The sequence below is a fragment of the Bacillus sp. LQ01 genome, assembly GCF_057624735.1.
Genome location: NZ_JBYEZL010000001.1, coordinates 632,227 through 689,897 on the forward strand (window position 1 = coordinate 632,227; position 57,671 = coordinate 689,897).

Below are 57,671 nucleotides of genomic sequence, written 5' to 3' on the forward strand. Positions count from 1 at the left end.
AGATATTCACATTCTTTATTACCATGCCAACCAGATTTCGTCGCTCTTGCGAATGCATATGGCATAAAAGGTGTTCGTATTGACGATCCACTTCTTGCAAAGAAGCAAATCCAGCATGCTATTGAATTACAAGAGCCAGTCGTAATTGATTGTCGTGTACTTCAATCAGAGAAGGTTATGCCGATGGTTGCGCCAGGAAAAGGTGTTCACCAAATGGAGGGAGTGGAAAAAGGGTGAAGAGAATTGTTACAGCGACAGTTCGAAATCAAAGTGGTGTTTTAAACCGAATTACAGGGGTTATGACACGAAGACATTTTAATATTGAAAGTATTTCAGTAGGTCATACAGAATCATCAGATATATCGCGAATGACGATTGTTGTACACGTTGAAAGTGAACAGCAAGTGGAGCAGTTAATTAAACAACTGCATAAGCAAATTGACGTACTGAAAGTATCAGATATTACAGAAGAAGCGATGATTGCTAGAGAGCTTGCTCTTATTAAAGTAGCAACTTCTGTAGCGAGGGCAGAATTATATAGTTTAATTGAACCGTTTCGAGCCGCTGTAATAGATGTTGGGAAGGATTCCATAGTTGTGCAAGTAACAGGTACGCAAGACAAAGTAGAAGCGTTAATTGAATTACTTCGTCCATACGGTTTGAAAGAAATTGCTAGAACAGGTGTAACAGCATTTACACGTAGTATGAAAAAACAAGATAAGCAAGTTATGTTAATTCAATAATCATTTAAATATAGGGGGAAATGAAAATGGCAAAAGTTTATTATGAGAAAGATGTAACAGTAAATGTATTAAAGGAAAAGAAAGTAGCAATCATCGGATATGGCTCGCAAGGTCATGCACATGCGCAAAATTTACGTGATAACGGATTTGATGTAGTAGTAGGTTTAAGAAAAGGTAAGTCTTGGAATAAAGCGAATGAAGATGGATTTTCTGTATATACAGTAGCAGAAGCAGCGGAAAAAGCTGATGTAGTAATGATTCTACTGCCTGATGAATTACAACCAGAAGTATATGAAGCTGAAATTGCACCAAATTTACAGGCTGGAAACTCCCTCGTGTTCGCACATGGATTTAATGTTCACTTTGATCAAGTAAAACCACCAGCTAATGTAGATGTATTTCTAGTAGCGCCAAAAGGACCGGGGCATCTCGTACGCCGTACGTTCGCCGAGGGCGGGGCTGTTCCTGCATTATTTGCAGTATATCAAGATGCAACAGGAGTTGCGACTGAAAAAGCACTTTCTTATGCTGACGGAATTGGAGCAACGAGAGCTGGTGTACTAGAAACGACGTTTAAAGAAGAAACAGAAACAGATTTATTTGGGGAGCAAGCTGTACTCTGCGGCGGAGTGACTGCACTTGTAAAAGCTGGGTTTGAAACGTTAGTTGATGCAGGATATCAGCCTGAACTTGCATATTTTGAATGTTTACATGAACTGAAGCTAATCGTTGACCTTATGTACGAAGGTGGACTTGAAAATATGAGATATTCAGTTTCAGATACAGCGCAGTGGGGAGACTTCGTATCAGGACCACGCGTTGTTACTGAAGATACGAAGAAAGCGATGGGGGCAGTATTAGCAGAAATTCAAGATGGTACATTTGCAAGAGGCTGGATTGCAGAGCATAAAGCAGGAAGACCAAATTTCCATGCGACAAATGAGAAAGAGAATAAACATGAAATCGAGGTAGTTGGACGTAAATTACGTGAAATGATGCCTTTCGTACAGCCGCGAGTAAAGGTAGGGGTTAAATAATATGAAGCAGGTTTTGTTCATGGATACAACGCTTCGTGATGGCGAACAATCACCAGGAGTAAATTTAAATGAACAAGAGAAATTACAAATTGCTAGGCAATTAGAGAGGCTTGGTATTCATGTAATGGAAGCTGGATTCGCGGCAGCTTCCGAAGGTGACTTTCAATCGGTAAAACGCATTGCGAATACGATTCAAAATGCTACAGTTATGAGTTTAGCTAGAGCGAAAGAAAGTGATATTCGAAGAGCATATGAAGCTGTGAAAGGTGCTGTATCTCCTCGTCTACACGTATTTTTAGCTACGAGTGATATTCATATGAAATATAAACTTTGTATGTCAAAAGAAGATGTGTTAAATAGTATTCATCGCTCGGTTACGCTTGGAAAATCATTATTTCCGACAGTACAATTTTCTGCAGAAGATGCGACAAGAACAACAAGAGATTTTTTAGCTGAAGCAGTAGAAGTTGCGATTCGTGCAGGAGCGAATGTAATTAATATTCCAGATACAGTTGGATATACGAATCCGGAAGAGTATTATTCTCTTTTTAAATACTTACAAGAATCCGTTCCATCATATGAAAAAGCGATTTTTTCTTGTCATTGTCACGATGATCTTGGTATGGCAGTAGCAAATTCGTTAGCTGCGGTTGAAGGAGGAGCATTGCAAGTAGAAGGAACGATTAATGGCATTGGAGAAAGAGCAGGGAATGCAGCGTTAGAAGAAGTTGCGGTAGCTCTTCATATTAGAAAAGATTTTTATAAAGCAGAGCCTTCAATGACTTTAAAAGAAATTAAGGCGACGAGTATATTAGTAAGCAGGTTAACGGGTATGGTTGTACCGAAAAATAAAGCAATCGTTGGAGCGAATGCATTTGCTCATGAATCGGGCATCCACCAAGACGGGGTTTTAAAAGAAGTAACAACTTATGAAATTATCGAACCAGCGCTTATAGGAGAATCTCAAAATCTCTTTGTACTTGGGAAACACTCTGGCCGTCATGCGTTTACGGAAAAAATGAAAGAGCTTGGTTATGAATTTACAAATGAAGAGCGAGATGCGGCATTCGAAGCATTTAAAAAATTGGCTGATCGTAAAAAGGAAATTACTGAAGAAGATTTACGTGCACTTATGCTTGGAGAAGCAGCATTTGCGGCTCAGCAATATAACATTACGCAACTGCAAGTACATTTCGTATCAAATAGTACACAATGCGCGACAGTTGTGCTGAAGGATGAGGAAGGAAATGTATACGAAGATGCAGCTACTGGTTCTGGTAGTATTGAAGCGATTTACAATGCAATCCAAAGAATTTTAGGATTAGAATGTGAATTGGCAGATTATCGCATACAATCTATTACACAAGGTCAAGATGCACTGGCTCATGTACATGTTGAATTAAAAGAAGGGACACATCAAGTATCAGGTTTTGGTGTTGCGCAAGACGTGTTGGAAGCGTCGGCGAGAGCATATGTCCATGCAGCAGGGAAATTAAAATCTCTTATAGCGCTTGTGAAATAAATATTTGATAGGTGAGAGAAGCTTTCCTCACCTATCAAATTAAAGTTCTGAAAATTCAGTTAAAAGGAGTGTTAAAAATGGAAAAACGTATCGTTTGTTTAGCTGGTGATGGTGTTGGTCCAGAAGTAATGGAAAGTGCGAAGGAAGTATTGCATATGGTAGAAAGGCTATATGGACATCATTTTCATTTGCAAGATGAGTACTTTGGTGGTGTTGCTATCGATTTAACTGGGCAACCATTACCACAGCGAACACTTGCCGCCTGTTTAGCGAGTGATGCGGTTTTACTTGGAGCAGTAGGTGGACCAAGGTGGGATAGTGCGAAAGAAAGGCCTGAGAAAGGATTATTAGCATTAAGAAAAGGACTCGGTGTATTTGCGAATGTTCGCCCTGTAACGGTAGAAAGTGCAACTGCACATTTATCACCATTAAAAAACGCTGATGAAATTGATTTCGTTGTCGTTCGTGAATTAACAGGCGGAATTTATTTTTCTTATCCGAAAGAGCGAACGGAAGAAGTGGCAACAGATACACTTACGTATCATCGCCATGAAATTGAACGTATCGTTTCGTATGCTTTTCAATTAGCGAATAAGCGGAAGAAAAAAGTAACATCTATTGATAAAGCGAATGTTTTAGAGTCTAGTAAATTATGGAGAACTGTGACAGAAGAAGTAGCACTTAGCTACCCAAATGTGGAAGTAGAACACATTTTAGTAGATGCAGCAGCTATGGAATTAATTCGGAATCCAGGAAGATTTGACGTTATTGTAACGGAAAATTTATTTGGTGATATTTTAAGTGATGAGGCTTCAGTATTAGCCGGATCATTAGGAATGCTTCCATCAGCAAGTCACGCTGAAAAGGGGCCTTCATTATACGAGCCTATTCACGGATCAGCACCGGATATTGCGGGGAAAAATAAGGCGAATCCAATTGCGATGATGCGTTCTGTTGCAATGATGCTTGGGCAATCGTTCGGATTAACGAGAGAAGGATATGCAATTGAAGAAGCAGTTTCTGCAGTCCTTAAATCAGGAAAATGTACAGCAGATATCGGGGGGACTGAAACGACAACTTCATTTACAAAGGCAGTTATTCAAGAAATGGAAGAGCAAGCGTTAGTAGGGAGAGGAAGATAATGGGGAAAAGGTTACTAGATAAGCTTTGGGAAAGACATGTAGTTGCGACTAATGAAAATGGATTGGATTTATTATATATCGATCTACATCTTGTTCATGAAGTAACGTCACCGCAAGCCTTTGAAGGCTTGCGGCTTACAAATCGAACAGTCCGCAGACCAGATTTAACATTTGCAACGATGGATCATAATATTCCAACGAAAGATGTTTGGAATATTACCGACCGCATTGCGAAGCAGCAACTAGATACACTTCGGGAAAACTGTAAACGATTTCAGGTGCCATTAGCGGATATCGGAGATGAAGAGCAAGGGATCGTTCATGTTATAGGACCAGAACTTGGACTCACACAGCCAGGAAAAACGATTGTTTGTGGTGATAGTCATACAGCGACACACGGTGCTTTTGGCGCACTAGCGTTTGGTATTGGTACGAGTGAAGTGGAACATGTATTGGCAACGCAAACGTTATGGCAACGAAAGCCGAAAGCGATGGGCATTGAGTTAAAAGGAAAGTTACCGCAAGGTGTTTATGCGAAAGATATTATTTTACATCTTCTTTCAAAGTACGGAGTAGCAGTTGGAACAGGTTACGTAATGGAATTTTACGGAGAGGCCATTCATGCTATGGATATGGAAGAGAGGATGACGCTTTGCAATATGGCAATTGAAGGGGGAGCAAAGGCTGGCATTATTGCACCAGATGAAAAAACGGTTGCTTACGTAAAAGGGCGTAAATATGCGCCGAAAGACTATGAATCTATTAAGGAAAAATGGTCAGAACTTTATACAGATTTAGATGCAGTTTATGATTTACATATTCTAGTAGATGTTACGGATTTAGCGCCGTACGTTACGTGGGGAACAAATCCTAGTATGGGTGTTCGGATTGATGAGAAATTGCCAGAAAAGCATGATGCAAATGACGAAAGAGCGTTTTCTTATATGGGGTTGAGTCCCGGACAAAGTACGTATGACATTCCAGTTCAACATGTTTTCATTGGATCTTGTACAAATTCTAGGCTTTCTGATTTAGAAATTGCTGCATCTGTCGTGAAAGGTAAAAAAGTAAAAGAAGGTGTGCGAGCACTTGTTGTACCTGGATCTCAAAGGGTAAGAGAAGCAGCGATGCATAAAGGATTACATCGCATATTTGAAGAAGCTGGATTTGAATGGAGAGAGCCCGGATGCTCAATGTGTCTAGGTATGAATCCAGATCAAGTGCCTGAAGGAGAACATTGTGCCTCTACGTCAAATCGCAATTTTGAAGGGAGACAAGGAAAGGGAGCACGAACGCATTTAGTTAGCCCGGCAATGGCGGCAGCGGCTGCGTTACATGGTCATTTTGTTGATATTAGAAAGGAGAGTTATGATGGAGCCATTTCGTATTCATAAAGGTACTGCCGCAGTACTGATGAATGATAACATTGATACAGATCAAATTATTCCGAAGCAATATTTAAAGAGAATTGAAAGAACTGGGTTTGGGAAGTTTTTATTTGATGAGTGGCGATATGATAATAATCGCCAAGAAAACCCTAATTTCCCGCTTAATGCACAAGAAAGAAAAGGAGCCAGTATATTAATCACAGGCGATAATTTTGGATGTGGCTCGTCAAGAGAACATGCTCCATGGGCACTTGCTGATTATGGTTTCCGCGTTATTATCGCTGGAGGATTTGCCGATATCTTTTATATGAATTGTATGAAAAATGGCATGTTACCGATTGTAATGGATAAAGATATGCGTGAACAACTTGCTAAAACAGATGCGAGAGAACAAATCATAGTTGATTTAGAAAATGAAATAATGACAACGAATACGCATAGATTCCATTTTACAATCGAGAAAATGTGGAAAGAGAAGTTATTAAATGGTTTAGATGAAATTAGTATTACAATGCAATATGAACAAGAAATAAAAGAGTATGAAAGAAAAGTGGCTTTACATTAAAAAATGACGGAATATTAAAAATGTATTTACATTCAAAATTAACTGTTATATACTATGTGAAAATCAGAGGAGAAAGGGAGTAAGTATTATGAATATCGTGCAATCTATTACAATGCTTACACAACTACATCATCATACATGAAACCCTTGAACCTAGCGTGAAAACGTGTAGGTACAAGGGTTATTCCCGTTGTACCTACACTCTACTGAAGAGCCTTGTAGGTATTTTGTCTACAAGGCTCTTTTTATTTTCGGCTTAGGGGAATGAAATAGGCATACATTAGAAGGGGAAAGGTGTGAAAATTTAGATGACAAAATGGAAACGAGCAAACCCGAATGGAACGAGAGATTATTTATTCGAAGAATGTACGTTAATTGAAGAAGTAGAACAGAAATTAAGGCTTACTTTTTTAGAGAGAGGTTATGAGGAAATAAGAACACCTACAATTGAATTTTATGATGTTTTTGCATTTCAAAATAGACCGATAGATGAAGAGAAGATGTATAAATTTTTTGATGAAAAGGGAAGGATTATCGTTTTACGTCCAGATATGACAATTCCTTTAGCGAGAGTTATTGGAACACAGAGATGGGATACGCCACTTAAAGTGACGTATAGCGGGAATGTATTTCGAGCGAATGAATCCCATTCTGGAAAATATAATGAAATCGTACAAAGTGGTATTGAAGTTATCGGGATTGATAATGTAAGAGCTGAAATTGAATGTGTAATAAGTGTCATTCAAGCACTTCAAAAGTTGAAGGTGCAATCTTTTACAATTGAGATTGGGCAAGTACAGTTATATAAATGTATTGTAAAAAAACTCTCCATCCATGATGAAGAAGAAAGGGTACTTAGAACGTATATAGAAAGTAAAAATTATGCTGCCCTCTTAATTTTTATCGGAGAAAAGAAATTAGATCGATGCGATGAGACAGTAAGATTACTTGAGAAATTGCCAAGGCTATTTGGAAATTTAGAAGTTATTGAGGAAGCAGAAAAGCTTGCTTCAAGTAATGAAATGAAAATGGCAATTGCAAGAATAAAAGAAATGTATGAAACAATTGAAACGTTAGGATATGGTTCTTACATATCAATTGATTTGGGCATGATTCAACACTTAGATTACTATACGGGTGTTATTTTCAAAGGATATATATATGAAATTGGAGAAGAAATCGTTAGTGGCGGAAGATACGATGAGCTAATTGGCAATTTTGGAGAAATGCTGCCAGCTGTTGGACTCGCGGTACAAGTAAATCAAATTGTGAAGGCGCTGCAAGAGCAGCAAGAACCATATGAACGAAATCAAATTGATATTGTGATTCATTATGAGTTAAATAGATTAGCGGAAGCAGAAAGGCTACGAAATTTACTTCGAAAGGATGGGAAGAATGCTTGGTTATCTCTATTCTCTAATTTAAGCGATACCTTTCAATTCGCAAGAAAAAATAAAATAGGAACGGTCGTTGAGGCAAAGAATGAATACTTAGTGGAATATGTATGGAATGAGAAATGGATAGTCCAGAAAGAAGGAGAGGCTTCATGCGTAACATTCAAATTGCGTTAACGAAAGGAAGATTAGAAAAACATGTCATTCCACTTTTTGAGCAGATTGGAATTGATTGCTCCGAGCTCAAAAATAAAGGTAGGAAGCTTGTATTTCAAAGTAAAAATACAAATGTTTCATTTATTTTAGTAAAAGCGGTTGATGTTGCTACTTATGTAGAACATGGGGTAGCTGATATTGGCATCGTTGGAAAAGATATTTTAATGGAAAACGAGAAAGATATTTATGAAATGCTGGATTTAGGAGTGGGGATTTGTAAGTTTTGTGTGGCTTCTATTCCTACGTATAATCCGAAGAGTTACCGAAAAAAAAGAATTGCTACGAAATACCCGCATATTACTTCTACTTATTTTCATGATAAGGGAGAGGATGTAGAAATTATTAAAATAGAAGGTTCTGTAGAAATCGCTCCTCTTCTTGGATTGGCGGATGCAATTGTAGATATTGTTGAAACAGGAAAAACATTACAAGAGAATGGACTCATTGTATTTGAGGAAATGCACTCTATATCAGCTCGGATGATTGTGAATAAGGCAGCTTTAAAAACTAAAAAAGACGAAATATTCAGCATTATAAATATGATGGAGCAAGAAATCTTATCAGGGAAATAGGAGGATTTAAAATGGAAATCATTTATGAAGACTTTAAGGAGGCATTATCTAAAATAAAAGTGCTAAGAGAAAACGCTAATATAATAGAAGAAACTGTTCAAAGAAGTGTAAGAGAAATCATTAGACATGTAAGGGAAGGAAATGATGAGGCTTTATCTTTCTATACAAAAAAGTTTGATGGTGTAGAGATGAAAGATTTTCGTGTAAGTGAAGAAGAAATACAGCAAGCGAGTATGTTTGTAGAGAATTCATTTTTAGAAGCTTTAAAAGAGGCGAAGAAAAACATTGTTTCGTATCACGAAAAACAAAAGAAGTATTCAATCTTCGATTGTGAAAGTAAAGGCATAATTAGAGGGCAGCTTATTCGGCCATTAGAAAATGTAGGTGTATATGTACCAGGTGGGACAGCTTCATATCCTTCTTCAGTATTAATGAATGTATTGCCGGCGAAACTTGCAGGTGTGAAAAAAATTGTAATGGTAACACCGCCGAGGAAAGGGGGAATTGATCCTCATATATTAGCTGCTGCAAATCTTGCGGGAGTAGATGAAATTTATACGATAGGTGGCGCACAAGCAATTGCTGCTTTAGCATACGGGACGGAATCGATTCCGAAAGTGGATAAAATAGTTGGACCGGGAAATTTGTACGTCGCTCTAGCGAAACGAGAAGTATACGGGATAGTAAATATCGATATGATTGCTGGTCCATCAGAAATTGTAGTTGTCGCGGATGAAATAGGTAATGCAAAATATATCGCAGCGGATTTATTATCGCAAGCAGAGCATGATGAGAGAGCAACGGCGATTTGTATTACAACGAATATGGAACTAGCTAAAGAAGTAGAAAAAGAGGTAGAAAGACAGTTAGAAACGTTACCAAGAAGTGAAATTGCACGTGAATCAATAAATAGAAATGGAGCCATCTTTATTGTTGCTTCTTTAGAGGAGGCACTAAAGTTATCAAATGAAATTGCTCCAGAACATTTAGAGTTACATATAAAAGAACCGATGAATGCTCTAGATTATGTGAAACATGCAGGCTCTATTTTCCTTGGGCCATATGCACCTGAACCGCTCGGGGATTATTTGGCGGGACCGAATCATGTATTACCAACGAGCGGAACGGCAAGATTTTTTTCTCCGTTATCAGTCGATGATTTCGTGAAAAAATCAAGTTTTATTTCTTATACAGAGGAAGCATTAAAAAATGTACAGCATCATATTGTAGAGCTTGCAAATAAAGAAGGGTTACATGCACATGCGAGAGCAATCCAAATAAGGTTTGAGGAGGAAAAATAATGCGTCAGTCCAGTCAAGCACGTGAGACGACAGAAACAAAAATTAAATTAAGTTTGCAGCTTGATGAAAGTACGAGTGTATCTATTCAAACGGGGGTTGGTTTTTTCGATCATATGCTGACTTTATTTGCTAGACATGGAAGATTTGGATTGCAAGTTGAGGCAGAAGGTGATGTATTTGTCGATGCACATCACACCGTTGAAGATGTTGGAATTGTACTCGGAAATTGCTTGAAAGAAGCATTGCAAAATAAAGAAGGAATTAATCGTTACGGTTCCGCGTATGTACCGATGGATGAATCTTTAGGATTTGTTGCAATTGATATAAGTGGACGCTCATATTGTGTATTTCAAGGGGAATTAACAAATCCGAAGCTCGGGGATTTTGATACAGAATTGACGGAAGAATTTTTTAGAGCAGTTGCACATGCTGCCAATATTACATTACATGCGCGCGTTCTATACGGAAGTAATACACATCACAAAATTGAAGCATTATTTAAAGCTTTTGGTAGAGCGCTTAGAGAAGCGGTCGAAAAAAATGCCAACATTACTGGTGTAAATTCAACGAAAGGGATGTTGTAATTGATTGCCATTATAGATTATGGAATGGGGAATATTCGCAGTGTAGAGCAAGCATTAAAATATATTGAGGCAGAGTACATTGTAACGAGTGATAAAGAAGAGATATTGAGAAGCGATGGCGTGATTCTACCGGGAGTAGGTGCATTTCCGAAAGCGATGGAAGTATTAAAAGAAAGAGATTTAGTGTGTGTACTAAAAGAAGTTTGTGACATAGGAAAACCACTCCTCGGTATATGTTTGGGCATGCAACTTTTATTTGAACGAAGTGAGGAACTAAAAGATTGTAGCGGGTTAGGTTTACTACCAGGGGAAATTCGTAAGTTAAAAGTTTCGTATAAAATTCCTCATATGGGATGGAATGAATTAAGGAAGGAAAGAGAATTTCCGCTTTGGAATGGATTAGTGGATGGTTCTTTCGTGTATTATGTTCACTCATATTACGCGGATTGTCCAGGTGAAATTGTATGCGGAGTAAGTGATTATGGAATGCAAATACCAGGGTTTGTCGCGAAAGGAAATGTATTTGGTGCACAGTTTCATCCAGAAAAAAGTGGCGAAATTGGCATGCAAATATTAAAAAATTTTCAAGGAGTGGTAGAAGCATGGAAATCTTCCCAGCTATCGATTTAAAAGAAGGGCGATGCGTTAGACTTTATCAAGGAGAGTTTAGTAAAGAAACGGTGATGAATGAAGATCCGGTAGCGCAGGCGATCATATTTGAAAAGCTTGGAGCGGAAATACTACACATTGTTGATTTAGACGGTGCAATTGCTGGCGAGTCGTTAAATTTGCCCGTCATTGAAAAAATCTGCAAGGCGGTACCTATTCCTGTGCAAGTGGGAGGAGGAATTCGTTCACTTGTAACGGTGGAGAAGTTATTGTCAGCAGGTGTAGAAAAAGTGATTTTAGGAACAGCAGCTCTTTATGATAAGTCATTTTTAGAGGAAGCAGTTCGTCTATATAAAGAGAAAATCATTGTTGGAATTGATGCGAAAAATGGTTTCGTAGCAACGAGAGGTTGGCTTGATCTGTCTGAAATTTCTTACGTTAGTTTAGCGAAACAAATGGAAAGTTTAGGTGTTCAAACGATTGTGTTTACAGACATTTCGAAAGACGGGACGCTTGCAGGTCCAAATTTTGAACAATTAGCGATACTTCAAAAAATTGTGGGCATTCGTCTCATCGCCTCTGGAGGAGTGGCATCTATTCAAGATGTGAAAAAGTTAAATGATATGAATATATATGGTGTCATAATTGGAAAGGCGCTTTACGAGAAAACGATTGATTTAGAAGAAGTGTTACAGGTAACGAAGTTATGTTAGCGAAACGAATCATTCCATGTCTAGATGTGAAAGAAGGGCGAGTCGTAAAGGGTGTAAATTTTATAGGATTACAAGATGTCGGTGATCCGGTTGAAATAGCTGAAGCATATAACGAGGCAGGGGCAGATGAAATCGTATTTTTAGATATTACAGCGACTCATGAAGGAAGAAAAACGATTATAGATGTTGTAGAAAAAACAGCAGCTAAAGTATTTATTCCTCTTACGGTTGGCGGGGGGATTTCAAGTGTGAAAGATATGTACAATTTACTAAGAGCTGGAGCAGACAAAGTTTCAATAAACTCAGCGGCAGTGCGAAACCCGAAGCTTATAGAAGAAGGGGCAGAACACTTTGGATCACAATGTATTGTCGTGGCAATTGATGCTAGAAAAGTAGCAGAAGGTAAATGGAACGTATACGTCAACGGCGGAAGAGTTGACACAGGAATGGATGCCATAGAATGGGCGAAGCGTGTTGTTAAACTTGGGGCAGGTGAAATTTTGTTAACGAGTATGGATGCAGATGGAACGAAAAGCGGATATGACCTTCGTTTAACAGAAGAAATTTCAAAAAGTGTTTCCATTCCAGTCATCGCATCAGGGGGCTGTGGTCATACGGATCACATTATAGAAGTTTTTCAAAAGACAACAGTTGATGCAGCGTTAGCGGCATCCATCTTTCATTATGGTGAGGCGACAGTGCAGAGTGTAAAGCGAAAATTAAGAGATGCAAATGTTGAGGTGCGGTTATGAAACCTAATTTTTCAAAAGGATTAATACCAGCAATTGTCATCGAAGAAGGTACGAAAGAAGTTTTAATGCTAGCTTATATGAATGAAGAAGCATATGAAAAAACGTTAGAGACGAAAAGGACATGGTTTTATTCTCGTTCGAGGCAGTCGTTATGGAATAAGGGGGAAACATCAGGGAATCTTCAATATGTGCAATCTTTATATTTGGATTGTGATCAAGATTCAATTGTTGTGAATGTGAAACAAGTAGGACCTGCTTGTCATACGGGAGAGAAGACATGTTTTCACTATCAAATTATATAGGGGGATACATATGGAAAATGCCTTTAAGTTGCTGTATAAAACAATTGAAGAACGAAAGGAAAGCCCACTTCCTGAATCGTATACAAATTATTTATTTTCAAAAGGAGAAGATAAAATTTTAAAGAAAATTGGTGAAGAGTGTGCTGAAGTAATTATCGCATGTAAAAATAATGATAAAGAAGAAGTAGTGAAAGAAATGGTTGATGTATTTTATCACTGTTTCGTTTTATTAGCTGAAAAAAATATTACATTGGAAGATGTCATGCGTGAGGTGAAAGAACGAAATGGAAAGCTTTCGAGAGTTGGGGATAGAAGGGAAATAGATACATTATAAGGGGGAATGTATATGAAAGTAGATTATCATCTTCACTTAGAAGAAGGACCGTATTCAATAGGATGGCTTGCTAAAATAAATGAAGCGCTGGAACGTTATGAACCGCTTCAAGAAAGGCATTCTATTGATTGGCTTATGAAAACACAAGAGCGTTTGCAAAAGCGTGTGAAGGAAGGGCCATTTACAACAGAATGGATGGACCTCTATTTAGAAGAAGCTGTGCGAAAAGGTATAACAGAAGTTGGGATTGTTGATCATTTATATCGTTTTCATGAAGCGAAAGGATATTATGAAAAATATGTAGATATTAGTGATTCTAAGCTCGGTCGTATACAGAAGGAATGGTTAGATCAAGTAAGGGTAGTTTCACTGTATGATTTTACAAAGGTCATTGAAGAGGCGAAAGAACGATGGAGTAAAAGAGGTGTCACACTTAAACTTGGAATTGAAGCGGATTATTTTATTGGTTGTGAAGGAGAGTTAAAAGAATTATTAGCGCTAGGAGACTTTGATTATATAATTGGTTCCGTTCATTTTCTAAATGGCTGGGGATTTGATAATCCAGATACGAAAGAATATTTTGAGAAGCATGACCTACGCGCATTATATGATATGTTTTTTAAAACAGTTGAGAGTGCGATTCGTACCGAGTTATTTGATATTATCGCTCATCTTGATAATATAAAGGTATTTAATTATCGATTGGATGAGAATGAACAGCTTTCTTATTATGAGGAAATTGCCTGTGCGTTAGTAGAAACGAATACGGCAACAGAAATAAATGCAGGATTATACTATCGTTATCCTGTTCGTGAAATGTGCCCAAGTCCACTATATTTACAAGTATTAGCTAAGTATGGTGTTCCAATTACGATTTCTTCGGATGCCCATTATCCAAATGATTTAGGGAATTATGTACAAGAAAATGTACAAACATTACTAGCTCACGGTGTTACTCAGGTTGCAACATTTACGAAGCGAGCAAGAGTAATGAGGTCGCTTGAAGAAGAAGTAACAAATTCAAAATGAAACGCAATTTTTTGATGAAAACCGTCCTTTTTGTTCAAAATAAGAAAGAATGAAAAGGAGGGTAAGAAATGGCGAAACAACAAAATAAACAAAATGTACAAGGTGCACAGCAACAAGCTTATACTTCTGAAACGAATGCTGAATCTCAATCGGTTATTGAGGAGCAAATTAGCGATACGGTTGCAGAAGGAACGATTGATGTGAAGCTTGGAAAAGAATCGCAGGAAAAAGCGTAAGAAAAGGGGAGAGTTGCATCTCCTCTTTTTTCATGGAAAAGTGTCGATTTTTAAAACTATAATCAAATTCCTTGGTTTTTATATGTGGATTTCTTACAATGAAATATAAGAGATATCTTATTTTCTATAGAAGAGGTGTTAGTAGTGGCAAAAATATTAGTAGCGGGAAAAATTCCGGAAATTGGATTAGAACTATTAAAAGATCATGATGTAGAAATGTACGATAAAGAGGAGTTAATTTCTATAGATGAATTAACAGAGCGTGTAAAAGATAAAGATGCATTGTTAAGTTTACTTTCGACAAAGGTGCCAAAAGAAGTTATTGATGCAGCGCCTCATTTAAAGATTGTTGCAAACTATGGTGCTGGTTACGACAATATTGATTACAAGTATGCGGGCGAAAAAGGAATTGCAGTTACGAATACACCGAAAGTATCAACGGAAGCGACTGCAGAATTAACATTTGCACTTCTTTTAGCAGCGGCGCGTAGAATTCCTGAAGGGGATACGTTATGTCGTACGACTGGATTTAACGGATGGGCACCGTTATTTTTCTTAGGACGAGAAGTTCATGGTAAGACAATCGGAATTATAGGTCTTGGAGAAATCGGGAAGGCTGTTGCAAAACGTGCGAAAGCATTTGGAATGGATGTTTTATATACAGGGCCAAATCGTAAGCTTGAAGCTGAAAGTGAGCTGGGGGCAACGTATGTGATGTTGGAAGAATTATTACAAACAGCAGACTTTATTACAATTAACTGTGCTTATAATCCAAATTTACATCATATGATTGATGAAGAGCAGTTTAAAATGATGAAGAAAACAGCGTATATTGTAAATGCTTCACGTGGACCAATTATGAATGAAGCAGCACTTGCTCATGCATTAAAAACGAATGAAATTGAAGGAGCAGCTCTTGACGTGTTTGAATTTGAACCGAAAATTACAGAAGAGCTAAAAGAATTAAAGAATGTAGTACTTGCTCCACACGTAGGGAATGCAACATTTGAAACTCGTGATGCGATGGCTGAAATGGCTGTCAGAAATATTTTAGCTGTATTAAACGGCGAAGAGCCAGTAACACCTGTAAATCAAAAGGTATTAGTTACAAAATAAAAAGAAACCTTCCGGACTCGGAAGGTTTTCTTATTTTTCTTTATTCGCTTTTTTAGACGGTCTTTGTCTAATGAATTGAGATAACATGTACAAAATATATAGTGGAATGGCAATAAATAAGAAAACAGAAAAATTTCCAAATCCTGTTTGATACATTGTAATAATGATTCCAACTAAAAATAGTGTAATAATGATGCTATATCGTGGAATTGGTACATCTTTTAAACTTGGGATACGAATGCGGCTCACCATTAAAAATGCGAACGTTACAAATACGGTAATAAGAACGATTTTTGGAATGGTATGTGAAAATAACGTTAAGAAAGCAACAAGCCCTCCCGCTGCTGTAATCGGTACTCCAGTGAAATATTTCATTGAAGTAGAAGATGGTGTTACATTAAATCGTGCTAAACGATATGCTCCGAAAAGAGGGAATAATCCCGCTATGTATAATCCGATGATTCCGTAGTTTGAGAAAGATGTGTAATACATTAAAACAGCTGGTGCTGCACCAAATGTTACGACATCTGCAAGCGAGTCGAGCTCTTTTCCCATTTGTGAATCAACACGTAATAAACGAGCAACACGACCATCAAGACTATCTAACATCATCCCGATAAGTACTAAAATAGCAGCTGATTTATAATATCCTAAAGATGCATAGCCGATTGATAAAAATCCGCTATATAAATTTCCGAGCGTAAATAAGTTTGGAATAGCTGCTCTATACAAAATTTGATCCCTTGCTTTCTGTAATAAATTCTTAATTAGTGTATGAAAGTTTACTTATTTTATCATACCATAAATTTATTCCTCATACGAAAGAAATTACCAATTTGTGAAAGATTTCATAGAAGGATGGTTTGAAAATTAAGTGAAAATAAAAAGAGGAAGCAACTTGTATAAAGTTGCTTCCTTTACTATTCAAATTTCGTTGTCATCGTTCCAGTTTTATATCGATTATTAGGATCGAAGCGTAATAAATCTCCATAAATTAATTTATCGGAGAGTTTTAATTCTGTTTTTGCTTTTTCAATATACGGCTGACATAGCGTCATGTCAGCTTCTTCACCCGTACTTCTTTTGTAGCACATATTTTTTGTATAAACATACTCTTCAGAAACAAAGCTACCATCACGCATTACCATAAGCGGGTCTTTCTCTTTAATAAATAAGTCAGTTCCAAATTCAACGGATTTATTTGTTTTAATACCAAGTAAATGAAGGAGCGTTGGCTTAATATCAATTTGACCGGATACTTTAGAAACAACTTTTCCTTCTTGACCAGGCACATGAATAATAAGAGGGACTCGTTGTAATTGCATAGAATCGAATGGTGTAATAGTATCTTTTCCTAGGAACTGTGCCATAGCTGCGTTATGGTTTTCGGAAATACCGTAATGATCACCATAGATGACAATAACGGAATTATCATACAATCCTTCTTCTTTTAATTGTTTAATAAATAATTTAAGAGCTTCATCTGTGTAACGAACAGTTGGGAAGTAGCGGTTTACAACACCACTTTCCGAGTTGTATTCATCAACATATTGATCTTCCGGATTTAGAAGAAATGGAAAATGATTTGTTAATGTAATAAATTTTGTATAGAACGGTTGCGGTAAAGATTTTAACTTTGGAATAGATTGTTCAAAGAACTCTTTATCTTTTAATCCCCAACCGACAGACATTTGCTCCGTTCCTGCGTAATCATTTAAATTAAAGTAACGATCATATCCAAGCGCAGGATACATTACATCCCGATTCCAAAACGTTTTATCATTTGAATGGAAGACGGCAGAAGAATATCCGTATTTCTTTAATTGTTCTGGTGTCGCTGTGTATTCATTTGTTGCATGAGTAAAGAATACAGAACCACGATCTAGCGGATAAAGTGAGTTTTCAACGATAAATTCAGCATCAGAAGTTTTACCTTGTCCAGTTTGATGATAGAAGTTATCGAAATAGAAACTATCCTTAATAAATTCATTTAAAAATGGTGTAATTTCTTTTCCATTTATTTTTTTATTAATAACAAAGCTTTGTGTAGATTCCATTGAAATTAAAATTACATTTTTACCTTTTGCAGCTCCAAATAAGTTTTTATCAACTTGTTTGTCTTTTGAGTCTGTATAGTTTTTAATTTCAGAAAACCCATCCCCACTTGCAAATACACGCTCAGCTGAGGACTTGGATTGAAGCGTAATATCAAATAGATGATATGTGTATAAACCTAAATTCTTCACGACAGTTTGACGGTCAAATGAGCGTGAGAACATTTGTGGTTTATAAATAACTGATACAACAATTTGTAGTGCTAATAAAGCTGTTACACCGCTAAAGAAAGTTCGCTTCTCTGAGCGGGAAAGTGGTGTTTTGTCGCCAAATGATGGGAATTTACGCGAAATAAACATTAAAATAATTGCATCTGCAAATAAAAGTAATGTTTTGTACGTAAAGAGTTCTTTTATACTTGTCCCTAAATCAGCCATATTGTTTGTTTGGAATAAAACTGGGAAAGTAACGAAATCGTTATAGAACCCATAAAACATTGCGTTTCCAAATAAAATAAATGACAGTATAAAACTGATTCCAATTATAATTCGGTTTCGGTGCTTAGATGCAAGTAAAGCTAAGCCGAAAAATAAAAGTAACGCAGCTAGTGGATTGATAAAAAGCATGAATTCTTCAAAGAAATTATCAATTTTAATATCAAATGCTAGCTTGTACACAATATATGTTTTAATCCATAGTAAAACGACTGCAACGAGTGCAAATCGCAGTTTTGGAAACAGATGTTGTAGCATAATATACTCCTCTCCTAAAAAGCATGACAGTTCTTGAGAGTCAGTTTGCTTAACGACTCATTTTATATATACGAACAGTCCTTTGTTATTATGATTATTATACTATGAGTATCATTATACGAAAATAAAAGAAGGTTGTGGGCTTTTTTATAATAATCGAGTAGAAAAAGAGTGGTGGGAGACAATAAAACAGAATTTCTATGTATGATAATTATTGTACGCAGAAAGAATCGCGTGATAATACGGAGGTTATAATGCGAAAATTATTATATTTTATAGCATGCAGTAGTGTTATACTTTTTACTTCACCGAGTGTGTCGGTAGCCCAATATGATGCACCTCTTATGGAAGATGCACTTTATTCTGTTTTATTTCCAAAAATAAATAAAGCAATTGAAAAACAATATGGAAGTTTGAAACCTTATCAATGTCCTAAAATTATTAGTTTAAAAAAAGTGTATAGCGGTACATATTTATTTCAAGCAAGTATTGAAGTGACAAAGTATGAACGTGTTGCTGGGAAAATTGCTCCACCATTTGAGAAGGTAACGATTACATTTAATAACGAAGAAGGCGAATGGGAAGTGACAAAGATTTCAGTAAAGCGCTTACCAAACGATACAAAACTAAACTGTAAAAAAACAATATAAAAAATTGTTTGACAAATAAAATGGTCCTTTGGTATTGTTAATAGCAACAATTAGATGTTTGAAAATTAAATAGACTTACCTCATCTACTCTCAAAGGTAGAGGCCGCGATAGGAAAGAGTAAGCTATGGGAGATTTAATGGAATCTGTGATCATAGGTTGAAAGGGACTATTGCCGAAATATAAGAATAACCATCTTATTCATATATTGGGACTGCATTGAATAAATGTAGTACTGTCATAAGATTTATTTTATGGAGAGCTATTTGGAGATGTTGATGCGGTTTCTTATTTTGAGGAGATAACAACTCGTTTATTTTTTCAATATATATTTTTCCTAATAAGAAACGCGTGTGAACATTGTTCCGCGCGTTTTTTGTCTATCTAAAAGCGTGCTGCAATGAATAGAAGATTGGGGTTATGAGTTTTAGAGGAAATAAGGGAGGAATTTAAATGTATTTACACGGCACAAGCCGAATTAATGGGCAAGGACACTTAGAAATTGGAGGGTGCGATACGACGCAGCTAGCAAAGCAATACGGAACACCACTTTATGTATACGATGAAGAGTCTATCCGAGGAAAATGCCGAGCATTTCATCGTGCTTTTAAAGAAAGTGGTTTCTCTTATCAAGTAGCATATGCAAGCAAGGCGTTCTTGTGCATGGAGATGTGCCGAGTAGCTCGTGAAGAGAATATGTCATTAGACGTTGTCTCTGGGGGAGAATTATATACTGCGCTCCAAGCAGGATTTCCGGCATCACGTATTCATTTTCATGGAAATAATAAAACAGAAGAAGAAATAGTGATGGCTCTTCAGGCGAATATCGGTTGTTTTGTCGTAGATAATTTCTTTGAATTAGAAGTTTTACACGATTTAGCGATGCAACATGGAAAGTTTGTGAACATATTAATTCGTGTAACGCCTGGAGTAGAGGCGCACACACATGAATATATTACGACAGGCCAAGATGATTCGAAATTTGGATTTGGCGTTTCAAACGGTCAAGCGATGCAGGCAATTAGATTTGCTTTACAAAAATCCAATTATAATGTGCTAGGGATCCATTCACATATTGGATCGCAAATATTTGAAACAGCTGGTTTTGTTCGAGCGATTGAAGTTCTTCGCCAATTTTTAGTAGAAGTGAGAGAGCAAACAAACTATGTAGTAAAAGTGTTAAATGTAGGCGGGGGATTTGGAATACGCTACACAGAGTCAGATACACCATTAACTCTTGAGACATATGTGCGAGCTGTAACAAGTGCAGTGAGAGAACAATTTACTGTATGTGAATATCCATTGCCAGAAATATGGATTGAACCAGGACGTAGCATTGTAGGTGATGCTGGGACAACAATTTATACAGTTGGATCTGTGAAAGATATTCCTGGTATTCGGAAATATGTATCAGTCGATGGTGGAATGACAGATAATTTAAGACCTGCTTTATATAGCGCGCGTTATGAAGCGATGTTAGCGAATCGAGGGAATGATGAGAATGAGGAACTCGTTTCGATTGCCGGGAAATGCTGTGAGAGTGGAGACATGTTGATTTGGGATATTCATTTACCAAAAGTCGCTTCTTCTGATTTACTAGCAGTTTCCTGTACAGGAGCATACGGGTACTCGATGGCGAATAATTACAATCGGATTCGAAGACCAGCCGTTGTCTTTGCAAAAGGCGGAACATCGCAAGTAGTTGTGGAACGCGAAACATATGAAAATATTATTGGGAACGATCGCATACGTATTAAAGAGCTTGTCTAAATAGAAAAAGGGGTTGTTCGGATGGGCAATTCCTTTTTTGTAAAAATAAAATAATTAAAATATATCGGAAAACTAGGATTGAAAAAAATCAGAATTATGATAAAATACAAATACAAAGCTTATCAAGAGAAGCGGAGGGAACTGGCCCGAAGAAGCTCGGCAACCTGCTTATAGAAAGCAAGGTGCTAAATCCAGCAAAATGGAATCCATTTTGAAAGATAAGGTAAAATATATTACCGAACAGTCTTTTCGAAATGGGAAAGATTTTTTTTATGAATAAAAAGGGGGGCTGTTCGCGTGGGTGTACGGGAACATTTTGATGAAGTATCCGAGAAGATTGAAGCGATGCTTGCTGATATGAAATATGGTTCAATTACAATTGTTGTGCAAGATGGAAAAGTAATTCAGTTAGAGAAAAGTGAAAAGGTACGTTTAAAGTGAAAAGCGCTGACTAGAAAAACTAGAGGCGGTTTTAACCTATTTTCATTAGGTTAAAACCGTCTTTTTGCTTTTACAGGGGGAAAAAACATGTTGACGTATGAAACGTGGGAAGAAAATGTTGTTTCGTTTTCGGAAGAAGATGAAACAAAAGGCGCGCTATCAGTATTAAAGTGGGCTTATAAAGAATATAAAGATGAAATCGTCTACGCATGTAGCTTTGGGGTGGAAGGTATGGTATTGCTGCACCTTATAAACCAAGTAAATCCATCTGCTAAAGTTGTATTTTTAGATACAAATGTTCATTTTCAAGAAACATATGAATTAATTCAAAAAGTGCGGAGGCGATTTCCTTCATTAAATATTATAGAAAAACAACCGGAACTTACGCTTGATGAACAAGAGAAGTTGCATGGTGAGAAATTATGGGAAAGTAATCCGAATCTTTGTTGTAAGATTAGAAAAATTTTACCGTTAGAAAAATCATTAGCAGCGGAAAAAGCGTGGATATCGGGCTTAAGAAGGGAACAATCAGAAACACGTAAGCATACAAAGTTTATAAATCAAGATCATCGTTTTCAATCTATTAAAGTTTGTCCACTCATTCATTGGACGTGGAAAGAAGTTTGGCGATATGTATACAAACATAGCTTGCCGTATAACCCGTTGCATGATGTTGGCTATCCAAGTATTGGGTGTGAGAAATGTACGTTACCTGTAGGGGATGGTGGCGATTCAAGAGATGGTAGATGGGCTGGGAAAGTGAAAACCGAATGTGGTCTTCATTACCAATAAGATGAATCTTGAAATAAAGCTAAGAGAGGATATAGAAAAATGAGCATAGTAAACGAATTAGTAAACCGTATAGATGAGACATATGACGTATCACAAATTGAAAAAGAAATTAAATTAGACAATATTGCGTTAAGTGATTTAGAACTATTGGCGACAGGTGGATATAGCCCCCTTACTGGTTTTTTAGGGAAGGAAGATTATGATTCAGTCGTAGAAACGCTTCGTTTAGCAAATGGTAGTGTGTGGAGTATACCGATTACATTACCGGTAACAGAAAAAGTCGCAGAAAGCCTGAAGGTTGGAGAGGAAGTAAAGCTTGTCAACAATGGAAATATATACGGTGTCATTCAAATAGAAGATATTTTTGTACCAGATAAAGAAAAAGAAGCGTTACTTGTATATAAAACAACGGATGAGGCTCATCCAGGAGTGAAAAAATTATATGAACGACCAAACGTTTACGTTGGAGGAACTATTATTCTAACAAAACGCTTTGAAAATAATCAATTTCCTTCTTATCATTTAGACCCAATTGAAACGAGGGAAGCATTTAAAAAACGTGGGTGGAAAACAGTGGTCGGATTTCAAACGAGAAACCCGGTACATCGTGCCCATGAGTATATTCAAAAATCTGCTCTTGAAATTGTAGATGGTCTCTTTTTAAATCCGCTCGTCGGAGAAACGAAATCGGATGATATTCCTGCTGATGTAAGAATGGAAAGCTATGAAGTACTTCTTCAAAAATATTATCCGAAAAATCGTGTCTTTTTAAGTGTATTTCCTGCTGCCATGCGTTACGCAGGACCAAGGGAAGCGATATTTCATGCGTTAGTAAGAAAGAATTTTGGATGTACCCACTTTATAGTAGGGCGTGATCATGCTGGAGTAGGAGATTATTACGGAACGTATGAAGCGCAAGAAATCTTCACAAATTTTACGATAGAAGAGTTAGGAATTACACCACTATTCTTTGAACATAGTTTTTACTGCACCAAATGTGAAGCGATGGCTTCAACGAAAACATGTCCGCACGGAAAAGAAGATCATGTTATTTTATCGGGTACGAAAGTAAGAGAATTATTAAGAAACGGTGAGATTCCGCCAAGTACATTTAGTCGTAAAGAAGTAGTGGAAGTGCTAATTAAAGGCTTGAAAAAAGAAGTAGTAACAGAATAGGGAGAGAACGAGATGGATACGAATATTACTTGGCATACAGCTTCGGTTTCAAAAGATGAGAGAAGAGTGAAGAATGGACATCATAGTTTTGTAATTTGGTTTACTGGTTTATCAGCTTCGGGTAAATCTACAGTAGCGAATGCGGTCGCTCGTAAACTGTTTGAAAAGAATATTGGAAATTATGTGCTGGATGGGGATAACATTCGCCACGGTTTAAATAAAGACTTAGGATTTTCTGAAAGTGATCGCATGGAAAATATAAGACGTATTGGCGAAGTGGCAAAGTTATTTGTAGATCAAGGAGCAGTTGTCCTTACAGCATTTATTTCACCATTTCGAGTAGACCGCAAACAAGTAAGAGATTTATTAGCGGCAGATGAATTTATTGAAATTTTTGTGAAGTGTCCGATTGAAGAGTGTGAGAAACGTGATCCGAAAGGACTTTATAAAAAGGCAAGAAAAGGTGATATTAAGGATTTCACAGGTATTGATTCGCCTTATGAAGAGCCAGAGCAAGCGGAATTAATTGTAGAAACGCACAAATATTCTATTGAAGAATGTGCAGAACAAATCGTGAAGTACTTACAAGAGCGTAGTTTTATATAGGGGGATAAACAATGAGTTATGAAAAAGTATGGGCTAACAATGAAAAATTAAATCAGACCGAGAAAAATAAATTAGAAAAAGATGGCTTAGAAATTTTTAATGATATTCCTTACTATGCGGAAAATGGTTTCGAATCTATTCCGAAAGAAGAGTGGGATGCCTTTAAATGGGCAGGCTTGTATTTACAAAGACCGAAAGAAGCTGGTTATTTTATGATGCGGGTAAATATTCCGTCAGGGATTATTACAAATGCACAGGCAGAAGTACTTGCTTCTATCGCTGAAGATTATGGACGTGATGTAATAGATATTACGACGAGACAGGCGATTCAGTTTCACTGGTTAGAAATTCAGCAAATTCCAGATATTTTTAAAAGGTTAGCAAGAGTTGGGTTATCTTCAGCGGGGGCTTGTGGTGATATAACGCGGAATATTACAGGTAATCCGCTTGCTGGCATTGATGCAAATGAACTATTTGATACAACGCATATTGTAAAAGAAGTATATGATTACTTCCAACATAATGAAGAGTTTTCTAACTTGCCACGTAAATTTAAAATGTCTATTAGTTCTAATATTTATAATTCAGCAAACGCAGAGATTAACTGTGTTGCATTTACACCTGCTACGAAAGAAATAGATGGTGAGAAAAAAGTTGGTTTTCATATAAAAGTAGGTGGAGGATTATCAGCCCGTCCGTATTTAGCTGAGGAATTAGATGTATTCGTTTTACCAGAAGAAGTGAAGGCGGTGGCGATTGCAATTGCTACTATATTCCGTGATTTTGGATATCGTGAGAAACGTCATTTAGCGCGTTTGAAATTTCTTATTGCGGACTGGGGAGCAGAGAAATTTAAAGAGAAACTAATAGAGTATACAGGGCCTTTACAAAGTAAAGGGGAAAGTGCACTCAAAGGATGGAATGCAGGCTATTTTTATGGTGTTCAAGACCAAAAACAAAAGGGATTAAAATATGTAGGTTTTAATGTACCGGTAGGTCGTTTACATGCAGAAGAAATGTTTGAGGTTGCAAGAATCGCAAAGCAATATGGAAATGGACAAATTCGTACATGTAACTCGCAAAACTTCATTATTCCGAACGTTCCTCCGGAAAATGTAAAAGGATTACTTAGTGAACCGCTGTTTGAAGCGATATCTGCTAGCCCGAAATCATTTATTGGTCATGCGGTTTCATGTACCGGTATTGAATATTGTAATCTTGCACTAGTAGAAACGAAAGAAAGATTACGAAAAATTGCAGAATACTTAGATACACAAATTGCACTCGATGTTCCAGTTCGAATTCATATGGTAGGCTGCCCGAATTCATGTGGTCAACGTCAAATTGCTGACATTGGGTTACAAGGGGTGAAAATGAAAACGAAGGAAAAAGGCATTGTTGAAGCGTTTGAAATATACGTAGGTGGAACATTGTTAGATGGCGGTGCCTACAATCAAAAGTTAAAAGGAAAAATAGATGGCGAGGATCTACCTGATGTACTCGCATCATTTATAAGTTATTTCAAAGAGAATAAATTACCAGCCGAGACATTTTATGATTTTGTAGGTCGTGTTGGTGTAGATACATTACAAATAGCGTTAAATAACGTGTTAGAAGAAGTCATAGCGTCTTAGGAGGGACGATATGGATTTATATCGATTTGAAGCTGTATTAGTGAGTGATATTGTTCCGATAGTTGTTATTGCTCAAAGTGAAGAACAGGCATTTAAGCTTGCGGAGATTGAGCTTGAAAAGCATTTTTTACCGTTGCCAGAGGTAAAAGAGATTTCTTTGTTTGAAAAAAAGAAGATTCGAAAAGGTGCGGCATTTGTTATTCATGAGTAGAGATCAGTAATACGAAAAAATAAAAACTTCCATTCTTATATACGAATGGAAGTTTCATTTTAATAGAAGAAATGAGGAGAGATGATGGGAAAGGTTTATATTGTTGGAGCGGGTCCTGGCGATCCAGATTTAATTACTGTTAAAGGGTTGAAATGTATTGAGAAGGCAGATGTTATTTTATACGACCGACTTGTGAATAAAGAGCTGCTTTCACACGCAAAGCCTGACGCGGATTTAATTTATTGTGGAAAACTCCCGAATTATCACACGATGAAGCAAGAGACAATTAACACGTTTCTTATTAAGTATGCGAAAAAAGGAAAAGTTGTAACGAGGCTTAAGGGCGGCGATCCATTTGTGTTTGGTAGAGGGGGAGAAGAAGCTGAAGCATTAGCAAAGCAAGGTGTACCATTTGAAATCATTCCTGGTATTTCAGCTGGAATAGCTGCTCCTGCTTATGCGGGCATTCCAGTGACGCACCGTGATGCAAGTGCAAGTTTTGCTATTGTGACTGGGCATAGGAAAGAAGGTGCTGAAGAAGAAGTGAAATGGGAGAGTTTAGCGAAAGGTGTAGAGACTTTAGCGGTATATATGGGGGTTAGTAATTTGCCCTACATATGTGAGCAACTTATGAAGCATGGAAAAGATAAAAGTACGCCAGCTGCTATTATTGAGCAGGGGACGACGTCTATGCAACGCACAGTTGTTGGAACGTTAGGGACAATTGTAGATGTTGCGAAAAAAGAGCAAATTCAAAATCCGAGTATGATTGTAATTGGAGAGGTTGTCCGTTTTAGAGAAAAAATTCATTGGTTTGAGAAGCAGACAGAAAATGCTTATCAAGTAAGTGGAGTGTTGTAAAATGAAAGCCGTCTTATATATATGTCATGGAAGTCGTTTGAAGACAGCGAAAGAAGAGGCGATTCAATTTATTACATCGTGTATGAGCCGTATAGAAGCGACTATTCAAGAAGTTTGTTTTTTAGAGTTAGCGAATCCTTCTATTGAAGATGGTTTTCGTACATGTGTGAAGCGTGGGGCCACTGAGATTATTGCTATCCCTGTTTTTTTATTAGCGGCAGGGCATGTAAAAAAAGATATCCCTTTTGAATTGGAAAAGTTAACTAATCAATTTTCGGATGTTAAAGTGACCTATGGTAATCCGTTTGGTGTATCAAAAACACTTGTTAAATCGGTGTATAGCGGAAGTGGCATCGAACAGGAAGATAAAAATGAAGTGACGTTACTTCTTGTTGCAAGAGGGAGCAGTGATCCTGAAGTATTAAGAGATATAAACTGGATTGCTTCTTTATTTCAAACAAAAGAGAAGGTTAAAAAAGTAGAAGTTTGTTATTTAGCGGCTGCAGAGCCAAAATTTGAGGAGAAGTTAAAGGAAGTTGTAGAACAAAAAGAAAAGAACATCGTTGTACTGCCTTACTTGTTATTTACAGGTTTACTTATGAAACATATTGAGAAAGAAGTGCGCCAATATGAATTGGGAGAGATAAAAATCAGTCCATATTTAGGGAAGAATGAAGCGTTTCAAGATATGTTAATTCAGAAAACGACGGAGTTATTGAAAGGAGATCAGTATGTATCCACTTACAGTGCGAGTTAATGAGAAACGCGTTGTTGTTATTGGTGGGGGAAAAGTTGCAGGATTTAAAATTATTCCTTTACTCAAACAGGGTGCGGATATAGTTGTGATAAGTCCAGAATTAGATGCGAATTTAGTAAAACTTGTGGAAGAAAAGAAAATTCGTTGGTATCAAAGAGAATATGAGAAAAGTGATATTAAAAGTGCTTTTTTAGTTGTTGCAGCGAGTAGTGATTCAATATTAAATGAACAAGTTGCTGAAGATGCCGCCGAGAATCAATTAGTAAATGTTATTACAAATCCGGAAAGTGGTAATGTTCATTTTCCGGCAGCAATTCATCGTGGTTTACTTAATATAGCAGTTTCTACTGGGGGAGCGAGCCCTAAGCTCGCAAAAAAAATTCGAGATGATATTGCAAATAAATATGATGAGACATATGAATCGTATTTAGATTTTTTATATGAAGTAAGGTTGAAGTTAAAAGATTTACAGTTAGAAAAGAGGGCACGAAATATATTGCTCCAAGAAGTGTTAAAATCAGTATATGTGCAAAACGAGGGGAAAAGAGAAAGTTTTTTACGAGAATTAGAGGAAAAGATTTTAAAATAATAAAAGATAAAGTGAGCTTTACAAATATAAAAATATAATTTATAATCACAAGTAACTTCAATAGATAAAATCGATGAGCAAGAAGAGTACGTATATTTGATGCGTTCAGAGAGCTGGGGTTAGGTGGGAGCCCGGTACGATAAAATATACAGAATGGGCTTGCGAGAGGTATGTTGAACATTGTAGTAGGCAACCCGGGTTCCGCCGTTAAAAGGATAGAGTATCGGAATTATTCCTGTACTTGAACAAGTGGGATTTATCAATCCAATTGAGGTGGTACCACGGTATTTATATTACATATATCGTCCTCTACATGCATATTTGCGTGTAGGGGACTTTTTTATTTTCTAAAGGAGGTGTGCGAGTATGAAATGAAAGTGTATAATTAACAAAAATTTAAATATTCAGAAAAGGAGAATTTATGATGAAAGAAACACAGCAATGGACGTCGAAAATAGGCTTTGTACTCGCAGCAGCCGGAGCCGCAGTAGGTCTTGGTGCGATATGGAAATTTCCATATGTTGCAGGTAATGGCGGGGGAGGCGCATTCTTCCTTGTATTTTTACTATTAACTTTATTTATAGGTATGCCTCTTCTAATAGCGGAGTTTGTTATTGGACGTAGCACGCAAAAAGAGGCGGTTACAGCTTATAAAGTACTAGTGCCAAATAGCAAATTATATCCTTGGATTGGTCGTATGGGAGTTGTTACTTGTTTTAGTGTACTATCTTTTTATAGTGTTGTAGGTGGATGGATTTTACTTTATTTATATTATAGTGTGACAGGAAGTTTCTGGAATGGAGCAGCTGATTATGGACAATTGTTCGGTGAAACGATTTCAAATCCATTAAGCGCGATTGGAGCACAATTTATCTTTATGCTTTGTACGATTTTTGTTGTAAGTAAAGGTGTAGAGAAAGGTATAGAAAAGGCAAGTAAGTACATGATGCCGCTATTATTTATTTTATTTATTGCGATTATTGTTCGTGCGCTAACACTCGATGGTGCTTTTGCTGGAGTAGAGTTCTTCTTAAAGCCAGATTTTTCAAAGCTTACAGCAGATACGATTTTATATGCGATGGGACAATCTTTCTTCTCGCTAACTGTAGGTGCCTCGGTAATGGTAACGTATAGTTCGTATTTAAAGAAAGAAGAACATTTAGCGAAATCAGCAACATCTATTGTAAGTTTAACGGTTTTTGTTACAGTACTTGCAGGATTAGCAATTTTCCCAGCGATTTTTGCGTTGGGAGTTAAACCGACTGAAGGACCGGGACTACTGTTTATCGTCCTTCCAGCAGTATTTGCAAAAATACCATTTGGTCAATTTTTCTTTATTATGTTTTTAATTTTATTCTTCTTTGCGACTTTAACATCAGCAATTTCAATGCTTGAAATTGTAGTAGCATCTGTTGCGAAAGGTAATGAGAAGAAGCGTCCATCAGCATCATTATTAATTGGTATTCTTATTTTTGCAGTCGGTATTCCATCGGCGTTATCATTTGGGATTATGAGTGACGTGAAAATATTTGGGAAAACATTCTTTGATTTAGTCGACTTTTCGGTCAGTAACGTATTGCTGCCGTTAGGAGTACTAGCTATTTCATTATTTGTACCAAATAAAATGAGTAAAGAGTTATTGATGAAAGAATTAGAAGTGACGGAAACGAAGGGGAAAACGTTATTTAACATTTGGTTCTTCTTACTTCGTTATGTTATTCCGGTAACTGTAATAATTGTATTTTTAAATGCGATAGGTGTATTTAAAATGTTTGCATAAAAAAAGGCGGGGATCTCCCGTCTTTTTTTATGTGGATGTTGATGAGTGTAATAAACGATTATATGCTTTATAGGCTGTAGTGACTGCAAGGAATGAACCGATTAAAAATAATACTGAGCCGCCAAATGTAAATATCCGGCCAATATACGTCTCTCTAGCTTCTTCTATTTTTTGTTGTAATTGCGTATTCATATTGATCACCCCGTAAACTATAGGCATTTAGTTATAGTCTATGTAGAATGCCTATATTGTGTGAAGTGTAAATAAAAAACCTCGGTAGGCACCGAGGTTTTTTATAATCCGATATAAGGAGATGGGTCAACTGCGTTTGTCTTGCCGACATTCCATTCTCCAAGATGAAGTTCGAAGTGTAAATGTTGTCCGTATGATTGGCCCGTGTTCCCCATAAATCCAAGCTGATCGCCTTGTTTTACAGTTTGTCCATTCGATACAGAACGGCTATTCATATGAGCATATACTGTCGTATATGTTTTTCCGTTTATACGGTGAGATAAATACACTACGTTTCCGTAACTAGATGATAATTCTGAACGAATAACAACGCCATCTGCAGCGGCGATAATTGGAACCGTTCCCGAAGCAGCGATGTCAATTCCTTTATGGTTATCTAAAGAACGTACACCAAATCCGGAAGTTTTTGATCCAGCTGCTGGTTTGATAAAGCCACCGATATTTGTATCATGTGGTGTTGGGGCCGCTTGAGTTGCTTGAGCAGATTTAGTAGCTTGTTGTTTGCGAGCCTCTTCTGCCTGGCGAGCTTCTTCCGCTTTACGAGCTTCTTCGGCACGTTTTTCTTCTTCAATTGCTTTTTGAACAGCTTGACGTTGATTTTCTAAAATGCCTTTGGATTCTTCTAATCCTTCAATCTCTGAATCTACTTTTGCTACTTTCGTATGTAGATCGTTAATAAGAGTTTGCTGCTGCTGTTGGTTATTTTGTAATTCTTGCTGTTTTTGTTCTAGTTTTTGTTCAGATTCTTTCAGTTGTTGTTCTTTTTTCTCAACAGCCTCTTTTTCTGACGTTACAGCATTTTGATCAGATGTTTGTTTTTTTACAATATCTGTATCGTTGTTTAATATTAAACTTACGGAGTACATATTATCAACAAGATCAGCAATGTTTGTAGAGTTTGTTAATACTTCTGTAATGATATTGGTACGCGGTTTTTCTTGCATAGATTGTAACCGTTGTTTAATAACTTCCTGACGTGTATCTATGTTTGTTTGTAATTGTTCTATATGTTTCTTTTTGTCAGTAATTACTTGTTGTGTTTTGCTAATTTCTTTTTTTGTATCATTTAATTCAGTCTCGTTTTTATTAATAGAAGTAGTTAATTCATCAATTTTCTTCTGTAATTCTTGAATTTCTTTTTCTATTTGTTCTTTCTCGACTGATTTATTTTGTAAGTCACTTTGTTTGCCTTCTAATTCAGATTGAATGTTAGATAATTTATCTTGATTCGTTTCAGCGTATGCAGGTGAAAGTAACGGGGAAGCAAAAATCGTTCCTGCTGCTAAAACACTAAACGCTGCAAATTTCTTTTTCATTGTTGTCTGACTCCTTTCCCTATGAATGTTATATATCATAAGAAGAGGGGTGTCTATCGTTGTAATCATAATGTAAAGAAAATTTTATAAAATTGCTAAGTTTTGTCGGAATTTATCATTTTTCAACTGTAATTGTCATAGTACATACATTTTATTCATATGTGTAACAAAGGTATATTTTGGAATTAATCTGTAAAATGAAGAAGGAAAGTAATCGTTTTTATGAGGTGAAATATTACTTGGAAAGCTAATAAAACACTAGTGAGGAATCGTTCTCATGTTAGGTTTTCTGACATGGGTCTGCTTTTTGTCAAGAAAATTATTTGTGTTCGGGCAAAGTTATTTTGTTGTCAGATTTAAATTTTTGATTTATGATTTTTAACAGGGACAAAATGTAGTGAATTGTCGAATAATATGTAATACTCTTAATTTCTTAGTTTTATAGAGATAGAATGAGAGATAGAGTGACACATCGAAGAGGGGGTTACAACAAATATGAAAAGAATAGGACTTGCATGGCAAATATTAATAGGGCTTGCGCTTGGTATTGCGGTTGGGGCGATTTTCTTTGATAATCCAGCTGTTGTGAAGTACTTACAACCAATTGGTGATATTTTCATCCGATTAATTAAAATGATCGTTGTACCGATTGTTGTAGCAAGTATTGTTGTTGGGGTTGCTGGTGTTGGCGATGTTAAAAAACTAGGTCGACTAGGTGGAAAAACAATTCTTTACTTTGAAATTATTACAACAATTGCAATTATTGTTGGTCTATTAATAGCGAATATTTTCCAACCAGGAAAAGGCGTAAATATGGAGCAGTTAACAAAGACAGATATTTCGAAATATACACATACGACAGAACAAGTACAAAGTCATTCATTTGCAGATACATTTGTAAATATTGTTCCAACGAACATTATGAAGTCGTTAGCTGACGGAGATATGCTTGCTATTATCTTCTTCTCTGTATTATTTGGTTTAGGTGTAGCAGCAATTGGTGAAAGAGGAAGACCAGTTCTTCAATTTTTCCAAGGTGTAGCTGACGCAATGTTTTACGTAACAAACCAAGTTATGAAATTTGCACCATTTGGTGTGTTTGCACTAATTGGTGTTACAGTTTCTACATTTGGTCTTGCTTCATTAATTCCATTAGGGAAATTACTAATTGTCGTATATGGAGCAATGATCTTCTTCGTCGTAGTTGTCTTAGGACTTACAGCGAAAATATTTGGAATCAACATTTTCCAATTCTTTAAGATTTTAAAAGACGAGCTGATCTTAGCGTATTCTACAGCAAGCTCAGAAACAGTTTTGCCAAAAATCATGGAGAAAATGGAGAAATTCGGTTGTCCGAAAGCAATTACATCTTTCGTTATTCCGACAGGTTATTCATTTAACTTAGATGGATCAACTTTATATCAAGCAATTGCGGCTCTTTTCTTAGCACAAATGTACGGTATTGATTTATCTATTACACAACAAATTACATTATTGCTTGTATTAATGGTTACATCAAAAGGTATCGCAGGTGTACCGGGCGTATCATTCGTTGTATTATTAGCGACACTTGGTACAGTAGGTATTCCACCTGAAGGCTTAGCGTTCATTGCTGGTATTGACCGTATTTTAGATATGGCTCGTACAGCAGTTAACGTTGTAGGAAACTCTTTAGCAGCTGTAGTTATGTCTAAGTGGGAAGGTCAATATGACGCTGAAAAAGGACAAGCTTATTTAAAAGAGATTTCTGAAAAGGGTCAAGCGGCTTAATTATAATATGAACAAGCTCTCACATAATATGTGGGAGCTTTTCTGTATATAGAAGAGGAGCAGACATAATGAAACGTAAATATGGTGACGGTTCTTCGTGGAAGAGGCTAATAGAAAAGAGTTATACGGTTAAGCAAGTGGAAGAGGGAATACTCGGAATACTGGATATAAAAAAGGTGAGAGAGCCTAGTTGTAAAGAATATGATGGTGAAGAACTTTGTATTGCAGCGGATCAGTATACGTGGATTCAATATTTCATAGACGGGAAAAACTTTGCGATTACCGCTATGTTAGATGATCAGAAAAAATTAGTGCAATATTATATCGATGTGGCGAAAGAATATAAAATAGACGATCGTGGTTTACCGTATTTTGATGATTTATATTTAGATGTAGTATTATTACCTAGCGGTAAGGTGTATGTATTAGATGAAGAGGAGCTAGAGGATGCTTATAAAAGTGGTGATGTCACGAAGGAAGAGTATGAGTTAGCTTGGTACACTACGAAATGGATATTAGCAACAATAAAAAATAATGAATTTTATTGGATTTCAATGTTGAAAGAAGAAATAGAAAAGTTAAAATGATTGTTGTATTCGAATTTTTGTATAATTACCAAAAAAATCTATACAAAAAATAATTGACTTTTGTTTTGTAAGCGAGTAAAGTTAGGAAAGAAATTATTATTAAAAAATAAATATGAAACCTTCTTATAAAGAGAGGCGGAGGGACTGGCCCTACGATGCCTCGGCAGCGGACTCGATTTCAGAGTGCTGTGCCAAATCCAGCAAGCGTGTGCTTGAAAGATGAGAAGAGTGTTTCTTATAGATGTATAAGACCTCTTCTCATCGGAAGAGGTCTTTTGTTATTCATTAGAAAAAGGTTGAAACTAGGGAGAGATGATACTTTGAAAGAAACGAGAGGAAATGGTTTAGCTTTATTACCACTTGGGATATTTTTGGCGCTATTTATTGGTTCTGGAATTATTACAGGTGATTTCTATAAATTGCCGATACTTGTAGCGATCTCAATTGCTGTAGGAGTCACTTTAATGATGAATCGTAAAGAAAGTTTTAATGTGAAAGTAGAGCGGTTCGCTAAAGGTGCAGGAAATCCGGATATTATGATTATGGTATTAATTTTTGTGCTTGCAGGTGCATTTTCTGAAACTGCTAAAGGAATGGGCGGAGTAGACTCAACTGTTAATTTAGCATTAACTATTTTACCGCCAGGATTTATCGTAGCTGGAATCTTTGTTATTGGGGCATTTATTTCATTAGCGATGGGAACTTCAATGGGAACAATTGCAGCATTAGCGCCGATTGCTGTAGGTATTAGTGGTCAAACTGATATCTCAATTGCGCTTGCAATGGCTACTGTTGTTGGCGGAGCGATGTTTGGTGATAATTTATCATTTATTTCAGATACAACAATCGCAGCTGTTCGTTCACAAGGAACAGAAATGAAAGATAAGTTTAAAACGAACTTTTTAATTGTGTTACCAGCGGCTATTATTACAATTGTGCTATTAGTAATAGTTACTTCAGGAAGTGACACGCAAATTAAAGCACATAGCTTTGATTGGATAAAGATTTTACCGTACGCAGGAGTACTGATTACAGCGCTACTTGGCTGGAATGTACTTATTGTATTAACTGGTGGAACTGTACTATCTGGTGTTATCGGTCTTATAGATGGAAGTTACACGTTAGAAAGTTTCTTTAAAAGTGTAACGACTGGAATGGGCGGTATGATGGAGTTAGTATTACTTGCTATATTAATTGGCGGTATGGTTGAATTAATCCAATATAATGGTGGTATTCAATATTTAATGAATGTATTAACACGTAATATTCGTTCGAAAAAAGGAGCGGAATTTGGTATTGCTGGTTTAGTGAGTATGACGAATATGTGTACAGCGAATAATACGATTTCAATTATTTTTACAGGCCCGCTTGCAAAAAATATTGCAGATCAATATGAAATAGACCCTCGTAAATCAGCGAGTGTATTAGATCTTTTCTCATGTTGTGTGCAAGGATTAATTCCGTACGGTGCCCAAATGTTAACGGCAGCAGGATTTGCAGCGTTATCTCCAGTTGAATTGTTACCGTATGCATTTTATCCAATTTTAGTTGGAGTATGTGGGATTGTTTCTATTTTAATTGGGTTTCCAAGGTTTTCGAAAGTAGCTAAGAAAAAAGAGTATCATAAAACTGCTTAATTTAATATGAATGTTAGTAATTAAAAAACGTGCAGAGAATAGACTCTGCACGTTTTTTGCGTAAAGGGCTGAATATGACTCGGTCTTAAGTCTGAGTAGAAAACGGTTCTTAAGCTCGTTATGGAAAGATGAAAAAATAGTTAAGATAAGAGTATCAAATCGAAGGGAGGCAAGCACAAGATGAAACAATTTCTAGCGTTTATCGCAGCCGGTATTTTGGCTTTAATTGCTCTTGGTAGTCTTGCTGGTATTGTAGGATTCGCAATCGGAGCAGGAGTTGTATATTGGAGCTATAAATCATTTGTGCGAGCTAAATCATTTTTTGGAAAGTTAGCTTGGGGTATTGTTGGTTTAATCGGTTTATCCATTGCACTTTCTCATTCGCCAGCATTAATCGGTATCGCTGCTTTAGTGGTTTTATACTACGGATACCGTGAGTGGAAAAAAGAAAAAGATGTAGTTGTTGAATCTGCTCCAGAAAGTTCTAAATCATATAGCAACTTTGAAGATGAGTGGAACAAATTAATGAAAAACTAAAACAATAAATCAAATTATAATTAAAGTAGAAGAGAGGAAGATTTATAATGAAACAATCTTTATTCGGACGTGTACGCGATGCAATTTTAGCTGATTTTCATAACGTGTTAGATGAGAAGGAAAGAAAAAATCCAATTGCGATGTTAAACCAATATTTACGTGATAGTGAGCGTGAAATAACAAAAATTGAGAAGTTAATTGAGCGTCATAAAACATTAAAATCTAACTTTGCTCGTGAGCTTGAGCAAGCACGTTATTTCGTTAATAAAAGATCAAAGCAAGCTATCATTGCTCAAGAAGCAGGTGAATTACAATTGCACGAACGTGCGTTAGAAGAGGTAGCTTATTATGAAGGGCAAGTAACTCGATTAGAAGAAATGTATGCAGGTGTTGTAGAGCAAATTGATGAGTTAGAGCGTCGTCTTTCTGAAATGAAAAATAAATTAAAAGAAATGCACGCAAAGCGTATGGAACTAATGGCACGTGAAAATATGGCACATGCAAATCGTCGTATGAATACTGCGATGCATAAAATGGATGAAAATAATCCATTCTTACGATTTGAAGAGATTGAAGATCATATTCGTGACTTAGAAACTCGTATGAATGAAGAGCATGAGCGTGACACATTTGATATGAAAATTGCAAAACTTGAGCGTGAAATGAAAGAAAAGAATGATGTATCGTTAACGAAAGAGTTAACAAAATAATAGTAGTATATTATAAAACAGGCTTATGATATAGTGATAGGAGAAAAGGTGTTGGAAAGCAATGCCTTTTCTTCTATGTATATGTGACAAGAAGGGGGGAGCTGAAATGAAGAAACATTTTTCAAAGACACAATTAATGGGGATGCTCCTCATCATATTTGGGTTCGGTCTTTTTCTTGATATGATACTTGGACATTTTGAACCAGGTGGTCTCATTTTTGCATTTATTATGCTTATGTTTGGAAGGCATTATCGTAAAAAGAATCGTTATGTACGGGGAAATGTATTTTTATTTGTTGGTGGTATCGTATTTTTATTCTTCTTATTTTCATCAGCAGCATTTGTTCTTGTCGTATTTGCTTGTTTAGCTTTAATAGGTTATCAATTGATTCAACAAGGACATCAGCAAAAAGCAATGAAGGTTGAAATTAAAGAAAAAGGGATGATAGACGAAGAGAAGCAAATATATCGTACAGAAACATATTTAAAAAATATGTTTGTAGGCAATGTACGAATGATGGATCATATTTATGAACTTGAGGATATTAATGTTCAATATGGTGCCTGTGATGTGGAAATAGATTTAACGACTGCTATGATTCCAGAAGGGGAAACGGTAATTGTTATTCGGGGTGTCGTTGGTAATATTCGTTTATATGTGCCATATGATATTGAACTTTCTTTAAATCATTCTGTTATTGTCGGACGTGTGCTCTTGCCAGGTCATGAAGAGACAGGGTTTAACCGCAATGTTACATTTAGAACAGAGCAGTATAAAGAGGCTCCTCGTCGTATTAAAATTATTTCTTCGCTTGTCGTAGGCGACACGGAAGTGAGGAAAGTATAATGAAGAAACAAAAAAATATTTCGTGGATGTATATTCGTTATTCTATGTTGTCCTCTGTTAGTATCGCACTCATTTGTACAATTGTATATGTATGGAAAAGCGAGCAACAAGTGTATGATTTATTATGGAAGGAATCCATCGCTTCTGTTCCAATTGGCTTGTTTATTATGACTACAAGTTTACTTATCGGGGGAATTGTAGGATATGCAATCGGTTACTATATAGAGCAGCGTATACAAGGATTAAATACGTTTCTATTTGAAGTAGAGCGAGGGAATTTTCCGAGCGATGTTTCGTTTACTGCAGATGATGAATTTCATGAAGTGGAACGAAAAGTAATCGTTCTGGCTCGTCGATTAGAGGAGCAAGCTGGACTCTTTCAAAAAGTAACGAATGAACGAGCTCATTGGAATGAAGAGATGAGACAAGAAGCGATTTCTCAAGAAAGGCATCGTTTAGCAAGGGAGTTGCATGATTCAGTAAGTCAGCAGCTTTTCGCAATGTCGATGATGATGTCAGCGATTAATGAACAAATAACTGAATTTCCAGATGTGACAAAAAAACAATTGCAACTTGTTGAAAATATGGTTGTAAATGCTCAATCAGAAATGAGAGCATTGCTCCTTCATTTACGTCCTGTACAATTGGAAGGTAAGAAACTGACAGAAGGTATAGAGGAATTATTAACGGAATTATCGCGAAAACAACATATGAAAATTGAATGGCTTATTGAGCCAATAGAATTAAAAAAAGGTGTAGAAGATCATTTATTCCGTATTGTGCAAGAAGCGCTATCAAACACGTTGCGACACGCGAAGGCAAAGAAAACAGAAGTGCGCCTTCGAAAAATTGATCAATATGCGATTTTAAAAATCATTGATGACGGCGTTGGGTTTGAAGTAGGGGTTAATAAGGCTGGTTCATATGGCCTAAGATCGATGCAAGAGCGTGTTCATGAAATTGGTGGGACACTCAAGGTACTTAGTTTCCCGGCCAAAGGTACACAAATAGAAGTAAAAGTACCGATTATGATTGAGAGAGGAGGAGAAGTATGATAAAAGTATTGCTTGTCGATGATCATGAAATGGTTCGTATGGGTGTATCGGCATATTTATCTACACAGCCAGATATTGAAGTAGTAGGGGAAGCTGAGAATGGAAGAAAAGGATCAGAATTAGCATTGCAATTAAGGCCGGATATTATTTTAATGGACCTTGTTATGGATGAGATGGATGGTGTCGAAGCAACACGTGCTATTATTCAAGAATGGCCAGAAGCAAAAATTGTAGTTGTAACAAGCTTTTTAGATGACGAAAAATTGTATCCTGTTATTGAGGCTGGGGCGACCAGTTACTTATTAAAAACATCAAGAGCAAGTGATATTGCTGATGCTGTACGAGCTACTTATGATGGAGAAACAGTATTAGAGCCGAAAGTTACCGGGAAAATGATGTCCCGTATGCGTCAAAAGAAAGAGCAACCTTTGCATGATGATTTAACGGAAAGAGAGTTTGAGATTTTGTTATTAATCGCAGAGGGAAAAAGTAATCAAGAGATTGCGGACGAGTTATTTATTGCACTGAAAACGGTAAAGACACATGTGAGTAATATATTAAATAAATTGAATGTAAGTGACCGTACTCAGGCGGTTATTTATGCATTTAGGCATCAATTAACGAAGTGATAAAGTGAAACTTTAATCAGTGGGGAGGTTGTTCCTCCCCCACTGATTATCAGCCCTCACCAATCGGGCTTTTATGGGCAGTTAATGCGGGATAAAGTGAAACTTTAATTGGCGGGGAATTCCTCGCTGATTATTGGCTCGATACAATATAGATTTGGCGTTAAAACTATTGAATGTTTTTATTGACGATAAATAATGTAAGCGTTATCATTGAGGTGTTAACAGTACATATAAAGGGGAGAATGTATATGTTAGTTCAAACTATATTCGGAATGGATAAGTCTAAAAAATTAGGGGATTATGTGAACGCATTACAAGCGCTTTGTGAACAATATAATGTTGAAACAGATAAAATTGCGATTATTGAGGCTACAGAGGAATACTATTTATTTTTAGTAAAGCAAGAAGAGCACTATGATGTTGTCAAGGTAGAAACAGTTGATACGAATATTGAATATTATACGAAGGCTTATAAAATAAGCAGTTTTAATCATACTGCGTATCAAATGTAAAAAAACTCCCTTTTGGGAGTTTTTTTTAGGAGGCTTTTACTTCGTGAGATTCGGTTACTAATGGAACTTTTTTCGTACCGCTTAACTTAGCCATTGCAAGACCAATAAGAGCTCCTGCTAATGCTGGTATTAGCCAGCCGATTCCTTCATTATATAAAGGGATAAATTCAAAATATGGTGTGATAAATGAAACTGAAATACCACCTTGTTTTAATCCATCAAATACGCTCACTACAGCTGCTCCAATTAAAGCACCTACATAAACAGAGCGATATCCACCGAAGTATTTATGAAGTAATGATAGTAGTACGAGTACAATCGCAATTGGATACACAACAAGTAGAATTGGAACAGAGATTGCGATAATTTTCGTTAAACCTAAGTTGGCAACTAGTAATCCTAATGCGCAAATGATACTCGCGAACGTTTTGTATGAAAATGTAGTCAATAATGTTGAAAAATATTGGCTGCACGCAGATACGAGTCCAACGCATGTCGTTAAACAAGCGAGTGTAACGATAAGAGATAATAGGAGCAAACCGTATGGACCGAATAATTGTTGTACGATAACAGTAAGTAGCTGTCCGCCATTTTTTGCATATCCGAGCGAGACGCTAGTTGCCCCAAGCCAGCCGAGTGCACCGTATACAAGTACGAGCCCTGTAGCGGCAATAAGCCCTGCTTTTGCTGTGGCGATGGCAATGGACTTACGATCATTCACACCTTTAGAGCGAATTGCATTTACAACGATAATTCCGAATGCAAGTGCTGAAATAGTGTCCATTGTTAAGTAGCCTTCCATAAAGCCTTTGAAGATTGGAGAAGTTTGATACTCTTGCATTGCTGGTCCTGATTGCCCAAGTGGTGTAAATACACTTTTAACAAACAATAAGAAAATAGAGAGTAATAAAATAGGTGTTAATACATTTCCAATACGATCAACAAGTTTAGATGGATTCAAACTCAGCCAAAATACGATAGTAAAGAAGATGATTGTATATACAAATAGCACTAGGCTGCTAGAGCGGATTGTTTCTGGTAAGAAAGAACTAACACCCATTTCATAAGCGACATTTGCAACACGTGGGATGCCCATAGATGGACCGATAGCAATGTATACAATTACTGTAAAGAAAATTCCGAATAATGGATGAACATGACTTGCAAGTTGCTGCATTCCATTTCCAGATAGAGAAATTGCGATAACAGTTAGTAGTGGTAAGCCAACTCCTGTTAGTAAAAATCCAATCATTGCTGGCCAAAAGTTTTCACCTGCATTTTGGCCAAGCATGGGAGGGAAAATTAAATTACCTGCCCCAAAAAATAAAGAAAATAGCATAAGACCCGTGAAAAAAATATGTTTTTTTGATACAGTGTTCATTGTTTTTCCTCCTTTTTTAAATTCATTTGTAAGAACACAAAAAACTCGTCCCTAAAGAAAGGGACGAGTTATATTTACCCGCGATACCACCCTAATTTACACATGTAGAAATAAATCTATATGTATACGGCTTTGCAACGTACAACATGATACGTGTTCCTTGTAACGGGGGACGGCCGGTAAGAACTTACTGTAACATTCGGTTCTACTTCTCGGAGATGATTTTCGGTTACGCGCTGAACGTTGGCTTTCAGCAAATCGCCAACTCTCTGGGGAACAGTTCTATAACGTACTCGTTCTCGTCAATGAATTTTTATTCAAGTATTCTGACAGTATTGTTGCATGTTTTTTTTAGAAAGTCAATATGTTTTTTGAAAGATATATTTATATACGGAAATATCGAAAGTGATATTCGTTGTTGTAAAGGAAATGATGAATTGTAAAATGGGAGTGAAAATTTGCGGAGAATTGTAAATTTTATAGAGAAAATTGATATTTATAGGAGTGAAGAAGGGATTGTTTGAATTTATAGAGAATAATACAACAATCCACTTGCTGGAAAGAACAAACCAAAAGAGGTGACTGAAATGCTTGCGATGGGAGTATTATTTGGCATTATTGCTATAATTGGTTTTATGTGGTTATATTATTCGCGTTCGTTTAAACAAGCAGAAGTTTTACTCTTTCAAAAAGGTAGTTTGTTGACAAATCAGTCTAGATATTTAGTATGTCCGAAGTGTGGAAGTGCACAGGCCAGAAGTGGAGGATATCAAGAGTGTTGCAAAATTAGATTATGAAAGAAAGGAAGCCTCACATTATTTTGTGAGGCTTCCTTCCTTACAACTTCATGGCGCTCCAAATTGTCCATCGATCTCTTTCAATAATAGGAGAGACGTTTTGTAATGCGGTCTGTATATGTTGTAGAAGTTGAGAAAGTTCATCATCTGTTAACTCATATAGAATGGATCGACCTGTTCGAGGAGATAAATCTTGCAATAATGTTTCTACAGAATCATGTATTTTTCGTATTTCCCATTGTGTTTGTGTGGGAAGTACATGAAGAGAATGTTTTTGTAATTCTGTCTGTATAGTGTTGGTTTTTGGACGTCTTTTTGACTCTATTTCAATAAGTTTTGGAAATAAAGAGAAAAAATATCCGCGAATGTGTTCGGGACTTCCTGGAATTGTACAATCTTCAATTGTTCGATCTTGTAAAATAAGTACACCGTTTTTATTTAATATACGAGAAGCTTCACGTAAAAATGTAGGAATGTCTTGTAAATGATGAATAACTGCACGCGAAATAACAATGTCGAATGTTTCATTAGGGTATGGGATATTATGTGCATCACCGTGGATGAATGAAATGTTTGAAAAGTTGTTACAATTTTCTTTTGCAGCTTGTAATATTTCTTTTGAAAAATCAAGTCCCACAACATTATTGGCTCCCATAAGAGCGAGTTCTTTCGTATAAATCCCACCACCACAGCCGATATCAATTATTTGCTTGTTTTGTATTTCTGTAATGTTTTTTACCATTTCAGCCCAAGAAATATGAGCGTTTCTTGTTGCATATGTGTACTTATTATTTTCATCATGAAAATTAATGGACATGATAAAGACCTCCTTTCAATGATTAGTATAGCGTATTTAATAGGATGTCACGTTTTTGTTTTATGTATGAAGATTATAAGGATTTCTTATCGTAAGAGGAGGATTAATTTGAAAGGGAAATATGTATTGGTGTTGTTGTTTGTTATGTTACTAGCAGCTTGTGGTCAAGTTGAACCGAAAAAAGAAACAAAAAAAGTAGAAGAGACGGTGAATGAAGTGAAAGAAACAATAGGGGTAACCGTTATACAAAAAAAACATAAAGAGAAAAAGTTGCAGGAATCAGAAGCGAAGTTAGTAATAGACATTTTGAATAAAGCTGAGAAACAAGAAATAACAGGAAGCTTCGGTGAACCTGAATATGAAATACAAATTAGTAGAGATGGGAAAAAAGAAACTTATTATGCATGGTTAAGGGGAGAAGATAGACGAGGATGGGTGCAATATAAGAAAGCTATGTATATGTTGAATGAAAAAGATACGGAAAAGCTTTTGGATATATTTCCAAATGTCTCAGAACAAAAAGAAGATGAGATGCAGGTAAGCCCTTTAACGGAAGTAACAAAAAAAGATTTGCAGATTACCGCGTTTCATATTAAAACAGGCGATCAAAACGTGAATTATACGGTACGGTATACGATTTCACAATCACTATACAATAAGTTAGTGAAGGAGCAAGAATATTATTTGCAACTCAATTTTCCAGAAAAAGTTCAAAAATTAATTGGAGCAAAAGAGAGTGAAATGATTTTAGGTGAAAAAGTAAAGGAAGGGTATAAGCAATATGAATTACATGCTACTGTTCCGATAAAAAGCGCTTCAGAATCACAATTAAAATCATTAGAAACATATTACGAAAGTTATGATTTGAAAATATTAAACAGTAAAAAAGAAAAAATAGGTGTGTTTCAAAATATAATTCAGATTGTTAAAGATTATGGTGAAAAAATGAATTTTCAAAGATAAAGTGAGACTTTAATTAGCCCTTACGGATTGGAATGAATATAAACTCGTCAAATCTATATGACCTTTCCTAGGAAATGATAATAGAGAGGGGAAAGCACCCCTCTCTATTACTTTGCTTTTGCAGATGGCTCATTCATTGATTTTCGTGTAATAAGAAAAGAAATCATAAGAGCGGAAAGGATGACAAGGGCAATAAATACGTGATTGGGCAACAAATCTAATAATAATACGTAACTAACGGTATAAAAAATAAGAGTTGAAGCTAAAAACGATAGAGCACCTATTATAAGAGATTGTAAATTCATTTTTGTACACCTCCTTTTATTTATATTTTTGGCTGAAAATGGATTATATAAACATTATTTCTAACAATAGAAAAAAATATGTCATAATAGAGAAAAGAACAAGCTTTAATGAATGAATATGATTCATTAATGAGAGATAAAGGAGAGGAATATGAAAAATAATAAAAAAGGATTATGGGGAATTATTGTTGCGATAGGTCTATTTTTACTGTCTAAGTTAAAGTGGGTATTTGCAATTTTTAAATTAGCAAAGTTTTCAACGGTATTTAGTATGTTTCTATCGCTTGGCGCATACGCAGTTCTATATGGTTGGAAATTTGGAGTGGCGCTCATTTATTTGTTGTTTGTTCATGAAATGGGCCATTTATGGGCTGCGAAAAGAAAGGGGATCCCAACATCGCCAGCAATCTTTATTCCATTTATGGGGGCCCTTATTGGAATGAAAGAGATGCCGAAAAATGCGAAAGATGAAGCTTACATTGCCTATATGGGTCCGCTTTTCGGACTTCTGTCATTTTTACCCGCGATACCGCTTTATATAATGACGAAAGAGCCATTTTGGGCGCTTGTTATTTTGCTTGGAAGTATGATTAATTTCTTTAATTTAATTCCCGTTTCGCCGCTAGATGGTGGGCGAATTATTTCAGTTGTCAGTACTAAAATTTGGGGAGCAGGCCTTATTTTATTACTTGGCTATTCAATTTACTTTAAAAGTATTTTGGGAGGATTTATTGTTATTATCGGTTGTATGGAGTTATATAGAGTAATAAAGAGAGATGAGCCGATTAAGGAATTAGGGCATAAAATTGATGGGATGAAAGAATATGTTACTAGGCTTGAAGAGGAATTAAAAGAAACGGGTGCTGTACATCGGACTATATACGTGATGCATCATGAGATGAATGCATTAAGACAAAGAGAACGGGAAAAAGAGTTACAAATAGGTGAACTTCAAAAAATGGAAGTGTTAGAGTATCTTTTACCGAAGTTCGAACCGTTAGATTATGTTCCATATGAAGATGAAAAAGATGAGTATACAATTCACATAAGGGAAGCATTTGAAGCGTCAGAAAGAAAATTAAATGAATGGAAAACAGAAAAGGAACAACAAGAAAACTATTATAAAGTGGATGCGAAAACGAAATGGACAGTATTTGCTTGTTATATTGGATTAATGGCTATACTCGGTTACACAGCTTATGAAGGATATATTGTTTTACAAGAACATTTGCCAACGAGAAATGTATAGAAAAATATTGTCGAAATGATAGGAAGAATTTATACAGGAATTATATTTCTACGAGAGAAAGTTACAAGTATAGTCATACATTGTAATATTTTTAGTAGAGAAGGAGTTCTGTATATGAAGAAATTGTTAAGTGTATTCGGGATTATTATCGTGATGATCATTGCAAGCTATAGTCTTATGAAAGTGCTGTTACATTATGCGAATAAGCCTGCTGAGGTAAATACAATAGCTCAAATAGAAGATGTGCAAGAAGAGACAAAAGTGCTAAATTTTATTCGAATGACACATGAAAGCTATAATAATTTCTTAAATTACGGTAAAGCAGAGAATTATACAGACGGGGATTGGAATCAATTTAAGCAATGGTTTCAACAACAAGAATCATCGTTAAAAAATATACATACAGAAATAAAGAATGAAAAAATAAAACGTGATGTAAATAGAAGCTATGAAATTGTAAAAAAAGGTGTGGAACTTCAAAATATTGAGTATGTAGTGTATGCCCACCGTGTATATCATGACTTGGATATTATCGTAAATAAATATAGAGGTGAAACGAATATCTGGGGATATACGGAGTTTGGCGATGGGAAAGATATAAAAGTAATTGAACAAGCTATACAAACAAAATAATAAGCTAGCTAGAATTCTAGTTAGCTTATTTTCTTTTGTAAATACAATGTTCATATATTATTCACAAAAACACCGTGTTAATAGTGATTAAAATCACAATCTGCATTATAAGATTCAGTTAAACTAAAAACAGTTAAGGAAATAGAGGAGTGGGATACAATGTTAAGTGCAAAAACAATTGAAATCGTAAAGTCAACAGTACCATTATTACAAGAAAAAGGCGTTGAAATTACAACGAGATTTTATGAAATTTTATTTTCGGAACATCCGGAGTTATTGAATATTTTCAACCATACAAATCAGAAAAAGGGAAGACAACAACAAGCGTTAGCGAATGCTGTTTATGCAGCTGCAACGTACATTGATAATTTAGAAGCTATTATTCCAGTTGTAAAACAAATTGGTCATAAGCATAGAAGTTTAGGTATTAAAGCAGAGCATTACCCGATTGTAGGTACATGTTTACTACGTGCCATTAAAGAGATCGCAGGTGCACCTGATGAAGTTTTAAATGCATGGGGAGAAGCATATGGTGTCATTGCTGATGCATTCATTAGCATTGAAGCAGAGATGTATGAAGAAGCTGCACATAAAGAAGGTGGATGGAAAGACTTCCGCAACTTTGTGATTGTTAAAAAAGTGAAGGAAAGCGATGTTATTACGTCATTTTATTTGAAACCTGAAGATGGAGGGAAAGTTTCTTCATTCATCCCAGGTCAATATGTAACGATTCAAATCAATATTGAAGGTGAGACATATACACATAATCGTCAATATAGTTTATCCGATGCTCCTGGGAAAGAATATTATCGTATTAGTGTAAAAAAAGAAAAAGGTGTAGATACACCAGACGGTAAAGTGTCTAATTACTTACATGAACATGTAAAAGAAGGAGATGTTTTACCAGTAAGTGCACCAGCGGGAGATTTCGTGTTAAATATGGATTCAACATTACCAGTTGTACTAATTAGTGGTGGAGTAGGGATTACACCGATGATGAGTATGTTAAATACGTTAATTGAACAAGATTCAAAACGTAATGTATATTTTGTTCATGCAGCAATAAATAGTAATACACATGCAATGAAAGAACACGTTAAGACAGTAGAAAATGAATATGAACAAGTTAAAGCATATACTTGTTATTCTGCACCGACTGAAAAAGATTTAGAAATGAAGAACTTTGATAAAGAAGGTTTCATTGAAAGTGAATGGTTAAAAACTATTATTCCGACAACTGAAGCAGAGTTTTATTTCTGTGGTCCAGTAGCATTTATGAAGCATATAAATGCTGCACTAACTGATTTAAGTGTGAAACAAGAGCATATTCATTATGAATTTTTCGGCCCAGCAACAAGCTTACAATAAGCAAAAAAACGAGGTATTTATTTTACCTCGTTTTTTATTTGTTCTCGTAATAAACGGTTTACTGTTTCACGACGTATACCTATCAGTTGACCAATTTCGGTTTGTGTTAATATTTCATATATAGGAATGTCACCTAAATATAGGGCGAACCATTCTTGTAAACGATGAAGACGTTCTTTCGGAGAGACGGTTGTCAATTGATCAATTCGTTGTTGCATCATTCTTAATTTAGATTGCAATTGCATAGCGATGTTAGCATACGATTCGGGATTTGCTTGAAGTCTCTCGTACCATTCACTATTAGTGATCGGTTCCACTTCTGTTTTTATTAAAGCGATAGCTGTACCGTGATATTCTTTCGGTGAAATTAAAGAATGATGAGGTATCGTTTCACCTGGAACGATAATGTTGAATAAAAATGGTGTTCCGTCTTCTTCTAGCCGAACTACTTTTAATAAGCCTGTTTTTATAAAGTATAAAGGACCGTCCTCGCCTTGACGGAATAGTACATCTCCTTTGTGTAGAATCAATGTTAGCCCCCCATTAATATGTTTCTATTTCTTCTATTTTAGCGTATATGTATATAGACAATATGCTATTTCAACAGCAATTTCATTGACGAAATGTATGCTATTACAGTAGTATACTATTTAGTGTGTAATAGTACTAGCAATGAATACGCTGTAGGGGGTTTAGTATATTGTTAGATGCGATGAGAATGACGGATATGAGAATTCCGGCGAATGCTATCATTCATGTAGAAGAGATGAAAGGTGGAGTCGTTTTATCCGTTGAAGTAGACGGCCAAATTATTTATACGATGGCTTATGATGAAGAAACAGATAGCTATGCTGAATTATATGATCGAAACGATAAGAGGGCGTGCCAAGTACATGAAGACTTCATGGGGTGGTCACTTCTTCATTAAAAAAGATGTCAATATGACATCTTTTTTTATTAAATCGATAGAATATACAAAGAAATGAAATATAAGGATAAAATTTGTAATAATTGATTTTGCATTGTTAGCACTCTGTAACTGCAAGTGAACTATTTTTTCGCTATCATAAAGATAACAGTCGCAGTTATAGGAGTGGTCAACTTGAAGAAAGTACATATTTCAAATTATATGTTATTATGTGTTTGTTTAATTTTATTTGTTCTCCTCGGAGGATTTTTATATTCATGTGTATAAGAAAAACGCATTCTAAAAAGAATACGTTATAAAAGGGAAATAATGATTAATCTAGTTCCAAGAATAATCAACGTAATACGTAATAAATTAATTACGGCGTTACCACTTAGTTTTGTATTAATGTAAGCCCCGATTTTTCCGCCAATCCATGCACCCGGAATCAGGATTAATGCATAAATCCAGCTGACATTTCCAAGTGAGATGTGAGTTGCAGAACTTACAATTGCTGATAGAAATACGATGAACATTGAAGTTGCTACTGCAATATGTGCTGGGAATGCAAAAAGAAGCATCATTGCTGGAACAAGTAAGGCACCGCCACCAATTCCAAATAATCCAGATATAAACCCAACTATAAAGGCGATAAAGATAGCAAGAAACGGTGGGAATTGGTAGTGTACAGTATTTCCATCATTATCTGTAAAAGAACGCTTAATTACAGACGTATTTGAGAGGGAAAGAGGTTTTAATTTGTCTCGAAGCATAAGTAGAATTGAGACGAATATAAGGAAAATCCCAAAGTATAAAGAAAATGTGTCTTGGTTTAAAAATTTATTTGCCCATGATCCGATAATACCACCAGGGCCGCTTCCGATAAATAAAATAAGTCCACTTTTATAATCTACTCGCTTATGCTTCATGTAAGTAAGGGTGGAAGATAGTCCTGTGAAAACGACTGTTACCATAGAAGTCCCTACTGCAAGTTGTGGTGATAAACTGTGTAATCCAATTAATAACGGAACAATAATAATTCCGCCTCCAAGCCCAACTAGGCTGCCGACTGTTCCGGCGATTAGTCCGATGAAAAGTAACATGATGTATTCCAAAATTGCCAACTCCTCTAAATAACTTATCCACCAATTATTATACACGCTTTTTAATGAGAAATAGGCTTGTTCACAAAAAAGTCGTCTTCCTAGAAAAATAAGGAAGACGACTTTTGATTAGAAAACAAAATGTAATAGGTAGTAAAACAGAGCAGCTAAAGAAGCTGAAATAGGAAGTGTAATAACCCATGTAATTAACATGCGTTTTGCAGTTCCCCATTTTACCCCTTTCACACGGTGAGAAGCACCAACCCCTAAAATAGAAGAAGAGATAACGTGCGTCGTACTAACCGGTAAGTGAATGAATGTTGCACCGAAAATAACAAGTGATGATGATAAATCGGCAGCTACACCATTTACAGGACGAATTTTCATAATTTGTCCACCGACAGTTTTAATAATTTTCCATCCGCCGACAGAAGTACCAAGCCCCATTGCGATAGCACAAGATAATTGTACCCAGAACGGGATATCGCTAGAAGTATGATAGTTATTAGCCATAAGAGCCATCGTAATGATTCCCATTGCTTTTTGTGCATCATTCGTACCGTGTGTGTAGGCTTGTAATGCTGCAGTGAAAATCTGGAATATACGGAAGTTCTTATTCGTTTTCGTTAAGTTAAAGTTTTTAAATACTACTTTAAAAATACTGTATACGGTATAACCAATAACGAAAGCGATAATCGGTGAAATGATTAAAGCTTCAATAATTTTAATAAATCCTTTAAGATTTAGCGAGCTAATCCCAGCGGCCGCAATTGCTGCACCTGCGATTGAGCCGATAATTGCATGCGAAGAACTACTTGGAATACCGTAGTACCAAGTAATTAAGTTCCAAGCTATCGCCGCAAGCAAAGCAGCTAAAATTACAAGAGAACCATTTTGTAAGGCGAATGGATCAACGATATCTTTTGTAATCGTTTTTGCTACACCTGTAAATGTCATTGCGCCCAAAAAGTTCATAATAGCCGCCATAATAATGGCATGTCTAGGCTTTAGAGCTTTCGTTGAAACAGCCGTTGCAATAGCGTTTGCTGTATCGTGAAATCCATTGATAAAGTCAAAAGCTAAAGCGCAAATGACTACTAAAACGGTCAGTATCAAGAGTGTATCCATGATCAAACTCCTTACGCGTTCTTCATAATAATTGTTTCTAATACGTTTGCAACGCTTTGACAGCTATCAGCTACTTCTTCAAGCTCTTCGTAAATCTCTTTAAATTGAATAATCTTAATCGGATCTTTTTCACGAGAGAATAAGTTCTTAATTGCATGACGGCGAATATCATCACACTGTGATTCATAATCCTTAATCTTAATCGCATTTGTACGAATGTCGACTAATTTTTTGTTAGACATTAATTCAACAGAGTTTGCAATCTCAATCGCACATTGATTAATTGCTTCTACGAATTTAATCATGTATTCATCTGCTTCTGTAATAGAATACATTTCGAACAGACCAGCACTGTGATCTAATCCGTCTAATACATCATCCATACTCATTGCAAGTTGTAGGATGTCCTCACGTTCAATCGGAGTGATAAACGCTTTGTTTAACTCCATAATGATTTCGTGAATAAATGAGTCACCTTTTGACTCATACTCTTTCATGCGCATAGAAAACTCTTTTAAATCGCTAGCATTTTTAATTTTATACTCCACGAAAAACTGCGCGCCTTCTTTTAAATTTTCGGAAACATTCATTAACATTTCAGAAAATTTATCTTTTTTTGATTTAAAGACCATTATTGTTACCCCCACAAAAGTAATATATGTAAAATATATTGGCTAATCAATTCTAACAAAAAACTGTCGTTTTTTAAAACATTTTATCGAAAAGTTTACAAAAACTTAACATAACTCTCGTTGTTCTATTAATAATATTAATATCCAATAGTGAATATCTTACTTGTAGAATGTCCTTTTCTTGCAAAAAGTATGAATGTAAAAGAAAAGCTTTACACTATAGGAATGACTACGTTATTATAATAAATTTAAAAGGCGGTATATTCTTCCTTTTAAAAAGAAGAGTGTAAATAAATGAAGGAAGTGAACGAATGAAATTGAAGAACACTCATTTTAAAAAAATGCTTGAGTGGTTCAATAAGAGGAAGAAACTTCGTAATTCATTAATTGTATTGGGAAGTGTATTCGTTACTCTATTTATTGCTGTAAATATAATAATTTCCATTCAAGACATATCTGAACTAAAACAAGCTGTTCCACAACCGACTTTAATTTATGATGCAAATAATGAGGTCGCAACTAAATTAGCTTCTTCGAAAACAGAAGGCGTTAAAAGAAAAGATATTCCTGATATTATGGTTCAGGCAATTGTTGCAGTAGAAGATAAGGAATTTTTTAACCATCATGGTATTTATTATAGTGGAATTATAAGTGCGGTTTTTAAAAATATTACAGCAGGAGAAGTTGTAGCTGGGGGAAGTACAATTACACAGCAGCTTGCGAAGAATGTATTTCTGACACAAGATCGTACATTTTCTCGTAAAATAAAGGAATACTTTTTAACAAAAAAAATAGAACGTACTTATACAAAAGATGAAATTATTGAAATGTATATGAATCAAATTTATTTTGGGGAAGGTGCTTGGGGTATAAAAAGGGCAGCAAAATCTTATTTTGATAAAGATGTAAAAGATTTAACAATTTCAGAAGCTGCAACGATTGCAGGCTTGATTAAAGCACCATCTGCATATTCACCTTATAAAAACTTTAACAAGTCAATTGAAAGACGTAATGTCGTATTAAGCTTAATGAAAGAGCAAGGGTATATTTCTGACGAACAGTATAATAAAGAAAAAGAGAGTGGTCTTGTATTAAAACGTGGTGTGGATGATAAATACAAGGGAAAATATTCTCAATATGTAGACTATATTGTTAGAGAAGCGATGGACAAATACGAATTGACACAAAATGAAATTTTAGCAGGTGGTTATCGTATTTATACTGAGCTTGATCCGAAAAAACAACAAGCTGTAGAAGATGTTGTGAATAATGATAGCTATTTCAAAGATAGTGGCTCAGATCAACTTATGCAAACAGGTGTAGTCCTTATAAATCCCAAAACAGGCGGTGTTCCAGCTTTAGTTGGGGGTAGAGGACCATATCAGTTTTTACAATTTAATCATGCTACGCAATTAAAAAGACAGCCAGGTTCAACATTAAAGCCTCTAGCTGTATATGTACCCGCTTTAGAACAAGGGTATGAAGTATACGATATATTAAAGGATGAACCATTTCATATTAAAGAATATGAACCGAAAAATAGTGATCAGGCTTTTCATGGTAATGTGACAATGTATGAAGCGGTAGCAAAGTCGTATAATGTTTCCGCTGTGTGGCTATTAGAACAAATAGGATTAGATAAAGGATTGAAATCTTTAGAGCGATTTGGTATTCCATTAGTACCAGAAGACCGTACGTATCCAATTGCTTTAGGTGGGATGCATGTAGGGACATCACCATTTGTAATGGCTCAAGCATATAGTACATTTGCTAATGATGGGGTTCAAGTAGAGGCTCATGCAATTAGAGAAGTTCAAAATGCTGAAGGGGAAATAATAGGGAAATGGTATAAGAAAGAGACACGAGTGACGAGTGAGAAAATTGCTCAAAAGATGACGTATTTATTAAAAGGTGTTGTAGAAAAGGGAACAGGTGGAAAAGCGAAAGTTACTAATGTTGATACAGCAGGAAAGACAGGGACTACTCAACTTGTAAATGGCCCGAGCGTAGGGGCAAAGGACTCGTGGTTTGTAGGATACACACCAGATTTAGTAGGTGCGATTTGGGTAGGATATGACAAAACAGATAGCGAGCATTATGTTCCAGGTGGTAGTCAAATTACAACGACGATGTTCCGGGATATCATGAAAAAAGCAAATGCAAACCCAGCCCAAAAAGCGTTCCAATTATCGTTAATATCTGAGGCGGACTATAAAAAACAATTGCAAACAATTGAAGAAGAAAAGCGAAGAAAAGAAGAAGAGAAGAGAAGGAAAGAAGAGGAACAACAAAGAAAAAAAGAGCAACAAGAGTGGATTGATAAAGTGAAAGAATGGATTCCTTCATTTTGGTAAAAGAAAGAGGCGAATAATGAAATTCGCCTCTTTTTTGTATGAAAAACAAAATGAAACTTTAAACGATTGAAATTATCCCTTCTCCGTACTAGTTACTACTCGTTAAGTATAATGTTCGTATTGCCAAAGGATTGAGAATCGTATGTGACAATTATTTTTCCTTTACTAATAGGTTCGTAAGGTAATTCTTCTTCGTAATTACCATTATTTTCATTGTGGATAGAAAGTGTAATTTCATCGATTTTTTTATTTGTATACTGATCTTTAATCGTTTCAGCAATTTGAAGTAACGCTTCGGAACTAGAAGCTTTCGTAATAAGCATTCCCGTTATAACTTTCTTTTCATTTTTTGTTGCATTGGAATAAGGGATGTTGCTTTGTTTCGTATACAAAATTTTGTATGGAACAGTTTTTCTATCTGCTTTTGAAATAGTGGAATATTTTAGAGTTAAAAAAAATCCTACACATAAAATAATGCATACCATAAGAGCAATCCAAATGCGTATTAGTGACATAACTCTCATTTTCATCCCTCTTTCATATTTTTGACTTCATTATTTATCATACAAAATGAGGATTAAGATAGAGTAAATTTGAGGTAAAGAAACGTAAAGAAGGAGCACTTATCCTCCCAAACAAGTGCTCCTTTTTATTAAAAGAGAGATTTAATAGACAATCAAAATCACATCTATTACTTATAAATGTGCTTAGTCCTCCCAAAATATTTTCGGAAATTGTGGTTAGTAAATTCGGAAGACAGATAGTGTCGCAGTTGTATCGCCCGCAGGTCCTTGAGCGCCTTGAGCACCAGTAGTCCCCGTAGTTCCTCCGCCTAGGCAACCAAATCCATATTGAACTAGAATAGCTTGACCAAGAGCTTGAAGAAGTCTAACAAATTCTGTAAGTTCTGACTTAGGGATGTTAATATGGTTACATGCTCTTACTTCGCAACAATCATTACCATAAAATACTTTTCCTTTATTTTTATTGTTCATCTTTTCATTCTTTTCTTTCATAGAATCATCAGTCATTACTATATATTAAAATGAAATTTATACTAAATTCGTGATGGACAAACTACCATTTCTAAAAAAAATAAGAAATTGGCCCACCTACGAAAGAAATAAGTAAGATATAGAGAAAGGTTTATATAATGTAAAGAAGAAAAGTGCAACATAAAAAACTACATGCTAATTGTTGGGAGTGTTTAACAATTGGCATGTAGTTCGTGGATTAGTCCTTTATTTACATTGATTTAATTTTTCAAGGGTTGTTTTAGGTAAGATTGGAATTGAAATAGTGAAAGTTGTACCATCTTCATTACTAGTCATTTTTAATGTGCCGTTATGATTTTGGATGATTTTTTTTGTTACTGACAAGCCTAGTCCTGTTCCCGAATCCTTCGTTGAGAAGAATGGATCAAAGATATATTCTTGAATAGCTGGAGGAATACCAATTCCATTATCTGTGAAAGTAATCCGAATGAAGTTATTAAGGCGATAACTAGTAATTTGAATAGAAAGAGGTTTGTCGCCTTGAGCATCGACGGCATTTTGAAATAGATTTAAAAACACTTGAACAAGTTCATGTCGATCAATATTGACTAAAATATCATCTAATTCATTAGAGAAGTTATAATCAATTGAAATATTATGCAAGGAAACTTCACTAGCTAGTAACTGTTGAATATAGTCACGTAAAAATGTATTGATGGGAAACGGTTCTCTTGTAAATTCCCGTGTTTTTGAAATGGCTAAAAATTTTGTAATAATATTATTTGCACGATCTAATTCAGGGATAAGCAAGTTTTTAAATAACTCTTTATTTGATGGAGAAATGCTTTCTTGTAAAAATTGTAAGTATCCTCGTACTGTTGTAAGAGGATTTCGTACTTCGTGTGCAATTCCAGCTGCGATTCGCCCTGCTAACGAAAACTTCTCTGCATCACGTTCTGTATTTAAATAATGAAAGACACTAATAACTCTAAAAATCTCCCCGTTATAATCGCGAATAATTCGGTTATTTATAATGCCATAGTTTTTGTCTAAAACTTCTTCATTATATATTTCTGTTCCCGTTTTTAATGTTTCAATTGCTTTAATTTTTTCTTCCGGCAAGTTTAGTAATTGTTGAATCGGTTTTCCGATAATATCATTTCGTATTATACCGAAATCATCTGCAGCAACTTGATTACATAAAGTAATATTCCCTTTACTATCGATAAAGGTTACATGATGTGAAAAGGCATCAAAAATATGTACAAAGTGTTTTTCAAGTTGTTCAAATAAAAATAATGAATCACAAGTAAGTTGAAAATGAGCCTCTTTATTCTCTTTTGGTATTTCTTGAATGGAATGAGTCGTTCTAGCTTTCTTTATTCGTAAACCAATATGTGGATTTTTGTATGTGAAATGATGTGGTAATTGATTCACAAGTTCTTCATAAAAACGTACTTTATTTTCTAGTTCTTCAATTCGTTTTTCATGAGATACAGTAGCATCGTTTGGAAGCATAAATAAATAACCCCTCATTTTAAAAATTCTTCCATATAGTATATCATATTTTTATAAGGATACTCTTAAAGAAAAGGCTACATGATGCAAAGTGTTTGGAAAGTGAATTGAAGATGAAGTTAAAAGGGAGGGGTATATGTGCTGTTTATTGGAGTGACAGGATGGGGAGATCATGATTCTTTATACATAAATCCCTATGAAAATAGAAATAAATTACGAACATATAGCGAGTATTTTCCTATTGTGGAAGTGGATAGTTCATTTTACGCGATGCAACCTGCACGAAATTATATAAAATGGGCAATGGAAACGCCGAAAGATTTTTCCTTTGTCGTAAAAGCGTATCAAGGAATGACAGGACATATGAAAGGTGAAATTCCTTTTTCTACGTTCGATGAGATGTTTGATGTGTATAAACAGTCTATTCTTCCTTTAATAGAAGCTGATAAATTAAAAACAATTTTATTTCAATATCCACCATGGTTTGATTGCAAAAAGAAAAATGTAGATTTTCTTCGATATACGAAAGAAAAAATGGAAGGTTTACCATGTGCAATAGAATTTCGAAATCAAACATGGTTTTATCCAGAAATGAGAGATAAGACGTTACAGTTTCTAGAACAGGAGAAATGGATTCATACAATTTGTGATGAACCACAGGCTGGGATAGGTTCTGTGCCACTCGTGTTAGAGGTTACGAATTCAGACATGGCATTAATACGTTTTCACGGTCGAAATGTTCATGGTTGGCTTGATAAAGGGGAAAATTGGAGAGCGGTTCGCTGTTTATATCGCTACAACAATAAAGAACTGGAAGAATGGGTTGAACGACTAGAGCAATTAAAAAAGAAAACAAAGGATATATACGTACTGTTTAACAACAATTCAGGTGGGGATGCAGCAGATAATGCGAAACAGCTTATGAAAATGATGAACATTACATATGGTGAGCCGAAGCCGGAGCAATTAAATTTTTTTGAATGATAATAAACAAGAAAGGCACTGTACAAACAGGGGGGAATGTACAGTGCCTTTCTATATGAAAAAGAGGGGTAACAATGTTACTGAGCGTTTGGTTGATTCATCAATTGTTGGCTTCATAATAAATGATAATGGTTATCATTATCATTGTCAATGGTTTTTTTAAAAATATATAAAAAACTTTATATATTTTAAATAGAGATAAAAAAAGAACAGCGATTAATGCTGTTCTTTTCCATTGACGAATTGTTGTAAATCAAAAGGAGTTATCGCTTGGATAAATTCTTTTGAGATAAGTGTTTGAACGAGAGTGCTCTCAGAGATAGAAGCACCTGTTTTCTTTTCATAAGCTTGTTTTAATAAATCAAGTTTTTCAGCCGTTTCTTTTGGTAATTCAATTGTAAGTGTGTTCATAATTTCTCCCCCTTATTATTAGAGTACCACTACAGTATAGGAGAGACAAGAAAAGAGAATATGAAATATAAAAAAGGTTACCAAATTTTAAAATGGTAACCTTTTTTATGTATAAGAGTTATTAAGCAATACCGATATACTTTAAAGTTTTTGATGGAGTACTGTGATCAAAGAAGTGTTGTAAAAACGCAATATCAACACCTGATTTGTATGCACAATAACCCCAAGTTTTTCGAAGTGTATGTGAGCTAATCCCTTCTAATCCAACTTCTTTTGCAGCTTTGTTTAAAATGTACCATGCATGTTGTCTCGTAATAGATTTTGTTCCTTTTTGAGATTTTAACAATGGTTCATTACGTTTCCAAGTTTTACGTTCTTTCATGTAGTCTTCGATTGCGTGCTGTAAGTCTTCATTTACCGCAAACCATTTATGTTTCTTCACTTTTTCATTGTAAAATAAAATGGAATGGCGAACATTTTCATTTTCATCGATTACATCACTAACTTTTAATTGTAAGATTTCACTTACTTTCAAGCCAGAATTTACAGCTAATACGAATAATAAGCCATCACGTTTCGAAGATTGTAAAAGTATATTTTTGATAGTTTCTAATTGTTTTTCATTTTGAATAGGTTGTCCTGCTTGT

At 35.7% G+C, this 57,671-nt stretch carries 64 protein-coding genes, 3 riboswitches and 2 other annotated features (2 of these 69 only partly in view); of the genes, 48 read left to right on the top strand and 16 right to left on the bottom strand.

The features are described 5' to 3' along the window. The 19 genes from ilvB to AC22L0_RS03525 all read left to right on the top strand — a co-directional run. Positions 1-237, top strand: the 3' end of a protein-coding gene (ilvB, locus tag AC22L0_RS03435; protein ID WP_000095832.1) for an acetolactate synthase large subunit. The gene continues 1,464 nt to the left of window position 1, outside the view; 237 of the gene's 1,701 nt are visible here — the last part of the coding sequence; the start codon falls outside the window, past its left edge; its stop codon occupies positions 235-237. After that, complete coding sequence (gene ilvN / locus AC22L0_RS03440) at positions 234-743, top strand: acetolactate synthase small subunit (protein ID WP_000822952.1); 510 nt, start codon at positions 234-236, stop codon at positions 741-743. Before ilvB ends, ilvN begins: the two co-directional genes overlap by 4 nt. 26 nt (positions 744-769) lie before the next feature. Continuing rightward, positions 770-1,780: a ketol-acid reductoisomerase gene (gene ilvC, locus AC22L0_RS03445; protein WP_001151747.1), complete on the top strand. Its 1,011-nt coding sequence runs from the start codon at positions 770-772 to the stop codon at positions 1,778-1,780. A gap of 1 nt (position 1,781) precedes the next feature. Further along, complete coding sequence (leuA, locus tag AC22L0_RS03450; RefSeq protein WP_098207954.1) at positions 1,782-3,302, top strand: 2-isopropylmalate synthase; 1,521 nt, start codon at positions 1,782-1,784, stop codon at positions 3,300-3,302. 77 nt (positions 3,303-3,379) lie between these two features. Further along, a complete protein-coding gene (gene leuB, locus AC22L0_RS03455; RefSeq protein WP_097997925.1) occupies positions 3,380-4,444 on the top strand; it encodes a 3-isopropylmalate dehydrogenase in 1,065 nt (354 codons plus the stop codon). After that, positions 4,444-5,838 carry a 3-isopropylmalate dehydratase large subunit gene (gene leuC / locus AC22L0_RS03460; protein ID WP_487272140.1) on the top strand — a complete coding sequence of 465 codons (1,395 nt, stop codon included), beginning with the start codon at positions 4,444-4,446 and terminating at the stop codon, positions 5,836-5,838. Before leuB ends, leuC begins: the two co-directional genes overlap by 1 nt. Continuing rightward, a complete protein-coding gene (gene leuD / locus AC22L0_RS03465) occupies positions 5,816-6,397 on the top strand; it encodes a 3-isopropylmalate dehydratase small subunit (RefSeq protein WP_000433186.1) in 582 nt (193 codons plus the stop codon). The genes leuC and leuD overlap by 23 nt, the downstream gene beginning before the upstream one ends. A 308-nt stretch (positions 6,398-6,705) precedes the next feature. Then, entirely contained in the window at positions 6,706-7,968 is a 1,263-nt protein-coding gene (locus AC22L0_RS03470; RefSeq protein ID WP_487272142.1) for an ATP phosphoribosyltransferase regulatory subunit, read from the top strand. Beyond that, a complete protein-coding gene (gene hisG, locus AC22L0_RS03475; protein WP_021728363.1) occupies positions 7,944-8,579 on the top strand; it encodes an ATP phosphoribosyltransferase in 636 nt (211 codons plus the stop codon). The genes AC22L0_RS03470 and hisG overlap by 25 nt, the downstream gene beginning before the upstream one ends. 11 nt (positions 8,580-8,590) lie before the next feature. Next, positions 8,591-9,880 carry a histidinol dehydrogenase gene (gene hisD / locus AC22L0_RS03480; RefSeq protein WP_487272143.1) on the top strand — a complete coding sequence of 430 codons (1,290 nt, stop codon included), beginning with the start codon at positions 8,591-8,593 and terminating at the stop codon, positions 9,878-9,880. Beyond that, on the top strand, positions 9,880-10,464 hold the full coding sequence (gene hisB / locus AC22L0_RS03485; RefSeq protein ID WP_001249951.1) for an imidazoleglycerol-phosphate dehydratase HisB: 585 nt from the start codon (positions 9,880-9,882) through the stop codon (positions 10,462-10,464). The genes hisD and hisB overlap by 1 nt, the downstream gene beginning before the upstream one ends. Beyond that, entirely contained in the window at positions 10,465-11,094 is a 630-nt protein-coding gene (gene hisH, locus AC22L0_RS03490) for an imidazole glycerol phosphate synthase subunit HisH (protein WP_021728361.1), read from the top strand. Continuing rightward, positions 11,067-11,786, top strand: coding sequence for a 1-(5-phosphoribosyl)-5-[(5-phosphoribosylamino)methylideneamino]imidazole-4-carboxamide isomerase (hisA, locus tag AC22L0_RS03495; protein WP_000402291.1), 720 nt, complete (start codon positions 11,067-11,069; stop codon positions 11,784-11,786). Before hisH ends, hisA begins: the two co-directional genes overlap by 28 nt. After that, positions 11,780-12,538: an imidazoleglycerol phosphate synthase cyclase subunit gene (gene hisF, locus AC22L0_RS03500; RefSeq protein WP_000880109.1), complete on the top strand. Its 759-nt coding sequence runs from the start codon at positions 11,780-11,782 to the stop codon at positions 12,536-12,538. Before hisA ends, hisF begins: the two co-directional genes overlap by 7 nt. Next, entirely contained in the window at positions 12,535-12,840 is a 306-nt protein-coding gene (gene hisI, locus AC22L0_RS03505) for a phosphoribosyl-AMP cyclohydrolase (RefSeq protein WP_000803961.1), read from the top strand. The genes hisF and hisI overlap by 4 nt, the downstream gene beginning before the upstream one ends. Before the next feature lie 10 nt (positions 12,841-12,850). Next, the gene (hisE, locus tag AC22L0_RS03510; RefSeq protein WP_000426357.1) at positions 12,851-13,174 is read left to right on the top strand and encodes a phosphoribosyl-ATP diphosphatase; all 324 of its coding nucleotides are present in this window, start codon (positions 12,851-12,853) and stop codon (positions 13,172-13,174) included. Between the two features lie 12 nt (positions 13,175-13,186). Then, positions 13,187-14,203 (top strand): histidinol phosphate phosphatase domain-containing protein, encoded by a 1,017-nt coding sequence (locus AC22L0_RS03515; RefSeq protein WP_000861846.1) that lies wholly within the window; start codon positions 13,187-13,189, stop codon positions 14,201-14,203. A gap of 68 nt (positions 14,204-14,271) precedes the next feature. Then, positions 14,272-14,439 (top strand): YozQ family protein, encoded by a 168-nt coding sequence (locus tag AC22L0_RS03520; RefSeq protein ID WP_001118880.1) that lies wholly within the window; start codon positions 14,272-14,274, stop codon positions 14,437-14,439. A gap of 144 nt (positions 14,440-14,583) precedes the next feature. Then, positions 14,584-15,555: an NAD(P)-dependent oxidoreductase gene (locus AC22L0_RS03525; RefSeq protein ID WP_001062829.1), complete on the top strand. Its 972-nt coding sequence runs from the start codon at positions 14,584-14,586 to the stop codon at positions 15,553-15,555. Between the two features lie 30 nt (positions 15,556-15,585). Here the strand turns inward: AC22L0_RS03525 and pssA are convergent, their stop codons facing one another. Both pssA and AC22L0_RS03535 read right to left on the bottom strand, forming a co-directional pair. Beyond that, on the bottom strand, positions 15,586-16,287 hold the full coding sequence (gene pssA, locus AC22L0_RS03530) for a CDP-diacylglycerol--serine O-phosphatidyltransferase (protein WP_000285417.1): 702 nt from the start codon (positions 16,285-16,287) through the stop codon (positions 15,586-15,588). Between the two features lie 188 nt (positions 16,288-16,475). Further along, complete coding sequence (locus AC22L0_RS03535; RefSeq protein WP_487272144.1) at positions 16,476-18,362, bottom strand: LTA synthase family protein; 1,887 nt, start codon at positions 18,360-18,362, stop codon at positions 16,476-16,478. A 254-nt stretch (positions 18,363-18,616) separates the two neighbouring features. Here AC22L0_RS03535 and AC22L0_RS03540 point away from each other — a divergent pair, with 254 nt between their 5' ends. From AC22L0_RS03540 to AC22L0_RS03595, 12 genes are all read left to right on the top strand, one after another. After that, the gene (locus AC22L0_RS03540) at positions 18,617-19,012 is read left to right on the top strand and encodes a DUF3888 domain-containing protein (RefSeq protein ID WP_001228823.1); all 396 of its coding nucleotides are present in this window, start codon (positions 18,617-18,619) and stop codon (positions 19,010-19,012) included. A gap of 89 nt (positions 19,013-19,101) precedes the next feature. Beyond that, positions 19,102-19,283: riboswitch (Lysine riboswitch) on the top strand. 180 nt (positions 19,284-19,463) lie between these two features. Next, positions 19,464-20,780: a diaminopimelate decarboxylase gene (lysA, locus tag AC22L0_RS03545; protein ID WP_000280649.1), complete on the top strand. Its 1,317-nt coding sequence runs from the start codon at positions 19,464-19,466 to the stop codon at positions 20,778-20,780. A gap of 116 nt (positions 20,781-20,896) precedes the next feature. Beyond that, positions 20,897-21,005: riboswitch (SAM riboswitch) on the top strand. A 72-nt stretch (positions 21,006-21,077) separates the two neighbouring features. Then, on the top strand, positions 21,078-21,221 hold the full coding sequence (locus AC22L0_RS03550) for a YezD family protein (RefSeq protein WP_000538896.1): 144 nt from the start codon (positions 21,078-21,080) through the stop codon (positions 21,219-21,221). An 87-nt stretch (positions 21,222-21,308) separates the two neighbouring features. After that, on the top strand, positions 21,309-22,013 hold the full coding sequence (locus tag AC22L0_RS03555) for a phosphoadenylyl-sulfate reductase (RefSeq protein WP_000959013.1): 705 nt from the start codon (positions 21,309-21,311) through the stop codon (positions 22,011-22,013). A gap of 39 nt (positions 22,014-22,052) precedes the next feature. Next, a complete protein-coding gene (gene sat / locus AC22L0_RS03560; RefSeq protein WP_000029494.1) occupies positions 22,053-23,189 on the top strand; it encodes a sulfate adenylyltransferase in 1,137 nt (378 codons plus the stop codon). 12 nt (positions 23,190-23,201) lie between these two features. Next, positions 23,202-23,795, top strand: coding sequence for an adenylyl-sulfate kinase (gene cysC / locus AC22L0_RS03565; protein WP_000380499.1), 594 nt, complete (start codon positions 23,202-23,204; stop codon positions 23,793-23,795). Positions 23,796-23,806: 11 nt separating this feature from the next. Further along, a complete protein-coding gene (locus tag AC22L0_RS03570; protein WP_098450684.1) occupies positions 23,807-25,429 on the top strand; it encodes a nitrite/sulfite reductase in 1,623 nt (540 codons plus the stop codon). Between the two features lie 10 nt (positions 25,430-25,439). Further along, positions 25,440-25,640, top strand: coding sequence for a DUF3906 family protein (locus tag AC22L0_RS03575; RefSeq protein WP_487272145.1), 201 nt, complete (start codon positions 25,440-25,442; stop codon positions 25,638-25,640). 84 nt (positions 25,641-25,724) lie between these two features. Beyond that, a complete protein-coding gene (gene cobA, locus AC22L0_RS03580) occupies positions 25,725-26,501 on the top strand; it encodes a uroporphyrinogen-III C-methyltransferase (RefSeq protein ID WP_000521255.1) in 777 nt (258 codons plus the stop codon). A 1-nt stretch (position 26,502) separates the two neighbouring features. Continuing rightward, the gene (locus tag AC22L0_RS03585; RefSeq protein WP_053512841.1) at positions 26,503-27,258 is read left to right on the top strand and encodes a sirohydrochlorin chelatase; all 756 of its coding nucleotides are present in this window, start codon (positions 26,503-26,505) and stop codon (positions 27,256-27,258) included. Beyond that, positions 27,233-27,847, top strand: coding sequence for an NAD(P)-binding protein (locus AC22L0_RS03590; RefSeq protein ID WP_000283354.1), 615 nt, complete (start codon positions 27,233-27,235; stop codon positions 27,845-27,847). The genes AC22L0_RS03585 and AC22L0_RS03590 overlap by 26 nt, the downstream gene beginning before the upstream one ends. 64 nt (positions 27,848-27,911) lie before the next feature. Beyond that, positions 27,912-28,160: a binding site (T-box leader), on the top strand. 111 nt (positions 28,161-28,271) lie between these two features. Next, positions 28,272-29,627 carry a sodium-dependent transporter gene (locus AC22L0_RS03595; RefSeq protein ID WP_000665430.1) on the top strand — a complete coding sequence of 452 codons (1,356 nt, stop codon included), beginning with the start codon at positions 28,272-28,274 and terminating at the stop codon, positions 29,625-29,627. A gap of 27 nt (positions 29,628-29,654) precedes the next feature. Here the strand turns inward: AC22L0_RS03595 and AC22L0_RS03600 are convergent, their stop codons facing one another. Both AC22L0_RS03600 and AC22L0_RS03605 read right to left on the bottom strand, forming a co-directional pair. After that, positions 29,655-29,819 carry a hypothetical protein gene (locus AC22L0_RS03600; protein ID WP_001096002.1) on the bottom strand — a complete coding sequence of 55 codons (165 nt, stop codon included), beginning with the start codon at positions 29,817-29,819 and terminating at the stop codon, positions 29,655-29,657. 101 nt (positions 29,820-29,920) lie between these two features. After that, the gene (locus tag AC22L0_RS03605; RefSeq protein WP_000726071.1) at positions 29,921-31,195 is read right to left on the bottom strand and encodes a murein hydrolase activator EnvC family protein; all 1,275 of its coding nucleotides are present in this window, start codon (positions 31,193-31,195) and stop codon (positions 29,921-29,923) included. A 495-nt stretch (positions 31,196-31,690) separates the two neighbouring features. Here AC22L0_RS03605 and gltP point away from each other — a divergent pair, with 495 nt between their 5' ends. The 9 genes from gltP (at position 31,691) to AC22L0_RS03650 (ending at position 39,479) form a co-directional block, all read left to right on the top strand. After that, on the top strand, positions 31,691-32,965 hold the full coding sequence (gene gltP, locus AC22L0_RS03610; protein WP_000821131.1) for a glutamate/aspartate:proton symporter GltP: 1,275 nt from the start codon (positions 31,691-31,693) through the stop codon (positions 32,963-32,965). A gap of 68 nt (positions 32,966-33,033) precedes the next feature. Further along, entirely contained in the window at positions 33,034-33,552 is a 519-nt protein-coding gene (locus AC22L0_RS03615) for a ribonuclease FAU-1 family protein (protein ID WP_410255169.1), read from the top strand. 120 nt (positions 33,553-33,672) lie between these two features. Continuing rightward, positions 33,673-33,778: riboswitch (SAM riboswitch) on the top strand. 94 nt (positions 33,779-33,872) lie between these two features. Further along, positions 33,873-35,189, top strand: coding sequence for a Na+/H+ antiporter NhaC family protein (locus AC22L0_RS03620; protein ID WP_487272146.1), 1,317 nt, complete (start codon positions 33,873-33,875; stop codon positions 35,187-35,189). 180 nt (positions 35,190-35,369) lie between these two features. After that, a complete protein-coding gene (locus AC22L0_RS03625; protein ID WP_000808641.1) occupies positions 35,370-35,726 on the top strand; it encodes a lmo0954 family membrane protein in 357 nt (118 codons plus the stop codon). A 47-nt stretch (positions 35,727-35,773) separates the two neighbouring features. Continuing rightward, positions 35,774-36,436: a PspA/IM30 family protein gene (locus tag AC22L0_RS03630; RefSeq protein ID WP_000814127.1), complete on the top strand. Its 663-nt coding sequence runs from the start codon at positions 35,774-35,776 to the stop codon at positions 36,434-36,436. A 106-nt stretch (positions 36,437-36,542) separates the two neighbouring features. Further along, positions 36,543-37,283, top strand: coding sequence for a cell wall-active antibiotics response protein LiaF (gene liaF, locus AC22L0_RS03635; protein WP_000716098.1), 741 nt, complete (start codon positions 36,543-36,545; stop codon positions 37,281-37,283). Next, positions 37,283-38,338, top strand: coding sequence for a sensor histidine kinase (locus AC22L0_RS03640; RefSeq protein WP_000744326.1), 1,056 nt, complete (start codon positions 37,283-37,285; stop codon positions 38,336-38,338). Before liaF ends, AC22L0_RS03640 begins: the two co-directional genes overlap by 1 nt. After that, positions 38,335-38,967: a response regulator gene (locus AC22L0_RS03645; RefSeq protein WP_000598707.1), complete on the top strand. Its 633-nt coding sequence runs from the start codon at positions 38,335-38,337 to the stop codon at positions 38,965-38,967. Before AC22L0_RS03640 ends, AC22L0_RS03645 begins: the two co-directional genes overlap by 4 nt. A gap of 173 nt (positions 38,968-39,140) precedes the next feature. Continuing rightward, positions 39,141-39,479, top strand: coding sequence for a DUF3922 domain-containing protein (locus tag AC22L0_RS03650; protein WP_002061028.1), 339 nt, complete (start codon positions 39,141-39,143; stop codon positions 39,477-39,479). 25 nt (positions 39,480-39,504) lie between these two features. Here the strand turns inward: AC22L0_RS03650 and brnQ3 are convergent, their stop codons facing one another. Then, positions 39,505-40,860 carry a branched-chain amino acid transport system II carrier protein BrnQ3 gene (brnQ3, locus tag AC22L0_RS03655; RefSeq protein WP_001099140.1) on the bottom strand — a complete coding sequence of 452 codons (1,356 nt, stop codon included), beginning with the start codon at positions 40,858-40,860 and terminating at the stop codon, positions 39,505-39,507. A 56-nt stretch (positions 40,861-40,916) separates the two neighbouring features. Beyond that, positions 40,917-41,175 (bottom strand) — a binding site (T-box leader). Positions 41,176-41,447: 272 nt separating this feature from the next. On the opposite strand from brnQ3, the gene AC22L0_RS03660 reads away from it, so the two are divergent. Further along, entirely contained in the window at positions 41,448-41,657 is a 210-nt protein-coding gene (locus AC22L0_RS03660; protein ID WP_000880630.1) for a hypothetical protein, read from the top strand. A 40-nt stretch (positions 41,658-41,697) separates the two neighbouring features. Here the strand turns inward: AC22L0_RS03660 and AC22L0_RS03665 are convergent, their stop codons facing one another. Continuing rightward, a complete protein-coding gene (locus AC22L0_RS03665; RefSeq protein ID WP_000026286.1) occupies positions 41,698-42,474 on the bottom strand; it encodes a class I SAM-dependent methyltransferase in 777 nt (258 codons plus the stop codon). A 108-nt stretch (positions 42,475-42,582) separates the two neighbouring features. On the opposite strand from AC22L0_RS03665, the gene AC22L0_RS03670 reads away from it, so the two are divergent. Next, positions 42,583-43,437 (top strand): YhfM domain-containing protein, encoded by an 855-nt coding sequence (locus AC22L0_RS03670; RefSeq protein ID WP_000677064.1) that lies wholly within the window; start codon positions 42,583-42,585, stop codon positions 43,435-43,437. Positions 43,438-43,544: 107 nt separating this feature from the next. On the opposite strand, the gene AC22L0_RS03675 is transcribed toward AC22L0_RS03670, so the two are convergent. Then, on the bottom strand, positions 43,545-43,742 hold the full coding sequence (locus AC22L0_RS03675; RefSeq protein WP_001053356.1) for a hypothetical protein: 198 nt from the start codon (positions 43,740-43,742) through the stop codon (positions 43,545-43,547). A gap of 151 nt (positions 43,743-43,893) precedes the next feature. Here AC22L0_RS03675 and AC22L0_RS03680 point away from each other — a divergent pair, with 151 nt between their 5' ends. From AC22L0_RS03680 to hmpA, 3 genes are all read left to right on the top strand, one after another. Then, a complete protein-coding gene (locus AC22L0_RS03680) occupies positions 43,894-44,991 on the top strand; it encodes a site-2 protease family protein (RefSeq protein WP_000794491.1) in 1,098 nt (365 codons plus the stop codon). Positions 44,992-45,105: 114 nt separating this feature from the next. Next, positions 45,106-45,624, top strand: coding sequence for a hypothetical protein (locus AC22L0_RS03685; protein ID WP_000735526.1), 519 nt, complete (start codon positions 45,106-45,108; stop codon positions 45,622-45,624). Between the two features lie 159 nt (positions 45,625-45,783). Next, positions 45,784-46,992, top strand: coding sequence for an NO-inducible flavohemoprotein (hmpA, locus tag AC22L0_RS03690; protein ID WP_000947317.1), 1,209 nt, complete (start codon positions 45,784-45,786; stop codon positions 46,990-46,992). A 17-nt stretch (positions 46,993-47,009) separates the two neighbouring features. Here hmpA and AC22L0_RS03695 read toward each other — a convergent pair whose 3' ends face one another. Beyond that, positions 47,010-47,522, bottom strand: coding sequence for a Crp/Fnr family transcriptional regulator (locus AC22L0_RS03695; protein WP_000600581.1), 513 nt, complete (start codon positions 47,520-47,522; stop codon positions 47,010-47,012). A 170-nt stretch (positions 47,523-47,692) separates the two neighbouring features. Here AC22L0_RS03695 and AC22L0_RS03700 point away from each other — a divergent pair, with 170 nt between their 5' ends. Next, positions 47,693-47,920: a hypothetical protein gene (locus tag AC22L0_RS03700; RefSeq protein ID WP_000883009.1), complete on the top strand. Its 228-nt coding sequence runs from the start codon at positions 47,693-47,695 to the stop codon at positions 47,918-47,920. Between the two features lie 293 nt (positions 47,921-48,213). Here the strand turns inward: AC22L0_RS03700 and AC22L0_RS03705 are convergent, their stop codons facing one another. The 3 genes from AC22L0_RS03705 to AC22L0_RS03715 form a co-directional block, all read right to left on the bottom strand. After that, positions 48,214-49,014, bottom strand: a complete 801-nt coding sequence (locus AC22L0_RS03705) for a sulfite exporter TauE/SafE family protein (protein ID WP_000455762.1) — start codon at positions 49,012-49,014, stop codon at positions 48,214-48,216. Between the two features lie 117 nt (positions 49,015-49,131). Next, on the bottom strand, positions 49,132-50,130 hold the full coding sequence (locus tag AC22L0_RS03710) for an inorganic phosphate transporter (protein WP_000380273.1): 999 nt from the start codon (positions 50,128-50,130) through the stop codon (positions 49,132-49,134). An 11-nt stretch (positions 50,131-50,141) separates the two neighbouring features. Then, the gene (locus AC22L0_RS03715) at positions 50,142-50,762 is read right to left on the bottom strand and encodes a DUF47 domain-containing protein (RefSeq protein WP_000231449.1); all 621 of its coding nucleotides are present in this window, start codon (positions 50,760-50,762) and stop codon (positions 50,142-50,144) included. A 311-nt stretch (positions 50,763-51,073) separates the two neighbouring features. Here AC22L0_RS03715 and AC22L0_RS03720 point away from each other — a divergent pair, with 311 nt between their 5' ends. Continuing rightward, positions 51,074-53,116, top strand: coding sequence for a transglycosylase domain-containing protein (locus AC22L0_RS03720; protein ID WP_097997920.1), 2,043 nt, complete (start codon positions 51,074-51,076; stop codon positions 53,114-53,116). Between the two features lie 95 nt (positions 53,117-53,211). Here the strand turns inward: AC22L0_RS03720 and AC22L0_RS03725 are convergent, their stop codons facing one another. The 3 genes from AC22L0_RS03725 to AC22L0_RS03735 all read right to left on the bottom strand — a co-directional run bounded on the left by AC22L0_RS03725 (position 53,212) and on the right by AC22L0_RS03735 (position 55,629). Next, entirely contained in the window at positions 53,212-53,640 is a 429-nt protein-coding gene (locus AC22L0_RS03725) for a hypothetical protein (protein ID WP_001265577.1), read from the bottom strand. Between the two features lie 216 nt (positions 53,641-53,856). Next, positions 53,857-54,132, bottom strand: coding sequence for a hypothetical protein (locus AC22L0_RS03730; protein WP_142340561.1), 276 nt, complete (start codon positions 54,130-54,132; stop codon positions 53,857-53,859). Between the two features lie 225 nt (positions 54,133-54,357). Next, a complete protein-coding gene (locus AC22L0_RS03735) occupies positions 54,358-55,629 on the bottom strand; it encodes an ATP-binding protein (RefSeq protein WP_487272147.1) in 1,272 nt (423 codons plus the stop codon). Between the two features lie 138 nt (positions 55,630-55,767). On the opposite strand from AC22L0_RS03735, the gene AC22L0_RS03740 reads away from it, so the two are divergent. Continuing rightward, the gene (locus tag AC22L0_RS03740; protein ID WP_000897354.1) at positions 55,768-56,613 is read left to right on the top strand and encodes a DUF72 domain-containing protein; all 846 of its coding nucleotides are present in this window, start codon (positions 55,768-55,770) and stop codon (positions 56,611-56,613) included. A gap of 216 nt (positions 56,614-56,829) precedes the next feature. Here the strand turns inward: AC22L0_RS03740 and AC22L0_RS03745 are convergent, their stop codons facing one another. Together AC22L0_RS03745 and AC22L0_RS03750 are read right to left on the bottom strand one after the other, a co-directional pair. Further along, positions 56,830-57,024, bottom strand: coding sequence for a DUF3924 domain-containing protein (locus AC22L0_RS03745; protein WP_001094860.1), 195 nt, complete (start codon positions 57,022-57,024; stop codon positions 56,830-56,832). Positions 57,025-57,145: 121 nt separating this feature from the next. Next, positions 57,146-57,671: the 3' portion of a tyrosine-type recombinase/integrase gene (locus AC22L0_RS03750; protein ID WP_000806236.1), read on the bottom strand. It continues 5 nt past the right edge of the window; the window shows 526 of its 531 coding nt (coding positions 6-531); its start codon lies beyond the right edge, outside the window — the gene reads right to left on this strand; the stop codon is at positions 57,146-57,148.

Coding starts and splice junctions, on each gene's coding strand:
- ilvC (WP_001151747.1), top strand. CDS start 770: ATGGCAAAAGTTTATTATGAGAAAGATGTAACAGTAAATGTATTAAAG.
- leuA (WP_098207954.1), top strand. CDS start 1,782: ATGAAGCAGGTTTTGTTCATGGATACAACGCTTCGTGATGGCGAACAA.
- leuB (WP_097997925.1), top strand. CDS start 3,380: ATGGAAAAACGTATCGTTTGTTTAGCTGGTGATGGTGTTGGTCCAGAA.
- leuC (WP_487272140.1), top strand. CDS start 4,444: ATGGGGAAAAGGTTACTAGATAAGCTTTGGGAAAGACATGTAGTTGCG.
- leuD (WP_000433186.1), top strand. CDS start 5,816: ATGGAGCCATTTCGTATTCATAAAGGTACTGCCGCAGTACTGATGAAT.
- AC22L0_RS03470 (WP_487272142.1), top strand. CDS start 6,706: ATGACAAAATGGAAACGAGCAAACCCGAATGGAACGAGAGATTATTTA.
- hisG (WP_021728363.1), top strand. CDS start 7,944: ATGCGTAACATTCAAATTGCGTTAACGAAAGGAAGATTAGAAAAACAT.
- hisD (WP_487272143.1), top strand. CDS start 8,591: ATGGAAATCATTTATGAAGACTTTAAGGAGGCATTATCTAAAATAAAA.
- hisB (WP_001249951.1), top strand. CDS start 9,880: ATGCGTCAGTCCAGTCAAGCACGTGAGACGACAGAAACAAAAATTAAA.
- hisA (WP_000402291.1), top strand. CDS start 11,067: ATGGAAATCTTCCCAGCTATCGATTTAAAAGAAGGGCGATGCGTTAGA.
- hisF (WP_000880109.1), top strand. CDS start 11,780: ATGTTAGCGAAACGAATCATTCCATGTCTAGATGTGAAAGAAGGGCGA.
- hisI (WP_000803961.1), top strand. CDS start 12,535: ATGAAACCTAATTTTTCAAAAGGATTAATACCAGCAATTGTCATCGAA.
- hisE (WP_000426357.1), top strand. CDS start 12,851: ATGGAAAATGCCTTTAAGTTGCTGTATAAAACAATTGAAGAACGAAAG.
- AC22L0_RS03515 (WP_000861846.1), top strand. CDS start 13,187: ATGAAAGTAGATTATCATCTTCACTTAGAAGAAGGACCGTATTCAATA.
- AC22L0_RS03520 (WP_001118880.1), top strand. CDS start 14,272: ATGGCGAAACAACAAAATAAACAAAATGTACAAGGTGCACAGCAACAA.
- AC22L0_RS03535 (WP_487272144.1), bottom strand. CDS start 18,362: ATGCTACAACATCTGTTTCCAAAACTGCGATTTGCACTCGTTGCAGTC.
- AC22L0_RS03540 (WP_001228823.1), top strand. CDS start 18,617: ATGCGAAAATTATTATATTTTATAGCATGCAGTAGTGTTATACTTTTT.
- lysA (WP_000280649.1), top strand. CDS start 19,464: ATGTATTTACACGGCACAAGCCGAATTAATGGGCAAGGACACTTAGAA.
- AC22L0_RS03555 (WP_000959013.1), top strand. CDS start 21,309: ATGTTGACGTATGAAACGTGGGAAGAAAATGTTGTTTCGTTTTCGGAA.
- sat (WP_000029494.1), top strand. CDS start 22,053: ATGAGCATAGTAAACGAATTAGTAAACCGTATAGATGAGACATATGAC.
- cysC (WP_000380499.1), top strand. CDS start 23,202: ATGGATACGAATATTACTTGGCATACAGCTTCGGTTTCAAAAGATGAG.
- AC22L0_RS03570 (WP_098450684.1), top strand. CDS start 23,807: ATGAGTTATGAAAAAGTATGGGCTAACAATGAAAAATTAAATCAGACC.
- AC22L0_RS03575 (WP_487272145.1), top strand. CDS start 25,440: ATGGATTTATATCGATTTGAAGCTGTATTAGTGAGTGATATTGTTCCG.
- cobA (WP_000521255.1), top strand. CDS start 25,725: ATGGGAAAGGTTTATATTGTTGGAGCGGGTCCTGGCGATCCAGATTTA.
- AC22L0_RS03585 (WP_053512841.1), top strand. CDS start 26,503: ATGAAAGCCGTCTTATATATATGTCATGGAAGTCGTTTGAAGACAGCG.
- AC22L0_RS03590 (WP_000283354.1), top strand. CDS start 27,233: ATGTATCCACTTACAGTGCGAGTTAATGAGAAACGCGTTGTTGTTATT.
- AC22L0_RS03595 (WP_000665430.1), top strand. CDS start 28,272: ATGAAAGAAACACAGCAATGGACGTCGAAAATAGGCTTTGTACTCGCA.
- AC22L0_RS03600 (WP_001096002.1), bottom strand. CDS start 29,819: ATGAATACGCAATTACAACAAAAAATAGAAGAAGCTAGAGAGACGTAT.
- AC22L0_RS03605 (WP_000726071.1), bottom strand. CDS start 31,195: ATGAAAAAGAAATTTGCAGCGTTTAGTGTTTTAGCAGCAGGAACGATT.
- gltP (WP_000821131.1), top strand. CDS start 31,691: ATGAAAAGAATAGGACTTGCATGGCAAATATTAATAGGGCTTGCGCTT.
- AC22L0_RS03615 (WP_410255169.1), top strand. CDS start 33,034: ATGAAACGTAAATATGGTGACGGTTCTTCGTGGAAGAGGCTAATAGAA.
- AC22L0_RS03625 (WP_000808641.1), top strand. CDS start 35,370: ATGAAACAATTTCTAGCGTTTATCGCAGCCGGTATTTTGGCTTTAATT.
- AC22L0_RS03630 (WP_000814127.1), top strand. CDS start 35,774: ATGAAACAATCTTTATTCGGACGTGTACGCGATGCAATTTTAGCTGAT.
- liaF (WP_000716098.1), top strand. CDS start 36,543: ATGAAGAAACATTTTTCAAAGACACAATTAATGGGGATGCTCCTCATC.
- AC22L0_RS03640 (WP_000744326.1), top strand. CDS start 37,283: ATGAAGAAACAAAAAAATATTTCGTGGATGTATATTCGTTATTCTATG.
- AC22L0_RS03645 (WP_000598707.1), top strand. CDS start 38,335: ATGATAAAAGTATTGCTTGTCGATGATCATGAAATGGTTCGTATGGGT.
- AC22L0_RS03650 (WP_002061028.1), top strand. CDS start 39,141: ATGTTTTTATTGACGATAAATAATGTAAGCGTTATCATTGAGGTGTTA.
- brnQ3 (WP_001099140.1), bottom strand. CDS start 40,860: ATGAACACTGTATCAAAAAAACATATTTTTTTCACGGGTCTTATGCTA.
- AC22L0_RS03660 (WP_000880630.1), top strand. CDS start 41,448: ATGCTTGCGATGGGAGTATTATTTGGCATTATTGCTATAATTGGTTTT.
- AC22L0_RS03665 (WP_000026286.1), bottom strand. CDS start 42,474: ATGTCCATTAATTTTCATGATGAAAATAATAAGTACACATATGCAACA.
- AC22L0_RS03675 (WP_001053356.1), bottom strand. CDS start 43,742: ATGAATTTACAATCTCTTATAATAGGTGCTCTATCGTTTTTAGCTTCA.
- AC22L0_RS03680 (WP_000794491.1), top strand. CDS start 43,894: ATGAAAAATAATAAAAAAGGATTATGGGGAATTATTGTTGCGATAGGT.
- AC22L0_RS03685 (WP_000735526.1), top strand. CDS start 45,106: ATGAAGAAATTGTTAAGTGTATTCGGGATTATTATCGTGATGATCATT.
- hmpA (WP_000947317.1), top strand. CDS start 45,784: ATGTTAAGTGCAAAAACAATTGAAATCGTAAAGTCAACAGTACCATTA.
- AC22L0_RS03710 (WP_000380273.1), bottom strand. CDS start 50,130: ATGGATACACTCTTGATACTGACCGTTTTAGTAGTCATTTGCGCTTTA.
- AC22L0_RS03715 (WP_000231449.1), bottom strand. CDS start 50,762: ATGGTCTTTAAATCAAAAAAAGATAAATTTTCTGAAATGTTAATGAAT.
- AC22L0_RS03720 (WP_097997920.1), top strand. CDS start 51,074: ATGAAATTGAAGAACACTCATTTTAAAAAAATGCTTGAGTGGTTCAAT.
- AC22L0_RS03725 (WP_001265577.1), bottom strand. CDS start 53,640: ATGAGAGTTATGTCACTAATACGCATTTGGATTGCTCTTATGGTATGC.
- AC22L0_RS03730 (WP_142340561.1), bottom strand. CDS start 54,132: ATGAAAGAAAAGAATGAAAAGATGAACAATAAAAATAAAGGAAAAGTA.
- AC22L0_RS03735 (WP_487272147.1), bottom strand. CDS start 55,629: ATGCTTCCAAACGATGCTACTGTATCTCATGAAAAACGAATTGAAGAA.
- AC22L0_RS03745 (WP_001094860.1), bottom strand. CDS start 57,024: ATGAACACACTTACAATTGAATTACCAAAAGAAACGGCTGAAAAACTT.